At 39.9% G+C, this 57,671-nt stretch carries 51 protein-coding genes (2 of these 51 running past the window's edge); 25 read left to right on the top strand and 26 right to left on the bottom strand.

Going from position 1 to position 57,671, the window contains the following annotated elements:
• Together OC25_RS05270 and OC25_RS05265 are read right to left on the bottom strand one after the other, a co-directional pair.
• Positions 1-1,323, bottom strand: partial view of a GumC family protein gene (locus OC25_RS05270; protein WP_039472520.1) — the 5' portion only. It extends 969 nt beyond the left edge of the window; 1,323 of the gene's 2,292 nt are visible here — the first part of the coding sequence; its start codon is at positions 1,321-1,323; its stop codon lies beyond the left edge, outside the window.
• Positions 1,324-1,343: 20 nt separating this feature from the next.
• The gene (locus OC25_RS05265) at positions 1,344-2,102 is read right to left on the bottom strand and encodes a polysaccharide biosynthesis/export family protein (protein WP_039472518.1); all 759 of its coding nucleotides are present in this window, start codon (positions 2,100-2,102) and stop codon (positions 1,344-1,346) included.
• A gap of 722 nt (positions 2,103-2,824) precedes the next feature.
• Here OC25_RS05265 and OC25_RS05260 point away from each other — a divergent pair.
• On the top strand, positions 2,825-3,502 hold the full coding sequence (locus tag OC25_RS05260) for an acetyltransferase (protein WP_052265969.1): 678 nt from the start codon (positions 2,825-2,827) through the stop codon (positions 3,500-3,502).
• Between the two features lie 74 nt (positions 3,503-3,576).
• Here the strand turns inward: OC25_RS05260 and OC25_RS05255 are convergent, their stop codons facing one another.
• Both OC25_RS05255 and OC25_RS05250 read right to left on the bottom strand, forming a co-directional pair.
• Positions 3,577-3,966: a response regulator transcription factor gene (locus tag OC25_RS05255; protein ID WP_039472516.1), complete on the bottom strand. Its 390-nt coding sequence runs from the start codon at positions 3,964-3,966 to the stop codon at positions 3,577-3,579.
• A 38-nt stretch (positions 3,967-4,004) separates the two neighbouring features.
• Positions 4,005-4,769 carry a DeoR/GlpR family DNA-binding transcription regulator gene (locus OC25_RS05250; RefSeq protein ID WP_039472513.1) on the bottom strand — a complete coding sequence of 255 codons (765 nt, stop codon included), beginning with the start codon at positions 4,767-4,769 and terminating at the stop codon, positions 4,005-4,007.
• A gap of 287 nt (positions 4,770-5,056) precedes the next feature.
• On the opposite strand from OC25_RS05250, the gene OC25_RS05245 reads away from it, so the two are divergent.
• Genes OC25_RS05245 through OC25_RS05235 form a run of 3 tightly spaced genes read left to right on the top strand, consistent with a single transcriptional unit; the run spans position 5,057 to position 8,918 of the window.
• Positions 5,057-6,643, top strand: coding sequence for a glycerol-3-phosphate dehydrogenase/oxidase (locus OC25_RS05245; protein ID WP_209435567.1), 1,587 nt, complete (start codon positions 5,057-5,059; stop codon positions 6,641-6,643).
• Positions 6,644-6,665: 22 nt separating this feature from the next.
• Positions 6,666-8,156, top strand: coding sequence for a glycerol kinase GlpK (gene glpK, locus OC25_RS05240; RefSeq protein ID WP_039472510.1), 1,491 nt, complete (start codon positions 6,666-6,668; stop codon positions 8,154-8,156).
• Between the two features lie 24 nt (positions 8,157-8,180).
• Complete coding sequence (locus OC25_RS05235; RefSeq protein WP_039472508.1) at positions 8,181-8,918, top strand: MIP/aquaporin family protein; 738 nt, start codon at positions 8,181-8,183, stop codon at positions 8,916-8,918.
• Positions 8,919-9,050: 132 nt separating this feature from the next.
• On the opposite strand, the gene OC25_RS05230 is transcribed toward OC25_RS05235, so the two are convergent.
• Both OC25_RS05230 and OC25_RS05225 read right to left on the bottom strand, forming a co-directional pair.
• The gene (locus OC25_RS05230) at positions 9,051-10,334 is read right to left on the bottom strand and encodes a M16 family metallopeptidase (protein WP_039472506.1); all 1,284 of its coding nucleotides are present in this window, start codon (positions 10,332-10,334) and stop codon (positions 9,051-9,053) included.
• Between the two features lie 9 nt (positions 10,335-10,343).
• Entirely contained in the window at positions 10,344-11,633 is a 1,290-nt protein-coding gene (locus OC25_RS05225; protein WP_245221895.1) for a M16 family metallopeptidase, read from the bottom strand.
• Positions 11,634-11,893: 260 nt separating this feature from the next.
• On the opposite strand from OC25_RS05225, the gene OC25_RS05220 reads away from it, so the two are divergent.
• The 4 genes from OC25_RS05220 to OC25_RS05205 all read left to right on the top strand — a co-directional run bounded on the left by OC25_RS05220 (position 11,894) and on the right by OC25_RS05205 (position 16,807).
• Positions 11,894-12,571, top strand: coding sequence for a 3'-5' exonuclease (locus OC25_RS05220; protein WP_052265968.1), 678 nt, complete (start codon positions 11,894-11,896; stop codon positions 12,569-12,571).
• Positions 12,561-14,012 carry a DUF294 nucleotidyltransferase-like domain-containing protein gene (locus tag OC25_RS05215; protein ID WP_052265967.1) on the top strand — a complete coding sequence of 484 codons (1,452 nt, stop codon included), beginning with the start codon at positions 12,561-12,563 and terminating at the stop codon, positions 14,010-14,012. The genes OC25_RS05220 and OC25_RS05215 overlap by 11 nt, the downstream gene beginning before the upstream one ends.
• A 616-nt stretch (positions 14,013-14,628) precedes the next feature.
• Positions 14,629-16,242 (top strand): discoidin domain-containing protein, encoded by a 1,614-nt coding sequence (locus OC25_RS05210; RefSeq protein WP_039472503.1) that lies wholly within the window; start codon positions 14,629-14,631, stop codon positions 16,240-16,242.
• A gap of 235 nt (positions 16,243-16,477) precedes the next feature.
• A complete protein-coding gene (locus OC25_RS05205) occupies positions 16,478-16,807 on the top strand; it encodes a YegP family protein (protein ID WP_039472501.1) in 330 nt (109 codons plus the stop codon).
• Between the two features lie 67 nt (positions 16,808-16,874).
• Here OC25_RS05205 and rplT read toward each other — a convergent pair whose 3' ends face one another.
• The 10 genes from rplT to OC25_RS05155 form a co-directional block, all read right to left on the bottom strand.
• The gene (gene rplT, locus OC25_RS05200; RefSeq protein WP_025144714.1) at positions 16,875-17,219 is read right to left on the bottom strand and encodes a 50S ribosomal protein L20; all 345 of its coding nucleotides are present in this window, start codon (positions 17,217-17,219) and stop codon (positions 16,875-16,877) included.
• Between the two features lie 73 nt (positions 17,220-17,292).
• The gene (gene rpmI, locus OC25_RS05195) at positions 17,293-17,493 is read right to left on the bottom strand and encodes a 50S ribosomal protein L35 (protein ID WP_010600880.1); all 201 of its coding nucleotides are present in this window, start codon (positions 17,491-17,493) and stop codon (positions 17,293-17,295) included.
• A gap of 29 nt (positions 17,494-17,522) precedes the next feature.
• Positions 17,523-18,092, bottom strand: a complete 570-nt coding sequence (gene infC / locus OC25_RS05190) for a translation initiation factor IF-3 (protein ID WP_051691975.1) — start codon at positions 18,090-18,092, stop codon at positions 17,523-17,525.
• Between the two features lie 17 nt (positions 18,093-18,109).
• Positions 18,110-20,035: a threonine--tRNA ligase gene (thrS, locus tag OC25_RS05185; protein ID WP_039472496.1), complete on the bottom strand. Its 1,926-nt coding sequence runs from the start codon at positions 20,033-20,035 to the stop codon at positions 18,110-18,112.
• Positions 20,036-20,357: 322 nt separating this feature from the next.
• Positions 20,358-21,455 (bottom strand): acyltransferase family protein, encoded by a 1,098-nt coding sequence (locus OC25_RS05180; RefSeq protein WP_039472495.1) that lies wholly within the window; start codon positions 21,453-21,455, stop codon positions 20,358-20,360.
• Positions 21,456-21,586: 131 nt separating this feature from the next.
• Complete coding sequence (locus tag OC25_RS05175) at positions 21,587-22,495, bottom strand: hypothetical protein (RefSeq protein WP_039472494.1); 909 nt, start codon at positions 22,493-22,495, stop codon at positions 21,587-21,589.
• A gap of 250 nt (positions 22,496-22,745) precedes the next feature.
• A complete protein-coding gene (locus OC25_RS05170; protein WP_039472493.1) occupies positions 22,746-23,483 on the bottom strand; it encodes a (Fe-S)-binding protein in 738 nt (245 codons plus the stop codon).
• Between the two features lie 21 nt (positions 23,484-23,504).
• Positions 23,505-24,812 (bottom strand): MFS transporter, encoded by a 1,308-nt coding sequence (locus OC25_RS05165; RefSeq protein WP_039472491.1) that lies wholly within the window; start codon positions 24,810-24,812, stop codon positions 23,505-23,507.
• The gene (locus tag OC25_RS05160; protein WP_039472489.1) at positions 24,812-25,363 is read right to left on the bottom strand and encodes a hypothetical protein; all 552 of its coding nucleotides are present in this window, start codon (positions 25,361-25,363) and stop codon (positions 24,812-24,814) included. Before OC25_RS05160 ends, OC25_RS05165 begins: the two co-directional genes overlap by 1 nt.
• A 23-nt stretch (positions 25,364-25,386) precedes the next feature.
• Positions 25,387-27,279: a RecQ family ATP-dependent DNA helicase gene (locus OC25_RS05155; RefSeq protein WP_039472487.1), complete on the bottom strand. Its 1,893-nt coding sequence runs from the start codon at positions 27,277-27,279 to the stop codon at positions 25,387-25,389.
• Between the two features lie 114 nt (positions 27,280-27,393).
• Between OC25_RS05155 and OC25_RS05150 the strand changes: the two genes are divergently transcribed.
• From OC25_RS05150 to OC25_RS05125, 6 genes are read left to right on the top strand one after another with little or no spacing between them, the layout of a single operon-like run.
• Positions 27,394-28,362 carry a PDDEXK nuclease domain-containing protein gene (locus OC25_RS05150; protein ID WP_039472484.1) on the top strand — a complete coding sequence of 323 codons (969 nt, stop codon included), beginning with the start codon at positions 27,394-27,396 and terminating at the stop codon, positions 28,360-28,362.
• A 14-nt stretch (positions 28,363-28,376) separates the two neighbouring features.
• A complete protein-coding gene (locus OC25_RS05145; protein WP_039472482.1) occupies positions 28,377-31,604 on the top strand; it encodes an amidohydrolase family protein in 3,228 nt (1,075 codons plus the stop codon).
• Between the two features lie 43 nt (positions 31,605-31,647).
• Positions 31,648-31,869 (top strand): hypothetical protein, encoded by a 222-nt coding sequence (locus OC25_RS05140; RefSeq protein ID WP_039472480.1) that lies wholly within the window; start codon positions 31,648-31,650, stop codon positions 31,867-31,869.
• Positions 31,856-32,248 carry a type II toxin-antitoxin system VapC family toxin gene (locus OC25_RS05135; protein ID WP_039472478.1) on the top strand — a complete coding sequence of 131 codons (393 nt, stop codon included), beginning with the start codon at positions 31,856-31,858 and terminating at the stop codon, positions 32,246-32,248. The genes OC25_RS05140 and OC25_RS05135 overlap by 14 nt, the downstream gene beginning before the upstream one ends.
• A 56-nt stretch (positions 32,249-32,304) precedes the next feature.
• Positions 32,305-33,072: a cyclase family protein gene (locus tag OC25_RS05130; RefSeq protein WP_039472476.1), complete on the top strand. Its 768-nt coding sequence runs from the start codon at positions 32,305-32,307 to the stop codon at positions 33,070-33,072.
• Position 33,073: 1 nt separating this feature from the next.
• The gene (locus OC25_RS05125) at positions 33,074-33,337 is read left to right on the top strand and encodes a hypothetical protein (RefSeq protein ID WP_039472474.1); all 264 of its coding nucleotides are present in this window, start codon (positions 33,074-33,076) and stop codon (positions 33,335-33,337) included.
• Positions 33,338-33,396: 59 nt separating this feature from the next.
• Here OC25_RS05125 and OC25_RS05120 read toward each other — a convergent pair whose 3' ends face one another.
• A complete protein-coding gene (locus tag OC25_RS05120; RefSeq protein ID WP_039472471.1) occupies positions 33,397-35,598 on the bottom strand; it encodes a B12-binding domain-containing radical SAM protein in 2,202 nt (733 codons plus the stop codon).
• A 357-nt stretch (positions 35,599-35,955) separates the two neighbouring features.
• Here OC25_RS05120 and OC25_RS05115 point away from each other — a divergent pair, with 357 nt between their 5' ends.
• Entirely contained in the window at positions 35,956-36,672 is a 717-nt protein-coding gene (locus tag OC25_RS05115) for a hypothetical protein (protein WP_052265966.1), read from the top strand.
• 7 nt (positions 36,673-36,679) lie between these two features.
• Here the strand turns inward: OC25_RS05115 and OC25_RS05110 are convergent, their stop codons facing one another.
• Positions 36,680-36,922, bottom strand: a complete 243-nt coding sequence (locus tag OC25_RS05110) for a DUF433 domain-containing protein (protein ID WP_039472470.1) — start codon at positions 36,920-36,922, stop codon at positions 36,680-36,682.
• 25 nt (positions 36,923-36,947) lie between these two features.
• Positions 36,948-38,138, bottom strand: coding sequence for a BaiN/RdsA family NAD(P)/FAD-dependent oxidoreductase (locus OC25_RS05105; protein ID WP_039472467.1), 1,191 nt, complete (start codon positions 38,136-38,138; stop codon positions 36,948-36,950).
• A 56-nt stretch (positions 38,139-38,194) separates the two neighbouring features.
• Between OC25_RS05105 and OC25_RS05100 the strand changes: the two genes are divergently transcribed.
• Entirely contained in the window at positions 38,195-39,334 is a 1,140-nt protein-coding gene (locus OC25_RS05100; protein ID WP_039472466.1) for a 5-(carboxyamino)imidazole ribonucleotide synthase, read from the top strand.
• 29 nt (positions 39,335-39,363) lie between these two features.
• Positions 39,364-39,864: a 5-(carboxyamino)imidazole ribonucleotide mutase gene (purE, locus tag OC25_RS05095; protein ID WP_039472464.1), complete on the top strand. Its 501-nt coding sequence runs from the start codon at positions 39,364-39,366 to the stop codon at positions 39,862-39,864.
• A gap of 206 nt (positions 39,865-40,070) precedes the next feature.
• On the opposite strand, the gene OC25_RS05090 is transcribed toward purE, so the two are convergent.
• A complete protein-coding gene (locus tag OC25_RS05090; RefSeq protein WP_039472462.1) occupies positions 40,071-40,634 on the bottom strand; it encodes a YqgE/AlgH family protein in 564 nt (187 codons plus the stop codon).
• A 46-nt stretch (positions 40,635-40,680) separates the two neighbouring features.
• Between OC25_RS05090 and pdxH the strand changes: the two genes are divergently transcribed.
• Entirely contained in the window at positions 40,681-41,331 is a 651-nt protein-coding gene (pdxH, locus tag OC25_RS05085; protein ID WP_039472636.1) for a pyridoxamine 5'-phosphate oxidase, read from the top strand.
• A gap of 425 nt (positions 41,332-41,756) precedes the next feature.
• On the opposite strand, the gene OC25_RS05080 is transcribed toward pdxH, so the two are convergent.
• From OC25_RS05080 to OC25_RS05070, 3 genes are read right to left on the bottom strand one after another with little or no spacing between them, the layout of a single operon-like run.
• Entirely contained in the window at positions 41,757-42,698 is a 942-nt protein-coding gene (locus OC25_RS05080; protein WP_156131400.1) for a DUF1735 domain-containing protein, read from the bottom strand.
• A gap of 21 nt (positions 42,699-42,719) precedes the next feature.
• Positions 42,720-44,315, bottom strand: coding sequence for a SusD/RagB family nutrient-binding outer membrane lipoprotein (locus tag OC25_RS05075; protein WP_039472633.1), 1,596 nt, complete (start codon positions 44,313-44,315; stop codon positions 42,720-42,722).
• Between the two features lie 11 nt (positions 44,316-44,326).
• On the bottom strand, positions 44,327-47,437 hold the full coding sequence (locus tag OC25_RS05070) for a SusC/RagA family TonB-linked outer membrane protein (protein WP_052265964.1): 3,111 nt from the start codon (positions 47,435-47,437) through the stop codon (positions 44,327-44,329).
• Between the two features lie 559 nt (positions 47,438-47,996).
• On the opposite strand from OC25_RS05070, the gene OC25_RS05065 reads away from it, so the two are divergent.
• The 3 genes from OC25_RS05065 (at position 47,997) to OC25_RS05055 (ending at position 52,004) form a co-directional block, all read left to right on the top strand.
• Positions 47,997-48,890 (top strand): 3-hydroxyacyl-CoA dehydrogenase family protein, encoded by an 894-nt coding sequence (locus OC25_RS05065; protein ID WP_039472457.1) that lies wholly within the window; start codon positions 47,997-47,999, stop codon positions 48,888-48,890.
• A 31-nt stretch (positions 48,891-48,921) separates the two neighbouring features.
• Positions 48,922-49,944 carry a Holliday junction branch migration DNA helicase RuvB gene (ruvB, locus tag OC25_RS05060; protein ID WP_039472455.1) on the top strand — a complete coding sequence of 341 codons (1,023 nt, stop codon included), beginning with the start codon at positions 48,922-48,924 and terminating at the stop codon, positions 49,942-49,944.
• Between the two features lie 551 nt (positions 49,945-50,495).
• Positions 50,496-52,004, top strand: coding sequence for a bifunctional GNAT family N-acetyltransferase/carbon-nitrogen hydrolase family protein (locus OC25_RS05055; protein ID WP_039472452.1), 1,509 nt, complete (start codon positions 50,496-50,498; stop codon positions 52,002-52,004).
• Between the two features lie 56 nt (positions 52,005-52,060).
• Here OC25_RS05055 and OC25_RS05050 read toward each other — a convergent pair whose 3' ends face one another.
• On the bottom strand, positions 52,061-52,267 hold the full coding sequence (locus tag OC25_RS05050) for a hypothetical protein (protein WP_039472450.1): 207 nt from the start codon (positions 52,265-52,267) through the stop codon (positions 52,061-52,063).
• 114 nt (positions 52,268-52,381) lie between these two features.
• On the opposite strand from OC25_RS05050, the gene queG reads away from it, so the two are divergent.
• The 4 genes from queG to OC25_RS05030 are packed head-to-tail and all read left to right on the top strand — an operon-like array spanning position 52,382 to position 54,820.
• Positions 52,382-53,338, top strand: a complete 957-nt coding sequence (gene queG, locus OC25_RS05045) for a tRNA epoxyqueuosine(34) reductase QueG (protein WP_245221894.1) — start codon at positions 52,382-52,384, stop codon at positions 53,336-53,338.
• Positions 53,339-53,368: 30 nt separating this feature from the next.
• Positions 53,369-53,572 (top strand): type II toxin-antitoxin system VapB family antitoxin, encoded by a 204-nt coding sequence (gene vapB, locus OC25_RS05040; protein WP_039472447.1) that lies wholly within the window; start codon positions 53,369-53,371, stop codon positions 53,570-53,572.
• Entirely contained in the window at positions 53,572-53,958 is a 387-nt protein-coding gene (locus OC25_RS05035) for a type II toxin-antitoxin system VapC family toxin (RefSeq protein WP_039472444.1), read from the top strand. Before vapB ends, OC25_RS05035 begins: the two co-directional genes overlap by 1 nt.
• Positions 53,959-53,968: 10 nt before the next feature.
• Entirely contained in the window at positions 53,969-54,820 is an 852-nt protein-coding gene (locus OC25_RS05030; RefSeq protein WP_052265963.1) for a hypothetical protein, read from the top strand.
• On the opposite strand, the gene OC25_RS28100 is transcribed toward OC25_RS05030, so the two are convergent.
• Both OC25_RS28100 and OC25_RS05020 read right to left on the bottom strand, forming a co-directional pair.
• Positions 54,817-56,676 (bottom strand): M1 family metallopeptidase, encoded by a 1,860-nt coding sequence (locus OC25_RS28100; protein ID WP_039472442.1) that lies wholly within the window; start codon positions 56,674-56,676, stop codon positions 54,817-54,819. The two genes, OC25_RS05030 and OC25_RS28100, sit on opposite strands and share 4 nt — an antisense overlap.
• A gap of 117 nt (positions 56,677-56,793) precedes the next feature.
• Positions 56,794-57,671 carry the 3' portion of a 3'-5' exonuclease gene (locus OC25_RS05020; RefSeq protein WP_039472440.1) on the bottom strand. 76 nt of this gene lie beyond the right edge of the window, so the window shows 878 of its 954 coding nt (coding positions 77-954); the start codon falls outside the window, past its right edge — the gene reads right to left on this strand; the stop codon is at positions 56,794-56,796.

Raw genomic sequence — 57,671 nt, 5'->3', positions numbered from 1 at the left:
ACTTTGCTCGCGGCTTCTTTCCAGCAAACCACGCTCTATAGTAGGCACAGATTTGATTTTGTTATCATACTGTGAATAATTGGCCCTTAAGTTATTGCGTTCAATCACAAAACCTTGTTTAATGCTGCTCAGGTTTTCCAGTATATTGGTTTTTAGGCTGGCCAATTGCTCGTTAAGATTTAAAACCAACGGGTTTTCGGCATTTGCTGTGCGCAACATCCGGTTGCGTTCTAACTGTAAATCGTTAAATTTAGAAATGAGCGAGTTTAAAATCGGGTCTTTAAGGCCCATTGCACTTGGTGCCAAATCGTACTGGCTTTGTTTACCTTTAAAATAGCTTTCTATAGAAGATACGATCCGCAATTGTACTGATGAATTCTCCAGTAACTGGTTGTATTCGCTGGTACGGGTAGCATTCATCTGTGCATCCATATTGATATCGGTTACACGGTTCTGCTGTTTGTAATTTTCTACATCTTCTTCTGTTCCGGACAAATCGCTAACCAGGTACTTTAACCTGTTATCGATAAAGCGGATGGTATTGCGGGCAATGGTATTTTTATTGTTAACGTTATTGATGTTGTAAGTTTCGATCAGGTCGTTTAAAATATCAATCCCCCTTTGTGGCACAGCATCGTTTAAGCTAATGGTTATGGTATTTGCATCTTTAACTACAGGTACAATTTTTAACGAAACCAAACTATAGGCTTCTGTCATTTTGTACAGATTTTTAAACTGGATTTTAATTTTGCCGAATTCGCTTTTAAATGCTGGTCCTTTTTCTACCTTAACCACATAGTTTTTATTATGTAGCGTATCGCCATACTTTACAATATTGGTATTGAGGCTATCCTGGATGATGTAAGAAACATCGTCGAGATAAGAAATATTGATTTTGCGGGCGTAAGCACCATTTTTTAAGCTGATGGCGTTAACCACCAATGGTGATGTTTTGCCATAAAGTTCTTTCACCCTTAAACCTTCTTTTTTAAAGTACGCGGTTTCAAGATGGAGTTTTTTCAATACTTTAAAAATCAGGTCGCGCGATCTCAGGATCTCGATTTCGTTATCAACCGTTTTAACCGTTTGAAACATATTGAGATCGCTGAATGCGGTGCTGTTTGACATGGCTGCACCGTTTTTATCGTCAGAGATTAATAAAGTACTGCTTACTTTATATTTTGGTGGTGTGATGTATAAAAAGCCATATACTGCCCCCATACAAATGGCAATACTGAGTAAGAAATAAGGCCAGTTTCTGGCAAAACTTATAATAGTTTCTGCAAAATCTTTTGCGCCACCACTTACGATTTGTTTAGACATGTTCTTGTGTTTAAGAGACGTTATTGTTTTAATACAGCTGTTATTAATACTGCTACTGCAGATATCGAAGCAATTACGAGAGGCATTACCCTGGTATTGGTGCTATACTCGCTTGCTTTTGATTTATCGGGTTCTACATATACAATATCATTTTGTTTAAGGAAGAAGAAAGGCGAATTCATTACATCCTGGTTGTTCAGGTTTAATCTTTTCATTACGCGCTGTCCGTTTTGCTCCCTGATTACGAGCACATTATCACGTTTACCGTACACGGTCATATCGCCGGCCATACCTAAGGCCTGTAAAAGGTTAATATTATCTCCCTGAACAGTAAAATTTGATGGCCGGTTTACTTCGCCTATTACGGTTACCTTAAAGTTTACCAGCTGAACATCAACCACCGGTTTTTTAACATATTTATCAAGTTCTCTCGATATAGTGTTTTGGGCCTGCTCTATGGTTAATCCTTCTAACCTTACATTACCAACTACCGGCAGATTAATCATTCCGTCTTTATTTACCCGGTAACCTTCTACCTTATAGTTGTTTTCGGCGCTGGGTGCTTTGGTGTTTACGGCAAACAATACATTCGATTCCTGATTTAAGCTATTAATGCTTACACTTAACAGGTCGTTCTGCTGTATTTTTACCTCTTGCGATGGTAATTTCTCATCGCTGGTTTGTTTAGCCAGGTTACTAAAATATACTAAGTCTCTTCTTGGAGCGCAGCCTGTTGCAAGGCATGTATATATGGCGATAAATAATATTACTTTTTTCATAGCTTAAGTAATCGTTTGGTTTGTGATTCGATTTATTGAGAACTAAGCTATGCATTAAAGACCCAATGTTTTATAGGCTAAAGGGGGTTGTAATTAAATTGTATAATTAACAAACAGCATATACAATAATCCAGTAACTATACGCATTAATTATACAGGATTTGTGAATTTTCTGGCGCAGAAGATGTAAAAAAACAAGCGCGGTTTTTGACGAAAAATAACCCGATTAGCAGAAAAATTTAATCGCAAAAAACTAAAAAACGTCAGAAATTGATTTAACATTTAAAAAAGCTGTTTAATACTACAATAAACCCGATGATTTTTGGCCTTTTTTATTCCTCATTTTTAAAAACCGGTCAGTAAGGTTGTAATTTTTTAAAATCGAGTGAGGTTGAAGCTTCAATATGAGCCCCTGGTATTTTGGTTTAAGGCCATTTTCGCCTGGTTGTGCAACCACTTTTACAGGTGTATGACCTGGCTTTTAAATATTAATTTTTGGCATTGCATGCCGGTTAATTTCGATTTTAGCCTTTTGGCACTTGTAAAACGATTAACATTCTGGCCGTGGCCAAAATATAGCCTGGCAAATCATTACTAAAACAGCCCGGTTGTGCAAATGTGAAAACTGTAAACAGGGGTATGCAATAACTGTACAGTATGCATTTAAGCCCGTTAACAAGGCTATCTAATACCTAAATTAGTAATTCACCAAAAACTAAATTATGAACGTTATTATCTATGGAACAGGAAAAATGGCCGAATTTATTTGTTATTCATTTACGAAAGACAGCCCTTATAATGTAGTTGCCTTTTGTGTTGATGATGCCTATGTGCCACCCGCAGGAAGTACATTACAAAACCTACCTATTTTAAGCTTTGCGCAGGTAACCAAAGATTTCCCTCCCGATGCCCATAAAATGCATATTGCCATAGGTAGAAACAGTGCGCGTGAAAGTGTATATAATAAGGTAAGCGCAGCGGGATATGGCTTTGCCAGTTATGTTTCCTCAAAAGCCAATGTTTGGCCCGATTTAGTGATGGGACACAATACCTTTATTGATCAGTGCTGCGATATACAGCCTTTTGTAACTATCGGCAATAACTGTATGCTCATTGGAAGCAGGATTGGCCACCATTGCACGCTTGAAGATAATGTATTGCTTTCGGGCAATATCCTGGCTGGCAATGTAACTGTGGGTCAAAACTCCTTTTTAGGCATCAATTCTGCCGTAAAAGAAGATGTAATTATTGGCACACACAACATTATCGGAGCTGGGGTTTTCATCAATAAAAACACCGAAGACTACGCCATCATTACAAATGCTTCTGCACCACAGCGCATAGGCGATTCTAAACGATTTGTGATGTTTACCAAAGCGCAGGAAGCAAAACCGGCCTAAAACAAAAAAATAGTCAGGCTTAACTAACCTGACTATTTTTTTACGCTCTTTAAGTGGCTTTTGGCCAACTCCCGCTAAATTTTTATGCTTTTACTCGCGCTTTTTTGCAATTGTGCATTAATGCGTTTCAGCACATCATCAATATCAAAAGGTTTGCTGATATAATCATCTGCAAAGGCATCAATAGCTTTTTGCTCGCTATTATTTTGTGCCGACATTACAATAATCGGGATGTGTTTGGTAAAAATATCCGTTTTTAAATCTTCACAAATCTCTGCTCCGTTACCGTCAGGCAGCATCACATCCAGCAGGAAAAGATCAGGCATGGCATCCTGTATATTCTTTTTCAATTCTGCAAATGACGATGAAAGCTGCAATTCAAAGCCTTCATCACTTAACAGAATTTCAATCACGTTTCTGATTTCCTGATCATCCTCTAAAATGTGTATTCGTTTTTTTTCCATGTTCAAATTATAATTGTTTTGGTTTATCGTTTGGCTTGCTATACGATAGTAACTGTAACACCTAAACTCTCTAAATGTTTTACAATTTGTTCAGAAATTCCTTTATCAGTTATAATATGATCTATTTCTTCCAATCCGCATATCTTTCCAAAGCCTCTTTTGCCAAATTTAGTCGAATCGGCCAGTACAATTGTCCGTTGCGATGCCGCAATCATTTTCCGGTTTAAATGGGCCTCCATTGCGTTGGTGGTAGTTAAACCAAAATCGAGGTCTATGCCATCCACGCCTAAAAACAGCTTGTTAAAATAGAAATCCTGCAAAACCTGTTCGGCATAAGCACCCATTACCGACGACGAGCTTTTTCTCAGCAAGCCACCCAGCTGAATTACCTCTATACTCGGCTCGCGCATCAACTCAAGCGCTACATTTAAAGCCGAAGTAACCACTGTTAAATTAGCGGCCGGTGCAATATTTTTGGCGAAATAAAGTACTGTAGTGCCAGAGGCAATAACGATCGAATCGTTATCGTTTAGCATGCCGGCTGCAGCAATACCTATTTTATGCTTCTCGGTCGATTGTAGTTTTTCTTTTTCGTTAACCGGACGGTCAACAGTATATGGATTATTTACAGTTGCCCCGCCGTGTGTTCTGAAAAGCAGGCTCTTATCTTCCAACAGTTTTAAGTCCTTTCTTATTGTTACAGACGAGACTTTCAATTCCTTACACAAATCAACTACGTTGATGTATTGATCACGTTGTAGCCGACTTAAAATAAACTGATGTCTCTCAGCCAAATTCATCATAACATATCTAATTACGGTGCTGCAAAATAACAATAAAAACAGGCTTTAACCTATTTTATAAAAATAATTAATAAATTTTTAATCTGCTTATTATATTATTTCGATTGCGATTTGTTATAATTGCGTATTGTTTCGTTTTATAATATTAAGAAACATAACGAAACCTTATAGCCGACGCAAGTCGCGGTTAAGAATGCGGCGATTTATTGTTTTACGAACCTAACCATAGTTTTGGTAAGCCTTAAACACAGTCAGTAAGCAACATAATTGATTAACGAATGAGACCAATGAAGAGATTACACCAACATATACTTGCCGAAAACACGAATTGGGATCTGATTATTATTGGTGGAGGAGCTACCGGCCTGGGCACCGCTTTAGATGCCGCCAGCCGTGGCCTAAAAACCCTGCTGGTAGAACAGTCAGATTTTGCTAAAGGAACATCAAGCCGGAGTACGAAACTGGTACATGGTGGTGTACGTTATCTGGCCCAGGGAGACATTGCCCTGGTGCGACACGCTTTGAAAGAACGTGGGCTGCTCCAGCAAAATGCAAAACATTTGGTAAACAAAGAAGCATTCCTCATCCCCTGCTACAATTGGTTTTCTGTAATCAAATACCTTGCAGGTTTAACGCTGTACGATTGGCTTTCGGGCAAATACAGTTTCGGGAAATCGAAATATTTCAGCAAAACAGAAACGCTAAACATGATGCCGGGTATTAAGGAAAAGGGCTTAAAAGGAAGCATCAGGTATTATGATGGCAAATTCGATGATGCCCGCTTGGCCATCAACATTGCCCAAACAGCTATTGAAAACGGCGCCATTTTGTTAAATTACACCAAAGTAACTGCGCTGTTAAAAAGTGAAGGCGAAGTAGTTACCGGTATTGAAACAGAAGATGTGCTTACCGGACAAAAAGCAAAGCATTACGGTCAGGTAGTAATTAACGCTACTGGTGTTTTTGTTGATGATATTTTGCAGATGAACAACCCCAGTGCAAAAAAACTGGTACGTCCGAGCCAGGGCGTTCACATTGTGCTGGATAAAAGCTTTTTAAACAGTGAATCGGCGCTCATGATTCCTAAAACATCTGATGGAAGGGTATTATTTGCCGTGCCCTGGCATGAACATTTACTGGTTGGCACTACCGATACACCGTTAGATGAGCACAGCCTGGAGCCAAGGGCTTTAAAGCAGGAGGTTGATTTTATTATGAGTACAGCAACAAGTTACTTTAAGCGCAAACCATTAGAAAAAGATATTTTAAGCGTTTTTTCGGGCCTGAGACCACTTGCTGCACCTAGCAACAACAATGGCAACAGCACCAAAGAAATTAGCCGCGACCATAAATTAATGGTTTCTGCCAAAGGCTTAATTACCATTACAGGAGGCAAATGGACAACCTATCGCCGCATGGCCGAAGAAACGGTAAACCTGGCCATTTCGCATGCCGGGCTTGAAGCGAAAGCGTGCGTAACTGAAAATTTAAAAATTCATGGCAGCATCGAGGTTGCAGGAGACCATTACCTGAATATTTATGGTTCAGATCGTGGCAAAATTGAAGCATTAATGCAGCAAAACCCTGATCTGGCAGAAAAGCTGCATCCCGGTTTCCCTTACACCTGTGCCGAAGTAATATGGTCGGCAAGAAACGAAATGGCCGAAACAGTAGAAGATATTTTAAGCCGCAGGATGCGTATTCTTTTTATAGATGCACAGGCAGCTAAAGATATGGCACCCAAAGTGGCTGCTCTCCTTGCGCAAGAATTATCAGCAGATCAGGATTGGGAAACAAATCAGATTGAAACATTTAATACCTTAGCCAATGGCTATATTTATCATTCAACACAGATAAAAACCGAAACGGCTTAGCCCACTAACCAAATTCTTAATTATGAGCAAGTACATCCTGTCTCTCGATCAGGGAACCACAAGTTCGAGAGCAATTATTTTTGATCACAACGGCGATATTACCGCTATTGCGCAGCGCGAGTTCACACAAATTTATCCCCAGGCAGGCTGGGTTGAGCACGATCCGATGGAAATATGGTCAACACAACTGGGCGTTGTAACCGAAGTAATTGTTAAAGCCGGCCTAACCGTGAGTGATATCGATTCGATCGGCATTACTAACCAGCGCGAAACAACTGTAGTTTGGGATAAAGAAACCGGCATGCCCGTACACAATGCCATTGTTTGGCAAGACCGGCGCACTTCTGCTTATTGTGATGAAATTAAGGCTAAAGGCCTATCTGTTAAGATACAGGAAAAAACCGGACTGATTATAGATGCCTATTTCTCGGCTACTAAAATAAGGTGGATACTCGAAAATGTTGCCGGCGCCAGGGCAAAGGCCGAAGCGGGAAAACTGGCCTTCGGCACCATTGATAGCTGGCTGATCTGGAAATTAACTGCCGGAGAGAAACATGTTACCGATGTAACCAATGCCTCACGTACCATGATTTACAACATCCATACCTTAAGCTGGGATGATGAACTGCTTGATCTTTTTGGCATTCCGAAACAAATGCTACCGGAGGTAAAATCATCAAGCGAAGTATATGGCCAAACGGCTGGTAAGATTTTAGCAGCTAAAATTCCTATTGCAGGTATTGCCGGCGATCAGCAATCGGCTTTATTTGGCCAAATGTGTACCGAAGTGGGTATGGTAAAAAACACCTACGGTACTGGCTGTTTTATGCTGATGAATATCGGAACAACACCTAAAATTTCGGAAAACAATTTACTCACCACTATAGCCTGGCAGATTAACGGCGAAGTACAATACGCTTTAGAAGGCAGTATTTTTATTGGTGGCGCTGTTGTACAGTGGCTTCGCGATGAAATGGGCTTAATTTCCAAATCGGCCGATGTAGAAACTTTAGCTAAAAAAGTGAAAGATACCGATGGCGTGTACGTAGTACCTGCATTTGCGGGTTTAGGTGCCCCACATTGGGATCAGCACGCGCGTGGCACCATTACCGGCTTAACCCGGGGTACCAACAAATCGCATATTGCGCGTGCAGCGCTTGAAAGTATTGCCTACCAAACCATGGATGTTTTAAAAGCCATGGAGGCTGATGCCGGTGTAAACATTGCCGAACTTCGTGTTGATGGCGGTGCTACAGCCAATAACCTTTTAATGCAATTCCAGGCCGACTTGCTGAATTGTAAAGTAATCAGGCCAAAAGTAACGGAGGTTACCGCAATTGGCGCAGCTTACCTCGCTGGCTTAGCTACCGGTTTCTGGAAAGATATCGACCAGATCAGATCGCAATGGAAAATAGACAAAACTTTTGTTGCGGAAGCAGGCATAGACAATACAACCAGAATAAAAGGCTGGAACAGAGCCGTAAAAGCAGCGAGAGTAAACGCAGAAGATTAATTATATCCGCATAAGATTTAACGTATGAACATATATCTAGCAGAATTTATTGGCACCGCATTAATGATCCTTTTGGGTAACGGAGTGGTAGCCAATGTAGTACTTAAAGGTACAAAAGGAAATAATGGTGGCTGGATTTCTATTACCACCGCCTGGGCGCTTGCTGTATTTGTTGGTGTTGTGGTAGCCGGACCATATAGCGGTGCACACCTGAACCCCATTGTAACATTAGGTTTAGCCATTGGTAAAGGTTTTAACTGGGAATTAGTTCCTTTTTACATGCTGGCGCAGCTGGCCGGTGCCATGACGGGCTCCTTCCTGGTTTGGGTAATGTATAAAGATCATTTCGATGCAACCGAAGATCCGGGATTAAAAGCGGCTCCGTTTGCAACAGCTCCGGCCATCAGAAACAAGGCTTCTAATCTGGTTTCTGAAATTATAGGAACCTTTGTACTCATTTTTGTAATTTTCTATTTCACCGATGCCAGTATGGGCACAAAAGAAAATACTACACCCATTGGTTTAGGATCGCTGGGAGCTATACCTGTTGCATTTTTGGTTTGGGTAATCGGTTTGGCGCTGGGAGGCACAACTGGTTACGCCATTAACCCGGCAAGAGATTTGGGGCCGAGAATTATCCATGCCTTAATTCCGATGAAAGGTAAAGGTAGCAGCGACTGGGATTACGCCTGGATACCTATAATTGGTCCTATAGCTGGCGCTACTTTAGCTGCAGTAGCTTACTTGTTTATGCATAAATAGGCCTGATTTAAAAGGATCGTCATTCCCGCGAAAGCGGGAATCTTAAAGCTATGACTTTGTTATTGCCCATCCGACAGTAATCGGATCAAGTTGGGAATGACGACCACATTGTTAGCAACAAACTGCAAAAATCTACTGGAAAGCAGCCTTCCCTACCTGTTCATCACCCAGATAAACCCAGATTGCTCCTTTCAGGTATTTGGTAAAAGAATCTTTCATATCTGCCAGGGTTACTTTATTAAAATTAGGTACCATATCATCAACAAGGGTATAACTTCCCAGTACTTCTGCTTCGCCTAAATCTTCTACAATAGAGCTTGCACTCTCCTGGTGCCTGTAATAACCATCGCGGTGGTCTTTTTTTAAGGCATCGAGATACCGCTGACTGTATTTTCCTTCTTTAATGTTATTGTAAACCGTAACCATGGCCTGAAAAGCCTTTTTTGGTTGGGTTGTACTTACATACATAGAACTATATGGAATCTGCTGTACTTTAATGGTTGCTCCAGGCGCGTACGATAAACCTAAACGCGTTCTCAGCTCATAGTTCATACTGCCACTTAATGCATTAATAATTAAAACAAAAGCATGATAATCAGGACTATTCATGGTTGGCGCATTCATAATGCAACTCATATAATTTGTAGCAATATCTCTTCGCTCGACCACCAAACGCTCGCCAGTTAACATTTTACGGTCGTAAACAGGGGGAGTATAGGCTTTCGACTTAAGTTCTTTAAAAGAAGCTTGTATTTTTTGTTCAAGCGCCTCTTTGGTAATCTTGCCGGCCACCACCAGGAACATTTTATTTTTGTTTAGCAGCTCGTTATGATAATAATTGCTAACCATTTCGGCAGTAAATGCACCTACCGTTTTACTGTTACCTAAAGGGTTAATGCTGTAAGGCGAATCTTTAAACATACTTTCCATGCTCATTTGCTCAACCCTTGTTTCAGGATCAGACTGACTGTGGTAAATAGCCGATATCATGCGCTCTTTAGTGGTTTGGAATTCGTTTTTATCAAATGCCGGATTAACCACAGCATCAGAAAACAGTTTCCAGCCCTGATCCAGATATTTGGAAATGCAATTCATCGTGATGGTTCCATAATCAGTTGTAGAGGAACCTGAAATAGCGATTCCATATTCATCGGCAAGTTCCTGATAATCGACTACACTGTAATTTTTGGTGCCACAGGTAGCTGCAGCAGCAAGCGCCAGATTTTCTATACCTGCCTGTTCAGCAGTGTAGTTCATTACACCGCCCCGAAAAAACATACTAATGCTAACCGTTTCTTTTTCGGTAGGTTTTAAAATCACTTTTAAACCATTAACATCAAATGAAATGGCTTTTGTTTGCGCGTTGCTATATTGGTACAACAGTGCAAAAACAATAAAAAATATAATTCTTTTCATGAGATCGGGTTAATTAGTCGGTTTAAAAAATGTTTCAGGTTTTACTGTTTTCATACTCGCATTATCCATCATTAAACCTGCACAATAAGGTTTATCTTTAATGTATTTCTGTACATAATCCAATAAATCCTTTCTGGTAACTTTATTTACCTCTTCTTCATAATGGGTATAATAATCGATTGAAGCTGATGCCCACCAAAAAGAGAGTAAATGTGCGTAATCTGAGGTTACTTCTCTCCTTTCCACCTGTTCGATGGATAACAATCTTTTTGCGCGTTCTATCTGAAGGTCTGATAAATAATCTTCATTGGCCCAAAGCGAAATCTGCTTCAACACCTCATCATAACATTCTTTCACTTTTGCCGGATTGGGGCTAACCATTAAGCTTATCGGGCCAGTATATTTCTGTGTATAATAATTTACGTCAGCTTCCTGCGCCAATCCCGAATTAATCAAAGCCTGTTTCATTTTCGAACCGTTCTGATTAACAATAAATGAAAACACATCGGCTGCATAGGTTGCCGGAATATCGTTGCGTGTATCAGGGCCGTGCCAGCTAAACAACATATAAGGCACAGGGCTTTTATTCGATTCAACCAGATAATAATCGTTTTTAGTTAATGGCTTAAATTCAGGAATAGGCCATTTTACAAAAGGATCTACTTTTGATGGTTTCCAGCCGCTAAAAATATAATCTACATAACCAAAGGCATCATCAACCTTAACATCGCCGGCAATAACCAGCACCGAATTGTTTGGCCAGTAATATTTGTTTTTAATCGAATCCATTTTGGCTGGCGTAGCCGATAAAATTACCTCATGGCTGCCAATTACGTTTTTACGCGAATAATTAGAACCCCACATGTGGCGGGAGTTGGCTTCCATTAAAGCAAAGATCGGGCTCGACTCATGCCGCGTAAATTCAGCATTCACCACTTCATTTTCAAGCGCCATATCTTCTTTAATAAACTTCGGATAGCGGATTGAAGAATTCATCAGGCTTAAGCCAGCTTTTAAATTAGCAGCCGGAAGGGTAAAAAAATAATTAACCACCTCTTCTCTTGTAGTGGCGTTTGAGTTGATATCCAGATCATTCATTCTGCCGTTAAGGCTTTCAAAATCAGGATAATCTTTATTCGCCTTAAAGAAAAGGTGTTCGTATAGGTGGCTAAGACCGTTAAACTCATCGGTTTCGGTAAAAGAACCATTCCTGCAGGCCATTTCGATAGTAACCAAAGGTACCGTACGGTCTACAACAATCAATACTTCGAGGCCATTGGCCAGCTTTTTGAAGTGCATATTTTCAGCAAGCTTCTTTTGGGCAAAAGCAGAACCCAAACACATAATACATGCGAAAACGCAAAATAATCGTGAGAGCATAATTTCAATTCATTTTTTGCGGCAAATAAGTGCAAATCTTTTACTTTATCAAATAATATATTCACAATTTGAAAATAATTTTCTGTGCAGCGCTTTGACTGAATTATTATCGTTTATCGCCCTTATTAATTACCTTTGATCAAACATCAGCCTTTAACTGTAAAAACTAACCAAGCAATTTGTCAGCATATTTCCTCATAGTTGATACTGAAACATCGGGTCTGCCCAAAAATTGGTCGGCACCTTATGCTAAAGAAAACAACTGGCCGCATATTGTTCAAATTGCCTGGATAATTTATGATGCCAATTACCAGGAAGTGAAACGCGAAAACCATTACCTGAGCAATACGGGTTTTGATATTGATAAAGCAGCGCAAAAAATCCACAACATTAGTGCAGAATATTTGCGCTTGCATGGTGAAAATAAAGAAGAAATTATGCTCAGGTTTTACGAAGATATTAAGCAGTATAAGCCTTTGGTTGTAGGACATTTTATTGAACTCGATTATCACATGGTGAACGTAGAATTATTTAGGATGGGTAAGGAAAATGTTTTTAAAGACCTGCAGTTTTTCTGCACCATGAAAGCAAGTGCCTTATACATTACCGATGCTGTAATCAATCACCTCAAACTTGATAAATTTTATGCCATATTATTTAACGAGGTGCCGGAGAATATGCATAACGCTCTTGCTGATGCATTAAGTGCAGCCAAAATTTTCTTTCACCTGATAGAAAGCAAAAAAATCAGTTTATCATCAGTGTATAGCCAGCAACACAACTTTAACCGCGAAAAGAAGAAAGCAGAAGCATTTTCATTCAAAAAAATTTTAAAAAGTATTTTTAATGGAAGATAAACTAGCCGACCGCATTTATACAGCCCGTATCGGCGATATCACCTTAAAAAAAATAGTGAGTTGCGGCCCTGCTACACCAATTTTTGAAGCCGCGATTAAAATGGCCGAGCAAAAGACCAGCTGTCTTTTTATAAAAGATGAATCGCAGGCTTATCTTGGTTTCGTAACAGATATTACGTTAAGGGATGAAGTGATTGCCAAACAATTAAATACCAGTCTGGCTATTGAAACTGTTATGGACCGCAATATTGTAACCATAACACCCGATGCTTACGTTTACGAGGCTATTTTGATGATGTTCAGCAAAAAATCGCGCTATTTGCTGGTTAACGATAATGGCAATTACGTTGGTTTTTTAAGCCGCAATAGACTGTTAAGCGAGCAGGCGGAATCTCCCCTGGTTTTTATTCAGTCGGTAAAATCGGCTGTTAACACCAGCGATCTGAAACTGAAATGGCAAAAAGTACCGCATATTGTTGCACAACTCTTAAACAGAGGCGTGCATGCCAAAATTGTTAACGAAGTTATTACCACCATTGCAGATACCATTTCATTCAAAATTATTGAAGAGGTAATTACCAAACTTGGTCCACCACCTGCAAAATTTGTGTTTATGGTTTTGGGTAGCGAGGGACGTAAAGAAGTAAGCCTTAAAACCGATCAGGATAACGCCATTATTTACGAAGATACCCCGGAAGATAAAAGAGCTGCTGTACGCACCTATTTCCTTGACCTGGCTACACAGGTTTCAGATAAATTAAACTATGTTGGCTTTGTATATTGCGATGGTGATTACATGGCGACCAACCCCAACTGGACCCACTCTTTATCGCACTGGAAATACAATTACAAAAACTGGATCGAAGAAGCTTTGCCTGAAGCAGCTGTAAAATTTGCAGCTTTTTTTGATTGCCGGGCTATTTATGGCGATTTAAGCATCATGGAAAGTTTGAGGTCTTTCGTAGATGAAGAACTGCAGAAGCCCATTGAAAAATTTTATGTGTACCTGGCCAAAAATGCCCTGTTGTACGAACCTCCGCTTACCTATTTCAGAAACATCAGAACGCAAAAAATACATAAGAAAGAGGTTTTCGATATTAAAACAGCCATGACGCCCATTGTTGATCTGGCGCGGGTTTATGCATTACAAAACAGGATATTTCAGAAAGAAAACACAGGCGAACGTTTAAAAACCCTAAAAGAATTGGGTGTTTTTACTGAAGGGCAGTTTAACGAACTTTCGCAATCTTATTATTACCTGATGGCTTTAAGATTAAAACACCAGGCCAATTTAATTATTAACCATCAGGCAGCACCCAATAACTTTATTGAAATCGATACACTCACTAAAATCGAAAAAGTAACACTGGTCGAAATCTTTAAAATTATCCTTTCCTTTCAAAGTGGAATCAGAATGAAATTCACCAATACATTAGGCTAAAAGATTACAGCTATTTTCTAATTATTTTTGATTACTGAAGCACAAATTAACACCTGTGATCTGGCTTCTGGTCGCTCTCCTATCTCAAAATTTAATTTGCTGGCTTTCCATTTTTTGATTTAAAAAAACACTGTTGTTTCCATTTAGCTGCTTCAGCCGCAAAAACAAAGCTAACAAGTCTCACAAATACTACATCTCAAAAATTACGGCAATAACATAAGATCAACAAGTCTGCTTTAACCAGACAATCAAACGTTTGCGTGTTATAATCAACACATTTTTTTGGCTTATGGAAAAAAGCGCTGAAAATATACAGCATATGTTTTTCAGGTATTATTATTAAATGTATTTCAGACAATTATAACACAAACGTTTGCGCTGATTTATTTTAACGAAGTACAATTCCTGTATGTAACTTAAGGACTACAAAACAAGCAGAAACTAACTTATTACGCATCATTTTTAATCAAAAAGTTGAGAGATAGCGGCCAGGTTTGGCAAATATTGATGATGTGATCTTAAAAAAAGATCAGGACATGTGGCTGAGATCAGCACGTTAAACAAGGCATTATTAACCAAATTGCATATTATCAATTCCTAACCTAAAAATTATCTGATGAAAAAAAACAGTCTACTTTTTGCAGGCCTTGTCTCCGCCTGTCTGTTTGCCCTATCTTGTAAAAAGGCCGAAACCTTACAACCAGAAGAAAAAACGCCAACCATTAGTCACAAAATGGCAACGGCAAACATTGTTACACAAACGCGCAATGTAAATGTTGTGTATTTTGTGCCAAATGATCTGGATACCCTAGCAGGTTACAGAAAAAGATTAAGCGACCTTTTACTGTGGACCCAGGACTGGTACAAACAGGAAATGAACAGGAATGGCTATGGTAACAAAACTTTTGGCCTGGCCGATGATGGCTCTGGAGGCGTAAAAATTCTAACTATCAGAGGAAGTTTGCCCAAAAGCAGTTATCCTTACTCAGGTGGTTCTGGTGCAGTTGCAAGCGAAGTTAATGCTTATTTTGCAGCCCACCCTGCCGATAAAACCAGCGACCATACTTTAATTATCATACCTAGATACTCCATCGGCTCGAATGGCACGCCAAGCGGTGGTCCGTTTTATGGTACCGGCCGTTGGTGTTACGCCCTTGATTATGAAGAAATGGATATTGCCAACCTTGGCTTAAACACAACGGTAGGTAATCGCTTCAGCGTTTGGTTTGGTGGTATGGTGCACGAACTGGGCCATGGCTTAAATTTACCACACAACAGACAAAAAGTTTCTGAAAACTCAACACTGGGCATGGCATTAATGTGGGCCGGTAACGGAACCTTGGGTAAAAGCCCGACCTTTTTAACTGCCGCCGATGCTGCCATTTTAAATGCCAACCAGGTTTTTAACAACAACTCCAATACCTATTATGGCTCAGTTACTACCAATATCCCTAAAATTTATGCCAGTTACGATAGCGGCCTGGCATCAATCGTAGTATCCGGAAAATTCACCTCAACGGGTAACGTAACCAGTATCTTGTATTACAACGATCCCAATGTAAATAACGAAGGTACCGGCGTTAACAAAGATTATAATGCCATCACCTGGGAATCGAAAAAAATTGGCACAGATAGCTTCAGGGTTGTCATGCCTATTGCCGATTTGCAGGAAAAAGCTGATGGTATTCCTTACGAACTGAAAGTGAAACTGGTACATGATAATGGCACAGTAACCGAACAGATTTATGCTTATACCTTTTCGGGTGGCTTACCTGTGTTGGGATTCTCAACTAAAAACGAGTTAAGTAAAACCGGCTGGAGCATTGCTTCATTTAGTTCAGAAGAAACCAGCGGCGAAGGTGCAACAAACGGCAGGGCCATCAGGTTAATTGATGGAAACGCAAGTACTTACTGGCACTCTCGCTGGTCAACCTCCGCAACTACCTACCCGCATAATGTGGTAATTAATTTAGGTTCTTCGAAAACCGCTACAGGTTTAAGTTTAACGCAAAGAAGTGGTTTAAGCAGGGCCATTAAAAACTTCGAACTGTTAACCAGCACAGATGGCGTTAACTTTACTTCGGTAAATAATTATGTTGCGCAAAACGTTAACGGTGCACAGTACTTTGATTTTGGAAGCGCCAAAACCTTCCAGTACTTTAAAATTATTGCTAATTCGGCGCAAGATGGCCTTCAGTTTGCCAGCTTAGCAGAACTGGGATTGTATTAAAAAATTCGTCATTGCGAGAAGGAACGACGAAGCAATCTTAAAGCGTATGCTGGTAGCGACCGTTGTAAGATTGCTTCGTCGGCTGAAAAGCCTTCTCGCAATGACGATCCCTTTTTTATCGCTATAACATTCCGCGTTAAGTTTTCTTTAATTCTCATACCCATATTGATTTTGCTTACAAACTTTTATAACTTAAGTATAAGGCATTTTAAACCGGATAATTAAAATCAGTATTATGGGAAAATTTGTAATTACTAAAAGGTCTAACGGCGAATATCAGTTTAATCTGAAAGCCGGTAATGGTCAGGTTATTTTAGCCAGCGAAGGTTACGCAGCAAAATCAAGCTGTGAAAACGGCATCGAGTCTGTTAAAAAGAACGCACAAGACGATTCTAAATTCGAAAAGAAAACCTCGAGCAATGGTAAGTACTATTTTAGCCTAAAAGCTACCAACGGACAAATTATTGGCTCGAGCGAAATGTATGAAAGTACAGCTGCAAGAGATAATGGTATTGAATCTGTTCAAAAGAATGCACCAGATGCAGACACAGATGATCAAAGTTAGATGCACAAAAAAAAGGGAACCAGTCTGGTTCCCTTTTTTAAATATGATTATCGTCGAAACGAAAATTCTATTTTACTGCATCAATTACAGCTTTGAAAGCTTCTGGGTGATTCATTGCTAAATCAGCCAATACTTTACGGTTTAAACCGATTTCTTTAGAAGCTAGTTTACCGATTAATTGAGAGTAAGAAATACCGTGCTGACGTGCACCAGCGTTGATACGTTGGATCCACAATCCGCGGAATTCTCTTTTCTTAACTTTACGGTCACGGTATGCATATTGCAAACCTTTTTCTACTGTGTTTTTAGCAACAGTATAAACCTTACTTCTTGCTCCCCAATAACCTTTGGCTAAATTAAGGATCTTTTTTCTTCTTCTTCTCGAAGCTACTGCGTTTACCGAACGTGGCATGTTGTTGTTGTTTTTTGGTAAGCGGCGTCCAACTAAGGAACTTTAATGCCTGATACCTGGTGAAATTAATGAATTACTTTCCGATGCAAAGCATACGTTTTACGTTACCTGAATCTGCATCTGTTACAATTCCTGCATTTCCAAGCGCACGTTTACGTTTAGTACTCATCTTGGTTAAGATGTGACTTTTGTATGCTTTGTTTCTTTTGATTTTACCTGTTCCAGTAAGCGAAAAACGCTTTTTGGCACTGGAATTGGTTTTCATTTTTGGCATAACCTGTTATTTAATTTATAAAATTGTTTTTATTTTTTTGCTACTTTAGGCGCAACAGTAAGGAACATACGTTTACCTTCTAACTTCGGTAATAACTCTACTTTTCCTACATCTTCCAAAGCCTGGGCAAATTTCAATAATAAAATTTCTCCCTGCTCTTTGTACACAATTGCTCTACCTTTAAAATGCACATAAGCCCTAACTTTCTCGCCGTTCTCTAAAAAGCTTACCGCATGTTTCAATTTAAACTGGAAATCGTGATCGTTGGTGTTAGGACCAAAACGGATCTCCTTAATTACAGTTTGTTTAGCATTAGCTTTAATTTCCTTTTGCTTTTTCTTTTGCTCGTAAACAAATTTACTGTAATCAATAATCCTACAAACCGGTGGTACGGCATTTGGAGAAATCTCTACCAAATCCAATTCCAGTTCATCAGCAAGCGCCAAAGCTTTCGCCAAAGGATAAATCCCCGGTTCAACATTATCGCCAGCTAAACGCACTTCTGGCGATTTTATATACTGATTAATGTTATGCTCTGCTTCTTTTTTCTTAAAAGGTGGACGTGGCCCCCTGTTAAATCCTGGTCTTCCTAATGCCAAATTTGTATTATTTTAATTTAAACTGTTATTTCTTTTCTTAATAAATTGTTGAACTCTTCCAACGTCATTTCGCCTAAATCTCCCTCACCATGTTTACGTACAGAAACTTTACCTTCTGCCATCTCTTTATCGCCGATAATGAGCATGTATGGGATCTTTTTAACCTCCGCGTCGCGTATTTTACGACCGATTTTCTCATCGCGAAAGTCAATCAGCCCGCGAATATCGGAATTATTTAGTTCATCTAAAACTTTTTTTGCATAATCTTCATATTTTTCTGAAATAGGAAGAATGATAAACTGCTCCGGACTTAACCATAACGGGAAGTTTCCGGCACAATGTTCAATCAATACGGCAATAAATCTTTCTAACGAACCAAACGGCGCACGGTGAATCATTACCGGTCTGTGTTTCTGGTTATCGCTGCCGGTGTACTCCAGTTCGAAACGCTCAGGCAGGTTATAATCTACCTGAATAGTGCCCAGTTGCCATTTTCTGCCTAAGGCATCTTTAACCATAAAATCGAGCTTAGGACCATAAAATGCCGCTTCTCCGTATTCTACAACGGTGTTCAAGCCTTTTTCTGCTGCTGCTTCGATAATTGCAGTTTCCGACAGTTTCCAATTTTCATCAGAACCAATGTACTTTGCTTTATTTTCAGGATCTCTTAAAGAAACCTGTGCAGTATAGTTTTCGAAACCTAAAGATTTGAATACATAAAGCACCAGGTCGATCACTTTTTTAAACTCGTCTTTAACCTGTTCAGGCATACAGAACAAGTGTGCATCATCCTGAGTAAAGCCACGTACACGGGTTAAACCATGTAACTCGCCACTTTGTTCGTAACGGTATACCGTACCGAACTCAGCAAAACGCACCGGAAGATCTTTGTAAGAACGTGGTTTAGTTTTATAAATCTCGCAGTGGTGCGGGCAGTTCATCGGTTTTAAGAAGAACTCCTCTCCTTCCTGCGGGGTTTTAATTGGCTGAAACGAATCTTTACCATATTTTTCCCAGTGACCGGAAGTTACATACAGGTTTTTATGACCGATATGTGGTGTAACCACTTGCTCGTAACCAGCTTTAGCCTGTGCTTTAGTTAAGAAATTAACCAAACGCTCGCGCAAAGCAGTTCCTTTTGGCAACCACAATGGCAAACCCATACCCACTTTTTCTGAGAAAGCAAACAATTCGAGTTCTTTACCCAATTTACGGTGATCGCGTTTTTTAGCTTCCTCAATCATAGCCAGATATTCGGTAAGCTCGCTTGCCTTAGGGAAAGTTACGCCATATATACGGGTTAACTGTTTTTTAGTTTCATCGCCACGCCAGTAAGCACCAGCCACATTCATCAGTTTTACAGCTTTTACAAAACCAGTATTCGGAATGTGTGGACCACGGCATAAATCGGTAAATTGACCCTGAGTATAGAAAGTAATTTTCCCATCCTCTAAACCATCAATTAAATCGAGTTTGTACTCATCGCCTTTCTCGGTAAAATATTTGACAGCATCAGCTTTGCTTACACTTTCGCGCACAAAAGTTTCCTTTTGCTTAGCCAACTCAATCATTTTGGTTTCGATGGCTTTGAAATCGTCTGATGAGAATTCTTTATCTCCGAAATCTACATCATAGTAAAAACCGGTTTCAATTGCCGGACCAATACCAAATTTAGTTCCCGGATAAAGGGCTTCTAAGGCTTCGGCCATTAAGTGGGCTGATGAATGCCAAAAAGTTGATTTACCAGCTGCATCGTTCCAGGTTAACAATTTAACAGATGAGTCAGACTCAATTGGTCTTGTTGAATCCCAAACTTCGCCATTAACCTCAGCGGCTAATACGTTACGGGCTAAACCTTCAGAAATTGATAATGCAATTTGATGGGCAGAAGTGCCCTTTTCATACTGACGAACAGAGCCGTCAGGTAAAGTAATGTTAATCATCTACAACTATGATTTAAAATTTAAATAAAATGGTTTTAAAGATCACTTACAATGTGATTTTATTTTGTGCAAAGGTATGGATTTATTGATCAAAAAGCAAGATTTACTTTATATCACATCGCCACGGAGGCACGGATTAGCAGGGATTTTCTATAAAATCTCCGACGTTATACACTAAACGAAGTAGAAGCGCAATAAAAGGCTTCATATCCGTTCCAAACGCAATAAAATGCCCGAGATACACAGATTAGTACCTGGTTTCCCGGTTATGGCTGTTCACACGAGCATTTTATCTTGTTGATATGATTTGTATGGCTAAACCTTAAGCCTTACTTAAAAATTTATCCTTCAAATATTTACGTAAAGGGATATCGATAAACCGCATAATGAGGTAAGCCAAAATAATAAGTAGTATGACTGAAACCGGAATAACGCCAAAAAGCATCATGCCTTTTGGCTTCACTACAGCTACATAAGTAAGGTAAATCCATAAAAACGGATAATGCGTCATATAAAGTGGATAAGATATCTCGCCTGACAGCCTGCAGGTATTTTTTAAAGCCGGACTTAATGTGGCACCCGCACCTAACGCTACCAATAAAGGGAAATAAAGCAATACAATGATAGGCTCAGTAACCCAATTGTAATCATCATTATAAGGAAATAAAAAAGCTAATAGTAACAGTGCTGTAACACCTAAAAAGCCCAGTTTATTTTTAATAATCAGATTAAAGCGATAAACCAGCATACCGGCAGTGAAAGAATAGAGCACTCTTGCTCCGCCATCCCAAAAGTTTTGTCCGCCCCAGCCACCGCCGAGATTTTTTGCGCTAGAATAAACTGCGACATAACAAAGTACAGCTGCGCTTACTAAAACCAGGCTTATTAAGGCTTTCTTATTGATTTTATAGAGTAAAAGGATGTAAAAAATATTGGCTACATACTCCCAGAATAATGACCAGGCCGGCGCATTTAAACAAAATAAATTGGTATAACGCTCAGGCATAATCGGATATGGAATCAGGAATGCCGTTGTTAAAAACAATAATGCGGTTTTGCCAAAGCCGTAAACGGGATAGAAATCACTGAAGGGATCGAAGAGGAAAGTAAGCAAACCTAAAACCGCTCCTATTACAACCAATGGATGTAAGCGGATAAGTCTTAACTTGAAAAACTGCGTAATACCAATATGTGGAGCCCTGGTATCGTAAGCATAGGCAATTACAAAGCCTGATAAACAGAAAAAGAAATCGACAGCCAGGTAACCATGTCCGACAAAATTCTTGCTGTAATCGGTTATTGCAATCTCCATAAAATGGAAAATTACCACTACAATCGCGGCTACTCCCCTTAACCCGTCTAAAATTTCAAAATGTTGTTTGGTACTGAGTAAATTCGTTTTGTTTTCTGCTGTAATCACCTTGGTTAGTTTATATCTGACTCCAATAATAGGAAAAATGTCAGAATTACAATTAATGACTTCAAAAATGATACAAAAAAAGCCTGCTCCATGAATGGAACAGGCTGCTATGTTTTGTTGCTTGTATGCTTTTAGTTGCCGCCACCGCCAAATACTCTTACCTGGCCAGCACCACCGCCTGGTCTGTTTTGTCTAAAACGTTTCATCATGTTCTCCATTTTAGTTTTATACTCTTCTGCGGTAATCAGTTTTGCTTTTTTAGGAGCGGTTACATCTTTTGCACTTACATTTCTGTACTCAATGCTTTTGGCAATTGAACTGTTCCCTCTGCCTTCAATAGCTAAAACCGCACCTTCGGTCCACATGTTTGGATTAGGAGAAAAATCGAAGCCTAAATCGTTGGTATACCAGATTTTAGTTTCTTCTACTACATTTTTATCCATATCTAAAATTTTAATGGCCCTGGTCGATCTCACAATCGCCTGGTGACAGGTAAAGCCTAAAATCTGTTTGGTCGAATCGGTTTTAACCACTTCAATTTTTGGAGCCGGAGCAGGTTTTGCCGTAGTGGTATCATTACGGTTACCACCGCCCATTCTGAACGAAGAAACTGGTCCTGAAGTAGAAAGAGTTAGTTTACTCGGCATGTAATACGTGGTATCGTTCAGATCGAACACTTCCGTTAAGCCTTTATCAGCAAAAGTATAGTAGTATTCGCGGTTACCGCCGCCACCACCAAAACGCATCATCATCCGGCCCATTCCGCCACCACCGCCACCTGCGCCGTTGCTATCTTCGGTTTCTTCAACCGGCATATAACTGGCATTGGTTGCTGTAAACAATAGCTCAAAATTGGTTTTGCTCGATGAAGGTATTCTGGCTTTCATCTGATCGGTTAACTGAATGCCATTGGCTGATGCCATAGCTGCAGGATCGATCGTGTTTTCGAATTGTATAGCCCCTGAAGTTTTTTTCTTTTGTGCGTTTGCAACCGACACTATCGATAAAACACCAAATAAAGCGATGAATATTTTTTTCATTTTGTTTTGAATTTGCTAGTTAGAGTTTAATGCCTTGAAAAGGTTTAACAAAGGTATTTTAGATTTAACGTAAAGCTTGTTAAAAAGTGTTAATTTAAACAGTAAGATTAACTAAATGAGTGCTTTATAGGCAACAAACGGTTCTTGTAATTTATTTTTTACATAGGTTTTATGAATTGGCTGGAGCCGATCAGCCATAGATAAGAATATTAAACCTCGCAGGTTTTTAAAACCTGCGAGGTTTAATAATTTAATATTCTGTGCTTTCCAGCCAGCCATTACACAGCACATCGGCAATGTGCATGGTTTTTACCGGAAGGTTGTTTTTATCGATATACCCCTGAAGGTGCAACAAGCAAGATAAATCTGTAGAAATGATATAATCAGCACCCTGAGCTAATGCATGGTTTACCTTTTGCTCGGCCATTGCCGAAGAAATGGCATCGAATTTAACGGCAAAGGTACCGCCAAAGCCACAGCACATGTCGGTATCTTCCATTTCTATCATTTCCAAACCATGTACTTTTGAAAGTAAATGACGGGGTTCGTCTTTAATTTTACACTCGCGCAAAGCGCTACACGAATCATGATAAACGGCTTTCCCTTCCAGCTCTGCTCCGAAATAATCTTTTTTGGCCACTTTAACCAGGAAATCTGAAAGCTCCCAGATGTTGGATTGTAAGCTCCGGCATTTATTGTGAACAATGGTATTGGTAAACAGATCGTTAAAACCACCCTTTACCATCCCTACACACGATGCTGACGGTGCAACAACGTAGGTATTTTCAGAAAAATCGTTTAAGAATTTAGTACCTACCTGTTTGGCTTCATCCCAATAACCCGCATTGTAGGCGGGCTGACCGCAACAGGTTTGTTTGGAATTATAGCTGACCTCGCAACCCGATTTCTCTAACAATTTAAGGGTATTAAAAGCAGTTTCGGGATAAAGCTGATCTACAAAACAGGGCACAAATAATTCTACTTTCATCATAATCTTTAGCCTACAAACTTACAATTTTGGTGCTTCTTTGCGTTCGATTTTTTTCAAAACAAACAAAAGGATTAAACCAATAATGAAAAATGATGCCAGGGCAATAATAGAATAACGGATATTGCCGGTAATTTCTTCTATGTAAGCAAAACTAAATAAGCCGATTACAATGGCCAGTTTTTCGGTAACATCGTAAAAACTAAAAAAAGAGGTGGTATCCTGTGTATCAACTGGCAAATATTTAGAATAGGTAGAACGCGATAAAGACTGAATACCACCCATGATTAAGCCGACAATTGCAGCAAGCGAATAAAACTGGTATTCGTTGGTAATATAATAACCGTACACACAGCAGCCAATCCAAACCAGCACCACCATAATCAGCACGTTTACATTGCCGATTTTTTTAGCCAGATAAGACATCAACATGGCACCCGGAATAGCCACCAGCTGAATAATGAGAATAACTGCAATGAGTTTAGCTGTACCCAGTTTCAGTGTTTTTTCTGCAAAACCTGCCGCTGCCAGCATAATGGTTTGCACGCCCATTGAGTAGAAGAAGAAAGAAACCAAAAATCCTTTCAGTTTTTTGATCTGCTTTAACTGTTTCCAAACTTTGCTTAGCTCACTGAAACCATCTTTAATGATATTGGTTTTAACTTTGCCCGCTTGCGGTGTTCCGTTCGGAAGCACTGAAAAAGGAATCTGCGAAAAGGCAATCCACCATACACCAACCAACAGAAACGACAAACGTGGCGGGAAGGAAGCATCGGTAATACCGAACCACTCAGGTTTCAATACAAATAAGAAACAAATAAGCTGCAACAATACCGAACCAATGTAGCCATAAGAAAATCCTTGTGCGCTTACGCGGTCCTGATGCTCTTCGGTAGCGATTTCGGGCAGGTAAGAATTGCTGAATAAAACCCCTCCAATGTAGCCCATTGCTGCTAAAGCAAACAAGATGATACTCATTTCGAGCGTATCGAGTTTAAAGAAATATAAACCCACACAGGCCAGTCCGCCCATATAGGTGAAGAATTTCATAAACGATTTCTTATTTCCTCTTCTATCGGCAATTGACGATAAAATGGGTAAAGCCAGCGCCATGATCAGGTAAGCGAAAGACAACGCATAGTTAGAAAGCGAAGTATTAACATAAGTGCGGCCAAAAAAGGTTACTTTATCACCATGCTCTTTAGTGGTGGTAATAATGGTATAATAAGCCGGGAAAATAGTTGAGGTAATAACCAGGTTATAGGCAGAGTTTGCCCAGTCGAAGAAAGCCCATGAGCGGATGGTTTTCTTATTGTTTTTTTCTATCATTAACTAGTACTTAAGTTATGGTGGTGTATCTGTCTTTTATGTGGATTATAATTTCGATCGTAAAAATAGAAATAGCTGCGAAAAGTTTTATTATAAAGTCTATGATTTAAAATATCAAATTCAAATGGAGAAGAGGTCATTAGTTCCCTGTAAATCTTTAAAAGTTTTTGATTTATTATCGGTTCATCTTTTTTAAGGCATCTTAAACCGAAAAAAAACATATCATTCTGATCAGTTTCTTCTTTCTCCAAATCAAAAAATGCAAACACCTGCTCATCGAAATTTGAATGAAATACTTCTACATCGTTATTAGTCCGATCGTTATATCTTTTGATCAAAAAATCTCTATCTATCTCTATTTTCAATGTTGTTAAGATTTCAAAAATCTCATTTCCATTAAAATTTGTATCCCAATATGAATTCTCTATATTCAAAAGTTCATAAAAGCATGCATAAAATGAGAATTCAACATAATTCTTGTTTTCAGAAAAATCATGTCTACCGCAATGTAAATCTATCTTTTCTATTAACTCTTTTTCATGATTAATCATAAATACATTTTTGATTATACCCGCTAAAGATAATACTTCTTCCCGTCAGTTTTAATCTTCCCGGCATCCAGTAAATCACGGATAATTTCGATGCGTTCATTTTCAGCGCCATTTTTGATATTCATCACCAGATCATCAAGTACCTGCGCTTCTTGTTGCAGCAGTGAAATAATTTCAAATTCTATTTCTTCACTGAGTTGGCTTTGATTCTCTGTCCTTTTTTCGGCCAGACAAACATCGCATACGCCACACTTTGAAGCATTTTGCTCATCAAAATATTCGAGCAGCTGAATGCTCCGGCAGATATGAGATGAAGCGTATTTAACTACAGCATTAATTTGCTTATGGAGGATTTCTTTCCTTAAACCCAAATATTTAACATCTAAATCGAAATGATCCATATCCACTCTCGATCGGATATATTGCAGCTGTGGCTGGTCGGTTTGAGGAATATAGGTAAGCAATTCTATGGACTGCAGTTTATTCAATAAGGCAACCACATCCCGATAAGCCAAGCCTGTTCGTTTAGCCAGATCAGATTCGTTTATTTTTACAAAGCCATCAAAAGCCCCACCATGCGAACGCAATATTGTTTTTATGATCCCATCGTAAGCTTTATTTTCGATTTGAAACCGGTAAATATCTTCGTGACTGGCAATAAACATCATACGCGAAGGCAAAAACACACTTTCAGAAAGCGTAAGGTAGCCATCGTGCTCAAGAAATTTCAATCCTGAAATAGTTTTTAAAACACTAATATTAAAACGCTTGCAAAAGTCAGCTAAATCAAAAGAAAAGGTCAGCCCCTCGCCTGCTCCAAAAGCCAGCTGAAAGTAATTGCCCAGGTAATGGTATATTTTTCTGATTTCATCGGGTGAAGGAAAACTATCCAGGTGCCTCGACTCGAGCCCCATAATGTCTGACTGATTCGCGAGTAAAACCGCATAGCTCCGTTTTTCATCGCGCCCCGCTCGACCAGCTTCCTGGTAATAAGCTTCTAAGCTTTCAGGTAAATCTAAATGCACCACAGTACGTACATCGGCTTTATCTATACCCATGCCAAATGCATTGGTAGCTACCATGATTCTGGTTTTATTTTGCTTCCAGTCTTCCTGTTTTTGAAAACGAATGTCTCTTTCCAGTCCGGCGTGATAATAATCGGCCCTAATCTGGTTGCGGTTTAGAAAATTAGCTACTTCGGCAGTTTCTCTACGGTTCCGCACATAAACGAGTCCTGTACCCTTAACATTGCGGCAAATATCAATTAGTTTTTTATACTTGTCTTCGTTGCCGAAAACCACATAGCTCAAATTATCTCGGGCAAAGCTTTTAATAAAAACCTGTGGATCTTTCATCTCCAGTTTAGCTACAATATCTTCGCGTACAAATGCAGTGGCTGTAGCGGTGAGTGCAAGTACCGGCACCTGAGGATGAATTTCGCGGAGTTTAGCCAGTTGCTGATATGGTGGCCTGAAATCATAGCCCCACTGCGAAATACAATGGGCCTCGTCAACCGCAATCAGGTTCACATTCATGTAAGAAATTCTAACGCGAACCAGTTCAGACAGCAGTCTTTCGGGCGATAAATACAGAAATTTAACCTTGCCGTAAATACAATTATCCAGCAAAATATCAATTTCGCGCTTACCCATTCCGGCATAAATGGCAATGGCTTCAATGCCTTTTGCTTTCAGGTTTTCTACCTGATCTTTCATCAGCGCAATTAAAGGCGAAACCACAATACAAATGCCTTCCTTTACCATTGCGGGTACCTGAAAGCAAATCGATTTGCCTCCACCAGTGGGTAAAAGTGCTAAGCTATCTTTTCCCTCTAAAACCGAAGCAATAATGTCTTCCTGCAGCGGCCTGAAAGCCTGGTATCCCCAATATTTTTGTAAAATCTCTATTGCTGTCATAAATCGGCGATCTCAAAACTATACATTTAATCCAAAATTGACACTTATTATTGTTTGAAATTGAAAAAATCATCTTTAGAAAAGATTATTACCTTTGCTAAATAAGACAAATACATGTTAGAAACGCAGTTTGCAGATATCATTAGCTTAATTAAAAACGCCAGAACGGCCGCTTTAAAATCTGTAAACTCTGAGTTAATTAATCTTTATTGGAATATTGGAGAATATATCCACTTTAAGGTGAAAAATGCGGAATGGGGACAATCTGTCGTGAAGCAACTAGCAGAATTTTTATCTAAGAATGAACCTGATTTAAAAGGTTTTTCTGATAAAAATCTTTGGCGGATGAAACAGTTTTATGAAAGTTATAAGGATTATCCAAAACTCTCATCGCTTTTGAGGGAAATAAATTGGACTAATAACTTAATTATTTTATCAAGGACTAAGTCTATTGAAGAGCAAGAGTTTTATATAAAACTTTGTTTAAAAGAAAAATATAGTTCAAGAGAGCTAGAAAGGCAGATAAACAGTAGCTTTTTTGAACGCTCTATTTCAGATAATGTAAAACTCTCAGCAGTGCTGAGAGTTCTACAAAATGATGTAGAAAATAGTTTTAAAGATACTTATGTATTCGAATTCCTAAACCTAACAGAGCCTCATAACGAAAGTGATTTACAAAAAAAATTGGTTCAGGAAATGCGAAATTTCATCCTTGAATTAGGTAAAGACTTTCTGTTTATCAGTGAGGAATACAAAATACAGGTTGGCAATAGCGATTTCTATATTGATCTGCTTTTCTACCACCGTGGCTTACAATGTTTAGTTGCATTTGAATTAAAGGTAGATAAGTTTAAACCAGAGCATTTGGGGCAATTGAACTTTTATTTAGAAGCATTGGATAGGGACGTAAAAAAATCTAATGAAAATCCAAGCATCGGGATTTTACTCTGTAAGGATAAAGACAATGAAGTAGTTGAATATGCGCTAAGTCGAAGCCTCTCTCCGACTCTGGTTGCAGAATACAAAACACAACTGCCTGATAAAAAATTACTTCAAAGAAAAATACACGAATTATTCAAATAAATCCTCCCATTATAATGAAGCACCTTTATTTTCTCTCAGCCCTTACGTTATTGTTTTTAAGTTCGAATGCCCAGGAAAAAAAATGGGACATAGAAAAATATCAGGGTACTACGAAAAATTTCACTTTAAATACTGATGAAGGCACCTGGATGAATCTGGACGTGAGTGCCGACGGACAGGAAATTGTGTTCGATTTATTGGGCGACATTTACGTAATGCCAATAACAGGCGGTGTAGCAAAGCTGATTAGTGGCGGCATTGCCTGGGATGTTCAACCCCGTTTTAGCCCGAATGGCAAATATATTTCGTACACCAGCGATAAAAGCGGTGGCGATAACATCTGGATCATGAACCGTGATGGTTCAGGTAAAAAACAGATTACGAAAGAAAGCTTCAGGTTATTAAATAATGCAACCTGGACGCCTAACAGCGAATATATTGTGGCCCGTAAACACTTTACAGCCAGTCGTTCATTAGGCGCTGGCGAAATGTGGATGTATAGCATTAACGGCGGAGACGGTGTACAGTTAACCAAACGCAAAAACGACCAGCAGGATGCTGGCGAACCTAATGTTTCGCCTGATGGCCGCTATGTTTATTTTAGCGAAGATGTGAGTCCTGGCCCAAATTTCGAATATAGCAAAGACCCTAACGGAACCATTTATGCCATCCGTCAGCTGGATTTAATCACTGGAAAATTAAACACCTTAATTAACGAACAAGGTGGTGCCTGCCGTCCGCAAGCTTCTCCAGATGGCAATTTGATTGCATTTGTAAAACGTGTAAGATTAAAATCTACTTTATACGTACAAAACCTCAAAACTGGCGAAGAATGGCCGGTAAGCGAAGAATTATCACACGATCAGCAGGAAACCTGGGCCATTTTTGGCGTTTACCCTAACTTTGCCTGGACACCAGACAGCAAAAGCCTGATTTATTACGCCAAAGGTAAAATCAGGAAAACTGAAATCGGTACTTTAATTAATAGCACCATTCCTTTTCAGGCCAATACTATCCAAACCGTACAACAGGCTTTGCATTTCGAGCAACAGGTTTTCAGTAATGAATTTTCGGCCAAAATGCTAAGACAGCTAATCACATCACCTGATGGAAAAACCATTGTTTTCAATGCAGCAGGTTATCTTTACAAACAGGAATTGCCTGCAGGAACACCTGAGCGTTTAACCAATGGTTTAGATTTCGAGTTCGAACCAGCATTTAGTCCAGATGGTAAATATGTAGTTTACACCACCTGGAGTGATGAACTGAGGGGAGCTATTAAAAGAACAGACTATAAATCTGGCAAAACTATTACGTTGAGTGATGAAAAAGGTTTTTATTATTCTCCACAATATTCAACCAAAGGCGATAAAATTGTTTTCAGAAAAGGTAGCGGTAACGATGTTTTAGGCTATAATTACGGTCGTGGAACAGGTATTTTTATGATGGCTGCCAATGGTGGCGCCAAAACTTTGATCTCAGAAAATGGCATTCGTCCGCAGTTTAACAATACCGATACACGCATTTATTTCCAGAGCTATGCCGATGGCAAAAAAGCATTAAAAAGTATCGATTTAAATGGTGCTAATGAGCGTACGCACTTTACTTCGCAATATGCCAACCAGTTCGTGATTAGTCCAGATAATAAATGGGTTGCTTTTAACGAGTTGTTTAACGTGTACATCACACCTATGATTAACGTGGGTACCGCTCAGGATGCCTCAGCAGGAAATAAAGCCATTCCGGTAACCAAAGTTACTACCGATGGTGGTACCTATATCCAATGGAGTGCCGATAGCAAAACCCTGCACTGGACTTTAGGCCCTAAATATTACAGCATTGATGTAAACAGCGCTTTCAACTTTGATGGCACTACACCTAAAACACAAGCTACTTCAATTGATATTAACCTGGTGCTTAAATCGGATTTACCTACCGGAATTGTGGCCTTAAAAGGTGCCCGAATTATTTCGATGAAAGGTGAAGAAGTAATTGAAAACGGTACGGTTTTAACCGATGGCAACAAAATAACCGCTATTGGTAAAGTAGATGCTGTAATCATTCCGTCAAACGCTAAAGTAATTGATGTAAGCGGCAAAACGATTATGCCTGGTATTATAGATGTGCATGCGCATTTGCGCACTAGTCCGGACGGCATTACGCCACAAAACGACTGGAGCTACATGGCTAACCTGGCATTTGGTGTTACCACTTCACACGATCCATCGAGTAATACTGAAATGGTTTTCAGCCAGAGCGAAATGCTAAAAGCAGGCCGTATGATTGGCCCGCGTGTGTACTCAACCGGTTCGATTTTATATGGTGCCGATGGTGATTTTAAAGTGGTGATTAACAGCCTGGATGATGCTTTGGCTAATTTACGCAGGTTAAAAGCTGTAGGCGCTTTCTCGGTAAAATCTTACAATCAACCTCGTCGTGAGCAACGTCAGCAGATTTTAGAAGCAGCACGTCAGCTTAAAATGGAGGTTGTACCCGAAGGTGGTTCTACTTTTTTCACCAATATGAATATGGTTGCCGACGGACATACCGGAATTGAGCACAGTATCCCGGTTTTACCGGTTTACAAAGATGTAACTACCCTTTGGAACAATACGGAAGTAGGCTATACCCCTACTTTAATTGTAGCTTATGGCGGCCAATGGGGAGAAAATTACTGGTACGACAGAACCAATGTTTGGGAAAACGAGAAGCTGATGACCTATACACCACGTTCGATTATTGATGCAAGAGCCCGCCGCCGTACCACATCAGAATATAGCGATTACAACCATATCGATATTGCCAAAGCAACCAAACAAATTGCCGATGGCGGTACGAAAGTTAATTTGGGTGCCCATGGCCAGATTCAGGGATTAGGCGCACATTGGGAACTGTGGATGCTGGTTCAAGGTGGGTTTTCACCTTTACAGGCCATTAAAGCTGCTACTCTAAATGGTGCGCATTATCTGGGCATGGATAAAGAAATTGGCTCGCTTGAAGTAGGTAAGCTTGCTGACATGGTGATCATGGATGCCAATCCGCTTGATGACATCCGCAATTCGGAGAAAATTAAGTATGTGATGATTAATGGTCGTCTTTACGATAGTGCAACCATGAACGAAGTAGGTACCAGGGAGAAGTTAAGAGGCAAATTGTGGTTCGAAAATACCAGAGGAAATGGTTTCATTATTCCAACAGGCGAATCGGAAACCTGGACTTTCACCGTGCCACATTGTGATTAATTTACATGTTGCTCAACAAATTAATATTAAGTAAATTTGAATTATGGAAACAGTATTGCTTCAAATCAACAACAATAAGGCATACAAATTACTTAAAGATTTGGAAGACCTGAATATTGTGAAGGTTTTAAAAAAATCAGTATCAACAGAAAAAAAAAGATCGGCACATGATTTTCTGGGATTAATCTCAAAAGCGGATATGGCCATAATAGATAAAGCCATTGAACAAGATTGTGAAAATATAGATCTTGATGGCTGGAAATAAAGTTTTATTAGATACTAACATTATTTCTGCCCTGCTAAAAGGCGAGGTTTCGGTTGCCAATCACATTGATAATGCTGCTGAAGTATATTTATCATCAATTGTTATCGGAGAACTATTTTATGGCGCTGCATATTCTGTCAAAGTTGAACAAAACATGGCGAATATTAAACAGTTATTAACGGCTTATAAAGTTTTGAATATTGATCATGAAACTTCCCTGGTTTATGGAAAAATCAAAGCTGAACTGAGAAAAAAGGGTGCCCCCATTCCTGAAAATGATATTTGGATTGCTTCATCCGCCATACAACACAAACTTAAGCTAAGCACACTAGACAAACATTTTCTTCAAATAAGTGATTTAAAAATATTGGGCTGGTAATATTCAAATTTTTACCTCCCAAATCTTGATTTATCTATTCAAGACTACAAAAATACATGCCAACTATTATCGATTTATCTAAGCCCATCCGTTACAACGCTTCCGACCCCTGGTTTATGAAGGTAAAAATCAAACATAAACCACATAGTAAGGCCAAATGGCTGATCCGTTTACTGGGTTTGCCATTTAAATTGTTCCCTGCAGGTTTTGTGGGCTGGGCAGATGATACGATACAAAAAATGGGCGTACATTCAACTACACACGTAGATGCACCCTGGCATTATTCTCCAACGGTAAACGGCCAAAAAGCCAAAACCATTGATGAAATACCGCTCGATTGGTGCTATGGAAATGGAGTGGTAATAGATATGAGCCATAAAGCTGATTTTGATCCGATCACTGTTACAGATTTAACTGCAGCACTGAAAGCAACCAATACCCCGCTCCAATCAGGAATCATTGTGCTGATTAAAACCGGAAGGGATAAATATAACGGTACTAAAGATTTCCATGAAAAAGGAACGGGAATGAGCCCCGAAGCTACCACCTGGTTAATTGAGCAAGGCATTAAAATGATGGGGATAGACCAATGGGGCTGGGATTTGCCCCTGCCATACATGATTAAAGAAGCTAAAAGAACGAATAATGCTGACTATTTTTGGTCAGCGCATTTGGTGGGTCAAAATGCCGAATATTGCCATATGGAACAACTGGTTAACCTCGATGCTTTACCGCCTTCGGGCTTTAAAGTTTGTGTATTCCCATTAAAGATTGAGGGTGCTTCTGCGGCTCCTGCACGTGTAGTCGCAATATTAAACGATTAAGATGAAACCGAATAAAGTTTACAATATTGCCTCGACCATTTTCCTGATTTTAGGCTGTCTGGTATTTAGTTACGACGGTTACAGTTTATTGGGAATTTCGACAGTAAACCTGTTTCTGGCCTTAATGATTATGGCTTATGCCTGTTCGTTTATCGCATTAATGAAAGACCGTAAATCGGTTATTTCGTGGTTGTTGGTGATTTTAAACTCCATCATCGTTATCTGCATCATTTATTTCTTAACGCATTTTAAATTGAAGATGTAGTAATGTCAGCTAAAGATCCTAAACCCCTTCATTGCAGTTGCTCTTAAGCAACTGCAATCTTATAGAACCAGCAAACCGTAGGTTCTTAAAGTATTAATGGGTTTCGAGTACCAAAAAAGCTCGAAATTATCCATCTCACGCTCAAAATCAGCTTTAACCTCCTGAAAAGTGTAAACCCGCTCATTTGCAATCGCCAATTGTGCTAAGATATTCGTCAGCCACTCGCCTTCTGCTTTATTGGTTTGTATCGTAAAGGTTTCTTTTTTATCGTGAAAAGTTAGCGAGGCCATTTCCCATGTATTTCCCTTTTTCGATTTGATAAAATAATCTAGTTCCGGCTTTCCCCCTATCCAAACCACTTTGGCTGTAGATTTGGTATTAAAATGCTGATCATCGTTTAAGGCAGTTTCAATAAAATCAGCCTGGATTTTAGTTCTGGGAATTTTAAAATCGAACCAATCCTGCAGCTCGTAATCAAAACAGATGCCATGCATAAAATTGAATAACGATTTCTTTAAGCCAAAACTGAATTTGTTATGATCAATACCCGTTTTATCGATGTAATTAATATCGTTATTGGCAAAAGTTCCAATAGCTTCGGTTTCTTTTACCACGCCGAACTTCTCCGGGTACATGCCAACCGGGCTATGTGCCGTCATGGCAAACTGGTGCCAAAACCCCGATTGCAATACGCCTGCCTCAAAGAGCTGGCGAACCATCTCCAAACTATCAACCGTTTCCTGCACGGTTTGTGTTGGATATCCGTACATTAAATATGCATGTACCATAATGCCAGCTTCAGTAAAATTGCGGGTTACCCGCGCCACCTGCTCTACGGTTACCCCTTTATCAATGAGTTTTAACAAACGATCTGAGGCTACCTCTAACCCACCTGAAACAGCAATACAACCAGAAGCCTTTAAAAGCAGGCATAAATCGCGGGTAAAGCTCTTTTCGAAACGAATATTCGTCCACCAGGTTACGGCTAGTTTTCTCCTGATAATTTCGAGGGCAACCTCGCGCATTAAAGCAGGTGGAGCAGCCTCATCTACAAAATGAAAACCATTCTGACCAGTTTTCTGATAAAGATCTTCTATCCTATCCACAATCAGTTTTGCAGCTACAGGTTCGTAAACTTTAATATAATCTAAAGAAATATCGCAAAAAGTACATTTGCCCCAATAGCAGCCATGCGCCATGGTTAGCTTGTTCCAGCGGCCATCGCTCCACATGCGGTGCATGGGGTTTACAATCTCAATTACCGAAATGTACTGATCGAGCAACAAGTCGCTGTAATCAGGGGTACCCACATCAGCCTGCTTGTAATCGTTTCTGAAAGCATCGTTTCGGTAAACCACTTTACTATCCTCCAACAGGAAGGTTCTTTTATAAAAATGTGCCTCGGCTGGTACGGGATGTGTGATATTGTGGTAAAGCAGTTCGATAGGCAGCTCGCCATCATCTAAGGTAATATAATCGAAAAACTCAAACACACGTGCATCTGATAAAGATCTGAGCTCGGTATTGGGAAAACCTCCCCCCATAGAAATTTTAATTTCCGGATGATTGGCCTTAACCCATTGCGCACAGCGGAAAGCACTGTATAAATTACCCGGAAAAGGAACCGAAACGAGGAATAATTTAGGCTCAATAACTTCAATCTTCTCTTTTAGCACCGAAATCAGCAATTCGTCAATATAGGTAGGTACCTCGGCTAAAGCGGCATATAACTCATCGAAAGAATTGGCACTTCTGCCCAAACGCTCCGCATAGCGGCTAAAGCCAAAATTTTCGTCAACACATTCTACAATATAATCGGATATATCTTCGAGATATAAGGTAGCCAGGTGCTTGGCCTTATCTTGCGTACCCATGGCACCAAAAGCCCAGTCGAGCTCTTCCAGTTGAGAAAAACGCGAGGCTTGAGGCAAAAAATCATCACCACAAATTTGAAGTGCCAGCGTTGGGTTTTTACCCTGCAAAAAAGAGATTACCGCATCAATTGTTTTTAAGTATTCGTCTTGCAAAGCAGAAATGCGTTTGGCATTGTCGCTTTTAACATTTTTAGATTCATCAGCATAGCTGAATAAATCTTGTAATCCCTTTTTTGAGAACAGTTTCAAAATCACTTCGATACCTAAATCGGCCTGTGTTGAAGTAATATTTTTGGTATTCAAAAACCCTTTAATATACGCTGTAGCTGGATAAGGAGTATTCAGTTGGGTAAAAGGCGGCGTAACAACAAAAAGTTCTGTTTTCAAAAGAGAAAAAATTAAAATGCAAAAGTAAGGGATTTTTAGCAGTTTAATTATCCTTATTCCTACAATCGTTATCCCTGGTTTAATTGAAGATGAATTTTCTTAATCATCTCCCGCAGATTTAAATGATAAAGGCAGATTAAATGGACATTTTTCATCAACCATGGCATTTATCATGCTCTTAAAATCTGTTGTATCTGCGTTTATTTTCTGTGGAATCAGCGGGAAATGTATAGTTAATTTATACCAAACCATATCTCCTTCAAACCATTGCAATAAAACCTGAGAGACCTATAATTAAAATATAAACTAAAACTGCTATTCAGGCGTTTTATAACTAACAACAACGCCTTTTGCTACATGAGATTTTTGCCCTTGCTTTTGATACTGCTCTTTGTTCAAACCACATTTGCTCAAAAAACTTTCCTTTTTCCAAAAGTTAAGGCACAGGGAGCTTCTGTAGCTGCTCTTACTCCCCAAAACTGGACGCTCATTGAAAGTGCAACTGGCGATTTAAACAATGATGCTACAGATGATCTTGCACTGGTTTTCGAATCCAATCAGGTAACAGACGAGACCAGAACTTATGGCGATAATCATTCAGATATTATTAAGGAAACGCAGAAACCCCGCATCTTAGCTATTTATTTCAAAGATAAAGCTAACGGCGTTTTTAACCTTTCGGCACAAAACAACGACTTCATATTACGATCGGAAGAAGGCGGTAAAGTTGGCGATCCTTTACAGCAAATGGCCATTAAAGACCAGCAGCTGTTTTTACGGTTTAAGGGTGGCAGCGAATGGCGCTGGGAACTGGGTTATACTTTTAAGTTTCAAAACAAAGACTGGTTTCTGACCAGTGCCATTAACCTTTATTTTAACCAGAATACGGGCGATATGACTGAAAGGATTTACGATTTCAGTAGCAGGCAATTATTTACCACTGTTGGCAATTTGCACCGACGCGATATTGCCAACAGGAAAACCAGCGAAGTTTTATACTTCAGCCAATTAAGAACCTTTAGAACTTTTAAAAAACCCTGGGCATGGGAGATTATGCCGAATGTTTATTTGTAGGTTTTCATCAAGAAGCAATTTCATATATTTTATCTATATGATCGGAAGTAAACAGCTTATTGGCTACTTCCAATATATCAACAACCTGTTTTTTTGATACACTAGGAAAATCTTCCAAAAACTCATCTACTGTTATGCCTTTTTCAATATGAACAAATAATGTTTCTACAAGCACACGTGTACCTGCGAAAACAGGTTGTCCACCTAAAACGTCTGCATTTGTCGATACAATATCTTTTAATGAATCCATAGTACTCAAATTTACTAAATTATATCTACAAATTCTGCGCTATCACAAAACCACTGGCCCATGCCCATTGAAAATTGTAACCGCCTAACCAGCCGGTAACATCCATACATTCCCCACCGAAAAAAAGGTTGGGTATCTTTTTACATTGGAGGGTTTTAGAAGAGATTTCGCTGGTATCAATCCCGCCGCGCATAACCTCGGCTTTGTCATAACCTTTATCGCCTGCTGGCTTAACTTTAAAATGGTGGATAGTTGTTGTAATTAAATCGATTTCGGCCTTGGTTAAAGCAGCTACAGGTTTAGTTAAAGGCAAAAATTTACCTAAGGCATCCGTAAACTTTCTGGTATAAAAACGGTGTAGTAAGGTAGATAACAAAGTTTTTCCATTGGTTTTGCGTTCATCTTCCAGTAGCGAGAGTACATCATGGTTGGGCAATAAATTGATGTTAATCGTTTCACCTCGCCTCCAGAAAGATGAAATTTGCAAAATGGCAGGTCCACTTAAACCCCAGTGTGTAAACAGAATATTTTCTTCGAAAGCGATTTCATCATTGCTCACTTCGCAGAAAACTGAATTGCCAGAAAGTTGCGCAAACCATTCTTTGTCTTTACCGGTAATGGTTAAAGGCACCAAAGCTGGCGCGGTTTCAATAATGTTGAGCGCGTTTTTTCGGGCAAAACGTAAGGCAAAATCAGTGGCACCCATTTTTGGTATAGGTAGTCCGCCGCTGGCAATTACCAGTTTTTCTGTCGTTAATACCACCGTTTTACCATTCTTTTCGTAGCTCACCTTAAAGTAATCGTCAAAGATTTCAATGTTGTTAACCGCAGCATTACACCTGATTTCCTGACCAAAGTCTTCGCAAATTGAGGTAAAAACCGCAACCACATCCTTGGCATTTTTATCATCGGGAAATAGCTGGCCTAAAGTTTTTTCCTTTCCTGTTATGCCGTAAGTTTCAAAGAAACTGATGGTATCTTCTACCGTCCACTGGGTGAATGCTGACTTTACAAAATGCGGATTGGCTGAGATAAACTGCTCAGCTGATGCGAATTGGTTGGTGTAATTGCAACGGCCACCACCCGAAATTAAGATTTTGGCCCCTGGTTTATCATTTTTTTCGAGTACAATTACCCGCTTGCCCAAATAGCCCGCTTGTACGGCACACATCAATCCGCAGGCACCCGCGCCAATAATTATCGCATCTGCATCCATCAATAAATCTAAATATTGTTACTTTTGTGCAAAATTAGCATAATTTTCAACCCCTCATGGCAAAACAGATAAGCGAATTAAAATTAGGTATTTTAGGTGGTGGACAATTGGGCAGGATGCTCATCCAGCAAGCCATCAATTACAATGTTACTTCATTGGTTTTAGATCCTGATCCAGATGCGCCCTGTAAACACATTGCAAATTACTTCGAAAACGGTTCAATCACCGATTTTGATACCGTTTATAACTTCGGTAAAAAAGCAGATATCATTACCATCGAAATTGAAAAAGTAAATATCGATGCATTGGAGCAACTGGAAAAAGAAGGTAAAAAAGTATTTCCACAATCGCGGGTAATCCGCTTAATACAGGACAAAGGCGTGCAAAAACAGTTTTTTAAAGAAAACGATATTCCTACTTCGCCCTTTCAGATTGTAAATACGAAAGAAGATATGGAGAACAGCCAGTTCCAGTTCCCATATATCTTAAAACTGAGAAAAGATGGTTACGACGGAAAAGGCGTAATGAAAATAAACAGTGTGGCTGATTTAGATAAAGCTTTTGATGCGCCTTGTATTATCGAAAAACTGGTTGATTTTGAAAAAGAAGTAGCTGTAATTGTGGCCCGCAATGCCAACGGTGATATGAAAACTTTTCCGATGGTGGAAATGGAGTTTAACCCGGAAGCCAATCTTGTTGAGTTCTTGATTTCTCCTTCAACTTTTGCCGAAAGTTTGCAACAAAAAGCCGAAAACATTGCCAAAAATGTAGCTTCGGCTATGAACATTACCGGTATTTTAGCGGTAGAAATGTTTGTGTGTAAGGATGGTGAATTATTGGTAAACGAAGTAGCTCCGCGCCCACACAACAGCGGTCACCAAACCATTGAAGGCAATTACGTTTCGCAGTTTGAGCAACATTTACGCTCTATTTATAACCTGCCATTAGGCGATACCAGCAGCATAACCAATGCAATTATGATTAACCTTTTGGGCGAAAAAGGTTATGAAGGCGTAGCGAAATACGAAAATTTAGAAAAAATATTAGCCATTGATGGTGTTTATGTACACTTATATGGCAAGAAATACACCAAACCTTTCCGTAAAATGGGCCACGCTACCATTGTCGATATCGACAGAGACAAAGCAATAGAAAAAGCCCGTTTTGTACAAAAAACATTACGTGTAATTGCATAACCCTTACCATAAAATTTAAAAAATATATCATGAGCAATACAAATTCATCAAACTTCAGTGTAGGCATAATAATGGGTAGCAAATCGGATTTACCGGTTATGCAAGATGCTGCAGATGTACTTAAAGAATTTGGAATCAGTTACGAAATTACGGTTGTTTCGGCTCACAGAACGCCTGAACGCATGTTTAACTATGCCAAAGAAGCACAAGGCAGAGGCTTAAAGGTAATTATTGCTGGTGCAGGCGGTGCTGCACACTTACCTGGTATGGTGGCTTCAATCACTACGCTTCCTGTTATTGGTGTACCGGTTAAATCATCGAACTCTATTGATGGTTGGGACAGTATTTTATCGATCCTGCAAATGCCAAACGGTATTCCGGTAGCTACAGTTGCTTTAAATGCAGCTAAAAATGCTGGTTTACTTGCCGCTCAGATTCTGGCAACAGCCGATGAATCTTTAACGGTTAAAATGCAGGCTTACAAAGATGATTTAAGGAAAAAGGTTGAGGAGAGTGCTGCTTCTATGTAGTCTTTAGTCCTGAGTAGGAAAGCCATTTATGAGAAAATATAACGCGCTGAATCCTAAATAAAGATTGTCATCCTGAGCTTGTCGAAGGACCTACTTAAATACAAGGTGAGGCGTTTCGACAGGCTCAACGTGACAAGCTTAAAAAGAAACTAAAATTAATACTTCAGTCCTGTTTTAAGTTTACACACTTTCAAACTGGTAACTGATTAATTCAAATTCGGATCAATCGGAAAATTGCTTACATGGGCAAATTTTGGTCCTAAATGCACAATCACATCGCGCCAGAGTTTTTCATCGTCATTACCAAAAATCAGATCTACATTCGGGATATCGCTTACCATCCAGGCGTTTTCTTCAATTTCCCGGTCTAACTGCCCTACGCCCCAGCCCGAGTAGCCCATAAAAAACTTAATCTCAGTTGCATCTATCGCATTAGAATTCATCAGGATTTTAAGTGTTTCGAAGTTACCACCCCAATACAAGCCATCGCCAATGGGTTCGCCACTTTGCAGCTTATCGTAACAACGGTGTATAAAATGCAAGGTATCGGCGGCTACCGGTCCGCCGAAATAAATGTGGTTATCGGCCTGCCATAAATCCTGGATTACATCATTTAGAATTAAGTTTCCTACCTGATTGAGGATATAGCCCACCGTTCCCTCTTCGCCATGCTCGGTTAACAGCACAACTGATCTTTTAAAATTAGGATCTGACATAAAAGGTTCTGAGATCAGGAGTCGGCCGGTTTTCGGTTTTATATTGTTAAGCATGACGATAATCATTTGTAGCACCGTAAAAGATGCCTATTTTTGTTTTATGCAAGTTACAAATGAATTTCTACAAAACCTGCGCCAAGATTACAAAAGCGCTTCATTAGACGAATCGGACGTAGACAACGACCCGATTGTACAGTTTAAAAAATGGTTTGAACACGCTGTTGAAGCTAAAATATATGAGCCTAACGTAATGACGCTGGCCACTGCCGATAAATCAGGTCGGCCTGATGCCCGTATCGTGCTTTTAAAAGGTGCTGACGAGCAGGGTTTCAGGTTTTACACCAATTACCTGAGTGCCAAAGGAAAAGAACTGAAGAAAAATCCTTATGCCTGCCTCGTGTTTCACTGGCCTGAACTGGAAAGACAGGTTAGAATTGAAGGTACGGTTGAGAAACTCGATAAAGAAACTTCAGAGGCTTATTTTAATACACGCCCTGAAGAAAGCCAGATTGGTGCTATTGCTTCGCCGCAAAGTCAGGTTATCCCCGACAGGGCTTTTTTAGAACAAAAAGTCGCCGATTTTAAAGCCAAAAACCAGGATAAAGCTATTGTTAAGCCAGCCCACTGGGGTGGTTATGTGGTTAAACCTACACGCATTGAGTTTTGGCAAGGCCGTAGCAGCAGATTGCACGACCGCATTAATTTTGAAAAGCTTAAGGGTAGCTGGGTGAAAAGCAGATTAGCTCCTTAAGCAGAAGGCTAAAAGACTGAAGCTAATTACCGTAAACAAATAGAGATCGGCTATCCAGCACGATCTCTATTTTAACTAATCATTAACTAACCTAAATTTACTAGGAAGTACCTTTATTAAAACGCCTTTACTTTTTAAGATCAGGCGATAATTTTCTTTCTATAAGCAATTAAAAATGCTTTTTGTTTTTTCTGATGATTCAAATGTCCTTAAAATGACTGTAATCTAAAAGCTTGTACCGATGAGTAATTGCTTTGTATCGACTAAAAAACAGGATCGAAAATTTAACATTTCATTTAACATTTTTTAACTATATATTTTTGTTAATCAACATATTAAACAATAATAAATAGATTAAAATTTGAGATAAAAAAAATGGAGGTTTCTCGCCGAAACCTCCATTTTAAGAATGACAATAACAGCTGTTATCGAGCTTTAGTATAAGTCCACTTTTCGTAAAAGAATGTCCTGTCGGCACCAGACTGTGTCATGATGTAACTCACCTCTAAAACTTTGGTATTGCCCGAAACGGTAAACTTATTTACCCCTGCCGGATTTAACCTTGCTGCCCGAACAGATGAGTTAGTTCCCTGCCCGTAATAGTTGGTTACTGAAGTTACATTTCCATCGGCATCCATGGTAAATATTGGCGCGAAGTTTCCATAAGCAGAAGTCGATGTACCACTTTTAATCGGGTGATAATAATTGTTGGCATACAGATAACCATCATATTCAACTACCGAAGTGGCGCCGGTTGTTCTCAATTCCTGCGTCATCGGGTAATAACCGGTTAAAGTACTTGAGGTATTATCAACCATGGCACTCGAAGACGTTACGGTATATACGCCATCGTACTTGTTTTTGGCAACAATTAAAAAAACACCAGTTCCGTAATTACTGCTAATGGTTCCGGATGAAGCAGATTTGATTTTAATGCCCAGTGCGTAGGTTTTGGTAAAATCGAAAGCTGCTGTATTTAGCGTAAGGTGAAAAGTTGCTGTTTTTGATCCTTTTGGGATTGTTACATTATAGCTGGGTACAGTGTACAATGTAGTTGGTAATACCGTGTAACTACTGCTCATGGCAGCAACTGCCGTATCATCAAAACCTAAAACAAGGTTTACATCTTCAGCTGCGCCATCTACACCAGTATAATTTATCGTTACCGGAAAATCAATCGAAGCTGCTGCATCAAAAGATTTAGTGGCTACAGCGTAAGCCGTAGAGCTGGTTCTCGAAGGCAAATCGGCCAATTCAATAATCCCGCTCGAGCCGTTTTCGGTATAAATCCCATCTTGCTTGGTACAAGCGGTAAAACCCGCAGTGAATACCAGCAATGCAAGGCTAATTTTTTTATAATTTTTCATTTCTTTCTGTTTAAAAATCAATTAGTTAACATCCCAAAAAATCTTCGAAGTATAGGCACTTAAACCCGTTGGTACGTTTGGATTAAGATTATATTCGGTAGTTGGGTACAGGTTTCTAACCGGAAGTTTATCGGCCGAAGTTGCAGAAGACTGCAGCGAAACAAAAGTGGTGGTAGCTCCCGTACCAGAAATGGCTGGATAACCGGTTCTTTTGTACTCCTGCCAGGCCTCGTAGCCATTAACAAAGTTCAGCGCAATATATTTTTGGGTAATAATGGCTTCTAAACGTTGTGCAGCAGTAGTTGCAGCGCTATAATTCACCAGATAATTACCTGCATTTGCTGTTTTATAGGCAGTTAGGTAAGCATCTAAAACAGCCGTACTAGCAGAAGTGGTACTGGCACCCGTTTTTTGGAGATAATTGTAAGATGCCTTAATCCCATTATCGAAATTCGTAGCGGCATCACCAGATAAGGTATGACCATTTAAGGCCGCTTCAGCCAGCAGGAAATAAGTTTCTGCCGCTGGCATAATTAATTGTCCCATTACCCTGCTTTTAATAATGCCCTGCGTTTCTGGTGCATTCAGCGCTGTACCTACTCCAATGTACCAGGCCGGATATCCCGAAATCCATGAACTTACATTCGTTTCATTACCCAGTTGGTTAATCGGTGTGGTACCGGCTGCATAATTCTTATAAATTAAAGCGCCACGCGTTGCATCCGACAATTTGGTGCCGTTGTAGAACGAAAAAATCCAGCGGGTAGGAATTTGTTGTGCTGCATAAGCGCCGTTACTACCGGTATAAGAAGAGTGATAGGTATTCCACAAAGGATTTTGACGGGCACTTGTACTTACATAGCCCGGATTAATGGTTACATCATCGGTTAAAAAACCTTCGGCAGAGAAAGTACCAAATGCACTTGATGCATAAGCAGCCAACGTTCCGGCTTGCGCACGTGTTAAAATGCGCAGTTTAATGTTGTTGGCAAATTTAATCCATTTGGTTGCATCACCTTTAAATACAATATCGGCACTGCCCAATGCACTTACCACCGAGCTCGAACCATAAGTTTGCAGGTCTTTAATGGCGGCATCAATTTCGGTAACCAGCGATTTATAAACCGTAGCGGCATCATCGTAATGTGGTGTCAGGTTATCTACACCAGCAAGCCCTTCCGTATAAGGAACATTACCATACTCATCAACCAGAATCTGGTAATAATATGATTTCATAATCCGGGCTACAGCATTGTACAATACATATTTGTTTACCCCAGTGGTAGAAGTAATGATGTATTGATAACTCCGCAAATCGGTAAAAGCCGAATTAAACAAGCCGTTATTGGTACCCGAATTCCAGTTATAGGTAAAAAAGGTCGATCCGGTAAATGAGTAACCACCTGCATTAGCTTGATAACCAGCCATCCAGGCACCATAATTAAAATAGGTAATAAAATTTGAAGCTGTGTTATTCAGTACCGCAGGTAAAACCAGGTTTGGTGAAGATGAAGTAGCTGAGTTGGTATTTTCGTTGATATCCAGATAACTCTTTTTACAGCTTTGCACCGTAAAAGCAGTAATCAGTATGATCGATAATTTTAAAAGTCTTTTCATAATTCTTGTCATTAGAAAGTTAATGATATAGTTCCGCCGTAATAACGGGTTGGAGGCGTTTGCGAAAGTGAGGTAATCCCCACGGCGTTACTGTCTGCCCCGTTATTGCTGTAATCCGGATCGGCATATTCGTTCGATTTCGGCATCCAGATAAATAAGTTTCTGCCTTGTGCACTGATGGTAGCCGATTTGATAAATTTTACATTGCGCAATACCGACGATGGCAGTTTATAAGATAGCGCCAGTTCGCGCAGTTTCCAATAATTACCCGAATACACATAGTTACTGGTTACACTCGAATACAAACTGCTGCTGGTCCAGAAACCTGCTCCACCATCAGAAACCGTAATGCTATTGTTGGCCACATAGGTGCCTGTGGTACTATCGTAGTACGAAGAATTAGGAAATACAAATTTTTCCCTGTTGTAGTAGGCACTACGGGCCGATGAACCCGAGAAATCGTAAGTTGAACCCGCTGTACTGTATTGAACATAGTTGGAGCGGTATTCGAACAAGCCCGAAAAAGTTAAGCCTTTATAACTCAGCTGAAAATCAAGTCCGAGTCTGTTCTTTGGAATGGTGTTTCCCAAAATATTACCTTCAGTTTTTCCAACCGGGTAGCCAGTGTTCTGATCAACCACTACCCTGCCTTCCGGATCGCGGATATAGTCGGAACCGATAATTACCGGGTAAACCTGACCTACCTGACCAAAAATAGTCGAGCTGTTGCTTACGCCAATCCGGGTTAAATCGTTAGATAAAGACACGAGTTTATTGTTGTTGTAGGTATAGTTACCACCCAGGGTTAATTTCCAGTCACCTTTTCTGATTGGTGTAAAATGGAGGGCGGTTTCCAAACCTTCGTTGGTTAATTCGCCGGTGTTGAGCAAATAATAGCTATAGCCGGTCGTAATTGGCACGCCGGCCACAATGGCTTGACCGGTAGAGCTGGTATTGTAATAGGTTACCGTACCATCAACCAGGCCTTTAAATAACCTGAAATCGATACCACCTTCATAGCCTGTTGTTATTTCGGGTTTCAGGTTGTTCGAAACCAGTGTATTGTTAGGGGTGTATCCTGTACCATAGCCATAACCGGTTTGTGAATCGAAAGTAGATTCGAGCGAATAAGCACCGCCATTGGTACTGTTACCCACGTTAACGTTACCTACTTTAGAAATACCTGCCCTGATTTTCATGTAATCGATTACCTTGCTGTTTTTCAGGAAAGCAAAAGCATCTGTTGGGATGAACGAAACATCAGCAGCAGGATAAAAGAACGATCTGTTTGCAGGTGCCAATACCGAAACCCAGTCATTTCTTCCTGTTAAATGCAGGAAAAGGTATTTTTTGTAACCAATGGTGGCATCGGCCCACACGCCATACTGACGGGTATTGTAATTTGATTCATCAGCCGAAGGCGTTCCGGTGATGTTGCCCAGGTTATACAAATCGGTAACTTGTAGACCACTACCAGAAGCATTGAGGTATTTATAGTTATAGCTTTTTAAAGAAGTACCCACCAATGCGTTGATCGAAAAATCTTTGATATCTTTTTTGATATTGGCAAAAAAGTCGGTGCTAAAGTTACTGGTACTCAACATCTGATCTGACACGCCGCTGCTTTCGTTGGTTTTAGCCGAATGATCGAGTGTGTACTGGGTATAAGTATAACCCGCAGTACTGTTTTTGTTTTTGTAATAGCGGTTACTAATGGCTGCCCGATAGGTAAAATCTAACCAGTCAGTTGCTTTATATTTCAACTCTAACAAGCCGGTTAAATATTCATTCTGTGTTTTTTGCCTGTAATTATCGATAGCCCAATATGGGTTTTCGTAATAATCGTTGTAATAATTATCCGGATTACCCCAACCACCGGTATTTTGCCAGTCTTTATAACTCAACAAAGGAATTTGTGCGGGTGTATTTAGTAAATTGTTATAAATGGTAGAAGTTGCACTGGTAATATCATATTTATTCTGTGTGTAACTGGCATTGTAATTGGCTGTAAAATTCTTGGTGAAATTCCGTGATCCGTTGTATCTCAAAGCAATACGGGTATATTCATCTTTCGGCGTAGTGCCTGTTCCGTTAAGATATTGTGCCGATAAATAGCTCGATGATTTTTCGTCAGCTGCAGAAATAGAGAAATCGGTCTGGTTAGAGACGCCGGTATCCCAAAAATCATACTTATCGTTGGTAGCTGAATAGGCAGCATATTGTTGGGTACCGTTTTCGAGCACGCGGCCAATTGGTCTTAATGTGCCATCGAAAGCTGGTCCATATTGCTGGTTTTCAATCGGATCATACACCTGCGCACCTGATGTAGACCCCGAACCAAAACTATTTTGCAAGAGCGGGTAAAAACTAACCTGCTCCAGTACCGTAGTGTTGGATAGTTTAATTACAGGTGTACCCTGCTTGCCTTTTTTGGTGGTAATAATCAGTGCGCCGTTAGAAGCATCTGAACCATACAGTGCAGCACCACTCGCACCATTCAAAACCGTAATATCGTCTACATCATCCGGATTCAGGTTGCCCAGTAAAGCATTAGGTACTACAGCACCATCCAGTACAATCAGGGCCTGGTTATTGCCCGTGATAGAACGGTTTCCACGTAATACCAAACGATAGCTCGGATTAACCCCGCTACCCACAGCATTAATTTGTAATCCGGCTACTTTACCGGCCAAACCGCCGGCAATGGTAGGTGATTTACCTGCAGTAAGCGATTCGCCATCTACTCGGGTAGAAGCATAACCTTGCTCACGCGCGGCACGTTTAATCCCTCCGGCAGCTACTACTACTTCATCGAGACTGTTTACATCCGATTCGAGTACGATGTCGATATTTCTGGCATTTACATTTTGTTCTCTGGTTTTGAAGCCGATGAAAGTGAACACCAGACTATGTACTCCCGATGGTACTTTGATCGAATAAGCACCGTTGGCTCCGGTAGTTACCCCGTTGTTGGTTCCTTTAACTTTAACACTTACCCCCGGCAGTGGCAGTCCGTCTTCTTTGGCTGAGACCACTCCTGTTACTGTCCTTTCCTGAGCTGAGGCCTTCACCCCCAGCAAAACAATAAAGAACAACAAAAACTTTAGTAGTTTTCTTTTCATTTACATTTTAGTTTAATAAGTTAATAATGTGTTTTGAAGAATTAACCACAACAAGTACCGCAACAGAACCGCATGCCCTGTATCAATTGAAACCTGTTAAATGATTAGTTTAATTTTTCATTGTTACCGGAAATTGAAGGGAGATCCGGTCCATCACGAATAATTGTAGCGAATAATAATTCAGCCACTAATAAAGAAATTTGCGAGTAACTAAAATTTTAAGAAACGATAAATTAAGTTTATGTATCGATAAATCGTTTTAACATTGTTAAATGACATTTTTTGACAGAAATTTTCGATTATTTTATTAAGAACACTAAAATCCAGAAGAAAATCACTGTAATTTCTGTCGAATTAATGAAATTCCAAACAATTACACCACCAATCCAGCAATATCACAACCCACTAATAAAAAACCACTAAAGTATACATCATTAGTACGCAACCAATCGCCAAAACACTTATATTCCTACATCAATCCGCTGATCTGAATATATCTCTAAGGTATGATAGAAGTCAGATACAAATAAGTAAATTCGTCCATTAATCTATTTAAATGATGAAACAAATCGCAGTTATAGGATCGGGTACAATGGGAAATGGCATTGCCCATACCTTTGCACAATTCGGGTACCTGGTAAACCTGATCGACATTAACGAAACGGCTTTAGCTAAAGCGTTGGATACCATTGGCAAAAACCTCGACAGGCAAGTGAGCAAAGGAACGCTAACTGCCGAACAAAAAGCCTCGACCCTTCAAAACATACAAACTTTTACCAGTTTAAAAGATGGTGTTGCGCATGCTGATTTAGTGGTAGAAGCCGCTACTGAAAATGTTGAACTGAAATTAAATATTTTCAAAGAACTGGATCAATATGCGCCTGCAAAGGCTATACTCGCTTCCAACACCTCTTCTATTTCGATTACCCAAATTGCAGCAGTAACTAAGCGGGGCGACAAGGTAATCGGCATGCATTTTATGAACCCTGTTCCCGTAATGAAACTGGTTGAGGTGATACGCGGTTACGCCACCAGCGATGAAACGACCAAAACCATTATGGCGCTATCTGAAAATTTAGCCAAAGTTCCGGTGGAGGTAAACGATTACCCTGGCTTTGTAGCCAACCGCATTTTAATGCCCATGATTAATGAAGCCATTTATACCCTTTACGAAGGTGTAGCCGGGGTTTATGAAATAGATACGGTAATGAAACTGGGTATGGCGCACCCGATGGGTCCATTACAACTGGCAGATTTTATTGGTTTAGATGTTTGTCTGGCTATTTTAAAAGTATTACATGATGGCTTTGGTAATCCTAAATATGCACCATGCCCTTTACTGGTAAATATGGTAGCAGCGGGTAAAAAAGGTGTTAAAACCGGAGAAGGCTTTTATACTTATACGGCAGGTTCGAAAGACCTTGTTGTTTCGGCAAAATTTAAAAAATCCTAATTTTTTTAGCATTTAATATTATATTTGCGGTATGAATGAGCATCTAGATCCAAATGCAAGCCACTTAACCCCTACCGATCGGGATATTGAGCGGGTGTTGAGGCCGCAGGCATTCGAAGATTTTACCGGGCAGGAAAAAGTGATGGAAAACCTGAAAATTTTCGTTCAGGCGGCCAAACTTCGTGGTGAAGCCTTGGATCATGTGCTGCTACATGGTCCTCCGGGATTGGGAAAAACTACCTTGTCTCACATTATTGCCAACGAAATGGCAACCGGAATTAAAGTAACCTCTGGTCCGGTTTTAGATAAACCTGGTGATCTTGCAGGTCTCTTAACGGGTTTAGATGAAGGCGACATCTTGTTTATCGACGAGATTCACCGTTTATCACCCTTGGTGGAGGAGTATCTTTATTCGGCCATGGAGGATTTTAAGATAGATATCATGCTCGAAACAGGCCCCAATGCCCGTTCGGTGCAAATTTCGCTTAATCCATTCACCCTTGTGGGGGCTACTACCCGCTCGGGTTTGCTAACAGCACCTTTACGTGCCCGTTTTGGCATCAATGCGCGACTAGCCTATTACGATGCTAAATTGTTAACTACCATTGTACTCCGTTCGTCTGAAATTCTGAAAACACCCATAAGCGATGAAGGTGCTTACGAAATTGCCCGCAGAAGCCGCGGTACACCCCGTATTGCCAATGCGCTATTGCGTAGAACCCGCGATTTTGCCCAGATTAAAGGAAATGGTACTATCGATCCGGAAATTGCGCGCTATGCTTTAGATGCCTTAAATGTAGATGAACATGGCCTGGATGAGATGGATAACCGCATCCTGACAACCATTATCGACAAGTTTAAAGGTGGGCCGGTGGGTTTAAAAACCATTGCTACCGCTGTGGGTGAAGATGAAGGTACAATTGAAGAGGTTTATGAACCCTTTTTAATACAGGAAGGTTATATTATGCGTACTTCGCGCGGCCGTGAAGCTACTGAAGCTGCTTATAAGCATTTGAAAAAGAATTATCCGGGGCAAAGCGGAAGATTGTTTTAATACAGACCTAACATAATCGTCATTTCGACTGAAACGCAGTGGAACGCAGAAATCTATTCTAGTTGCAAAGCTATTTTGGAGAGTCTACTAAAAAGATTGCTTCGCTCCTGCACACAACCCATTCCTCAGCTCGCAATGACGAAAAACTAAATTGTTCTACTCTTCTAAAAGAAAAGAGAAACTATAAATGTAATCGTCATTTCGACTGAAACGCAGTGGAACGGAGAAATCTATTCTTGCAGCAAAACTCATTTAATACACTTGCTAAATAGATTTATTTCTTCGCTCCTGCAAACAACCATCCTTCAGCTCGCAATGACGAAAACATTTTAACGATCCACATAGATCAACGTCATTCCCGTGCAAACGGGAATCTCAATGCGAATAAAATTAGATCTATGCTATCCATCCTTTTAAAGCATTACGATTCCCAATCAAGTTGGGAATGACGATCCCTAACGATATTCCAATTACTTTTCATGAAGCCTGATTAGAAAAATCAGAACATTTATAGCCTTTAGGTGTTCATTACATACAAAATCAAGCAAATCATGAACATCGAAATACGTAAACTAACGCTCGAGGATTACGCAGACCTTAAAGAATCTATGCTTCAGGCCTACGATAGCATGGGTGGCTCCATCTGGCCTAAATCGAGCATTGCCAAACTTTTAAACCTTTTTCCCGAAGGGCAGCTTTGTATCGCCGTTGATGAAAAAGTAGTAGCCTGCTCACTTTCCATTATTGTAGATTATGACGAATATGGCGACCGGCACACTTATAAGCTAATTACCGGCGATTATTCTTTCTCCACACATAATCCTAATGGAGACACTTTGTATGGCATCGAAATTTTTGTGCATCCCGAATACCGGGGGCTGAGACTTGGCCGAAGGCTTTATGAAGCCCGTAAAGAGCTTTGCGAAAGCTTAAACTTAAAGAGTATCATTGCCGGTGGCCGTATCCCGGGCTACCACGCTTATGCAGAAACTTTAACGCCACGGCAATATATTGATAAGGTGAAGGCTAAAGAGATTTATGATCCTACGCTTACCTTTCAGATTTCGAACGATTTTCACGTTCGGAAAGTTTTAAAGAATTACCTTCCGGGTGATAAGGAATCGAAAGAATATGCAACCCTCATTGAATGGAACAACATTTATTATCAGGGAGTTGATGCTTCGGCCCGCTCGGCCATGACCATTCGCCTCGGGCTGGTGCAGTGGCAGATGCGCCTTTTCCCTGATATGGAATCATTTTATGAGCAGGTAGAGTTTTTTGTGGATGCCGTAAGCGGGTACAAATCAGATTTCATCATGTTTCCGGAGTTGTTCAATACCCCTTTGCTGCAACCCTATAACCACTTACCTGAAATTGAAGCCATGCGTAAACTGGCTGAAAAAACGGAAGAAATTGTACAGAAAATGCATGAATATGCGCTGAGCTATAATGTAAATATCATAACCGGTAGTATGCCTTTGCTGGATAACGGCAAACTTTATAACGCTACCTACCTCTGCCACCGCACCGGAAAAATTGATGAATACCGCAAAATTCATATTACACCGAACGAACAGAAATACTACGGGATGATTGGTGGCGATAAAGTACAGGTTTTTGATACCGATTGTGGTAAAGTGGGCATCCTGATCTGCTACGATGTAGAGTTTCCTGAGTTAAGCAGGATTTATGCCGATCAAGGTATGCAGATCTTGTTTGTACCTTTTTTAACCGATACCCAAAACGGTTATACCCGTGTAAGGCACTGCGCACAGGCCCGCGCTATAGAAAACGAATGTTATGTAGCCATTGCAGGTTGTGTGGGTAACTTGCCCAAAGTAAACAATATGGATATTCAATTTGCACAATCGGCGGTTTTTACGCCTTCTGATTTTGCCTTTCCTACCAATGCCATTAAGGCCGAAGCAACGCCCAATACAGAAATGGTTCTGGTAGTTGATGTAGACCTGCACCTGCTGGATGAATTGCACCATTATGGTACCGTAAAGATCTTAAAAGACAGAAGAAATGATCTTTATCAGGTGAAACTCTTAAAATAGCATAAAAAATGCCGGTTGCTGTGGGCTAACCGGCATTTAATCTAACCATAAAGTCCTTATTTACGCATGGCGAACCATACAATTAAGGCAATAATAATCAATATAGGCAAAACCCATTTTAAGGCTTGTCCTGCGCCATTTACATCTTTCTCGGTAATCGCTGGCTTGGCAGGTCCAGGATTATCTTTATGGCCTTCGTAATCTTTTTCTATAGGTCTGTGAGCTCCTCCAGTTTCCGTATGTTTTGGATCTATATTTTCCATAATATTAAGATTAAATTGTTAGTCTAGCTGGTCAAATTCCGGTTCTTGAAAAACTACAAGCTATTTTTAGTTTCTGTATTTAGAACAAGCGATTAGTAAAAATGTTTTAATCCTATGCCTTATCTTTGCAGGCTGGTGTACAACAATTCTGCAAAATATAGCCAACTGATAAAAGACGAGGCACTGCGTCTGGGCTTTCTGGCCTGCGGTATTGCCAAGGCAGAATTTCTGGAAGAAGAAGCACCCCGCCTGGAAAAATGGCTGAGCCAAAACCACCATGGCGAAATGAAGTATATGGAAAATTACTTCGATAAACGCCTCGATCCGAGATTGTTGGTAGAGGGTGCAAAATCAGTAATCTCCCTTTCGTTAAACTACTATACCGACGAAACACAAAGTGATCCTGATGCGCCAAAAATCTCTAAATATGCCTACGGTCAGGATTACCACACTGTAATAAAAGACAAGTTAAAAGAGCTTACCCATTTTATAGAAACCAACATTGGTGAAGTTTCGGGCAGGGCTTTTGTTGACTCGGCACCGGTTTTAGATCGCGCATGGGCGAAAAAATCGGGCATTGGCTGGATTGGTAAAAATTCTAACCTGATCAGTAAAAGCAGTGGTTCATTTTTCTTTCTGGCCGAGTTGATCATTGATCTGGAGCTGGATTACGATCATCCTTACCAGGCCGATTACTGCGGTAGCTGTACGCGCTGTTTAGATGCCTGCCCTACCGACGCGATTATTGCTCCGCAGGTAGTTGATGGCAGTAAATGTATTTCTTATTTAACCATAGAGCTTAAAAACGAAATCCCGGCAGAGTTTAAAGATAAAATGAGCAACTGGATGTTTGGCTGCGACATTTGCCAGGATGTTTGCCCCTGGAACCGCTTCTCCAAAGCACACAACGAAGCAGCCTTTAAGCCTGAGAGCGGCTTACTGGATTTGAGCGCTAAGGATCTCACAGAAATTACTGATGAAGTTTTTAAAAAGGTTTTTAAAGGGTCAGCAGTTAAACGCACCAAATTTGCCGGGCTAAAAAGGAATATTGATTTTTTAAAGCCTGAATAGTTTTAAAATCTTTTTCATAAATTTGATATCATGACTGATATTCAACTCTATACGAAACTAGCAGATTTGCCTATTGAACTGAAGAAGCGGGTATCAGATTATATAGATTCCTTAATGGCAAAGCAACAGCAGAAAAGCGATAAGCAAAAGCGAACTGCTGGTCTGGCAAAAGGATTAGTCAGCGTGAAAGATAACTTTAATGATCCTATCGATGGTTTTGAAGATTATCTTTAATGAATATCCTAATTGATACACATATTGTAATTTGGTTCATTACAAATGATGCCAAACTCCCTAAGAGATTAAAGCGTATCATAGAAGATTCCAACAATAAATGTTTTGTTAGTATTGCAACTTATTGGGAGCTATCAATTAAATACTCACTTGGTAGGCTGATTCTGAATTCAAGTATTGAAGAATTTTTTAATATTACCGAGGCTAGTGGGTTTGATATATTACCTATTACACTAAATCATATTTTGCAGCTTACAACTTTAGAACACCATCATAACGATCCATTTGACAGATTAATTATCGCACAATCAATTAGCGAGAACCTTAGCGTTGCAAGTGTAGATAATTATTTTACAGCATACAAAAGACAAATGGTTCAATATTAGGAATATACTAATGAAGCGGTATCTCACCATTCTATTTTTGGCCATATCCATCTCCTTTGTAAACGCACAAGAGCTTAAACTCAGTAAAAGAAAACCCGAAGCTTTAACCGGCAGTGCATTTGCAGAGCGCATCAGCGACAGCAGCCTGAGCCTGGTAAATCGCGAAAAAATTATTTTCAGGCAAATTAAAGATGGGAATGTTCCTGATTTTTTAAGAAAACTGGTACCCGTCGATTTACACTGGACTGAACAGGAAAGTAATAAAACTTATCAGATTCGCTATTATGTGCTACCTGATTATTTTGCAATAGGTAGTAACGAAGACTACTTCTATGTGCCCATGACGCCTATTTTAGCCCAAAAAGTGGCCAGACTTGCTAAATGCATACTTCCAACTAAAGCCATTGTTGATCACATCTATGATCAGGCTACTATAAAGCTGAGGCCACAACCGATACCGCCAACCAAAGCCATGACTACCCTACCGGTTTTTATAGCGCATACCGATTCAATACAACAGCAAATTAAAAATTTCCTGCCAAGCCATCAGGCTGGAAGTTTAACTGCCGGAAATAAAAAAGATATAATCATTTCGAATAAAATCTACGGAGAAGCTACCCCTCGGGTAGTTATCTATGGCTGGCATAAACCCGATGGCAAAGCCATACAGCCCGTGTATAACAAACACACTAATACCTGGGCTGATTACAGCCATGGAGTGCGTTTAATCCAAAACAAAATTTTCATCAACAATAAAAAAACCTCTCTTAAAAAAGCTTTAAGAGAGGCTGAACTTTGTAAGGCTTTTAGTGATGAAGGCCCAATTAACAAGCCTTACTACCCACTATTTAAATCTTATTAGTTTACCGAGAAACTATTATCACTTTTTACTTTATCGGGTACATGGGCACTACCCATTACTACCTTATTTAGTTTTTTTGTTGTTTTTATTTCAACTTTAACCTGCTTGTTACCATTTTCCCAAACGCCTATGGTACTGTGGTGCTTTTCTGTGCTACCATCAGCATAGGTTAAAGTTAAATCAATAGGCAAAGGCTTAACACTTTTATTCTCAACAGTAATCGAGTAGCCATCGGCGGTTTTATCTACAGCCTTTATGGCCATATCGGTTACGCCATCTTCAAAAAACCAGGCTTTCCAAAACCAGTTCAGGTTTTTGCCGCTACCTTCGTTTATGCTGTTAAAGAAATCGTATGGCATAGGATGTTTGCCATTCCAGTTTCTGATATAAGTATGTAAAGCTTTAATAAACAGCTCATCACCCAGATAATCTTTAACAAAAAGATAAGCTAAGCCTGGTTTTGGGTACGAATTGGTAAAAGTACCCGATCCTTTTAAATCAGGCGTTAAGGTCATAATCGGTGTATCATCTTTGCCGCCAGAGGTAGATGCCGTTGGTTGTACACCATACTCATCCACAATAGTTGGATCGATCATTGGCGAAATTAACCACTCACCTATGGTTGCCCAACCTTCGTCCATCCAGCCATACTTGGTTTCGTTAATACCCATGTAAAAAGGAAACATGGTATGAAAAATTTCGTGGTCGGTTAGCGTAATGGCATCTGTGCGGTTATCTACCGGATTATCATTCACCATCATGGGATATTCCATCTGGTCTAAACCATCAAAAATTGTTTCGTGGTTATACGGAAAAGGCCATTTCGGAAAAGTGTAACTCATCGATTCGACCGTTTTACGGGCAAAATCAATCACTTCATAATAATCTTTATGCTTTGGATTAAAAACGGCATCAACACGTGTACGTCGCTTTGTTTTAGGGTCTACCACTAAACTACTCGATTTCCAGAGGTAATGGTCGCTCAAGGCAAACACAAAATCGGTTACATTTTTTGCTTCAAACTTAAAAGTATTAAATGCATTGGGTTGAGTTACTTTCTTATCAGCCAGATCCTTATCCGTAATCACATCAATTACCGCATCATTTTTCTCTGCCGATAACATTCTGCTCACCACATCCTTTTGGAAAACCTCATTCGGATTTTTCAAATCGCCGGTTGCCCAAACGCCGTAACCACCCGGCACGGTAATGGCTGCATTAAACTGATCAAAATCATTGTAAAACTCTTCAGCACCCGTATAAGGGAATTTGTTCCAACCATCTACATCGTCGTAAACAGCAATGCGCGGAAAGAAATAAGCCACAAAATGCGAACCTTCATCTACCTGACCTGTACGCATGTGCGACCCCTTATTTAAAGTATAGTTGTACTCAATAGCGAAACTGATGGTTTTCCCAGGCAATACTGCCGGAACATCTACAGTCATATTCGTGCCGTCGATTTTAAAGCCGGTAATGGTTTTGCCGTTAGCAGCCATTTTTTCGATGGCTACACCTTCACCCAAATCAGATTCTGAGAATTTAGCTTTCCTTGGTGTACCTTTTTTGTAGAGGTTTGGGTAAAGCTTAAACCAGATTTCCTTTAAGGTATCTGGACTATTGTTGGTATACACTACCTGCACCTTACCTTTAAGCAAACGGCTAACGGGGTTAAAATTTACCTGAATATCGTACTTTGACGAATTTTGCCAGTAATTTTTTCCGGGCTTACCACTGGTGCTTCTGGTTTCCTTTTGGTAGGTCTGCTGAAATACCGGTTCAATAGGTAGTTGCGTTTGCGCGCTCGTGTATATCGCCGAGCAAAGTAAAAGGCCTAATAATTTTATACGTTTCATTTTTTGGCTTGGAGCATGGCGCCTGGCGTTTAGCGTTCGACTTAATCTAATTGTAATCAATTAATCAAGCAATACAACAATTAACCAGTTAACCGATTAAACAATTAACCAAAGTCTCTATTTCCCAAACTTCATTTTCAGCTGCTCCAACATATCGTTGTTAATGGGTTGAGCAGGTTTTTCTGGTTTTGGCTGTGGCTTTTTTTGAAAATAGGGTTTATTGGCTGGCGCAGTGTTTTGCGGTCTTGGGGCTTTATTTTCGTTTTTCTTCGCGTTAAATTTAGCCCATTCCTCATCCAGTTTCTTTTTGGTATATAAAGGAAAATCGCCTTGTTTCATCCAGGCATAGTAGCTGGGTTCAACAGCAAACACCTGTGCGGTAGTTTTACCTTTGTGTTTACCGAAATTAAAGCATACCTCATCGTTTTCGTTGTATACCATACGACCGGCAAAGTCAACAGGTTTATTGATGTTTGTAAAAACATGTAACGCTTCTACATCATTTACCACCGGAATACTTTTCACGCCTTGTTTGTTTTCAAACTCGGTTTCTTTATACATCTCTAACTGCCCGAGCAACACTTTATAAGTGGCAATTACATCTGCTTCGGCCGCGTGGGCATTAACCAAATCTTCCTGACAGTAAAATTTATAGGCCGCCTTTAAGGTGCGTTGCTCCATCTGGTGGAATATATTTTGTACATCCACAAATTTGCGGTCGTTCATATCGAAGTCAATCTCAGCCCTTAAAAATTCTTCTAAAAGCATGGGGATATCAAATTTATTGGAGTTATACCCAGCCAGATCGCTATCGCCAATAAATCCGGCAATTTCTGCCGCGAGGGCTTTAAAAGTAGGCTCATTAGCAACGTCCTCATCGTAAATCCCATGAATTAAGGAAGTTTGCAACGGAATAGGCATTTCTGGATTCACACGCCAGGTTTTAACAGTTTCAGTTCCATCTGGCATGGCCTTTAAAATTGCAATTTCTACAA

Source organism: Pedobacter kyungheensis (assembly GCF_000812965.1).
GTDB lineage: Bacteria > Bacteroidota > Bacteroidia > Sphingobacteriales > Sphingobacteriaceae > Pedobacter > Pedobacter kyungheensis.
Note: the sequence above shows the minus strand (reverse complement) of the source record. Positions and strands in the feature narration are given on the sequence as shown.

Excerpts from the sequence above, each read along its gene's own strand:
- OC25_RS05265 (WP_039472518.1), bottom strand. The coding sequence starts at position 2,102 with ATGAAAAAAGTAATATTATTTATCGCCATATATACATGCCTTGCAACA.
- OC25_RS05260 (WP_052265969.1), top strand. The coding sequence starts at position 2,825 with ATGAACGTTATTATCTATGGAACAGGAAAAATGGCCGAATTTATTTGT.
- OC25_RS05255 (WP_039472516.1), bottom strand. The coding sequence starts at position 3,966 with ATGGAAAAAAAACGAATACACATTTTAGAGGATGATCAGGAAATCAGA.
- OC25_RS05250 (WP_039472513.1), bottom strand. The coding sequence starts at position 4,769 with ATGATGAATTTGGCTGAGAGACATCAGTTTATTTTAAGTCGGCTACAA.
- OC25_RS05245 (WP_209435567.1), top strand. The coding sequence starts at position 5,057 with ATGAAGAGATTACACCAACATATACTTGCCGAAAACACGAATTGGGAT.
- glpK (WP_039472510.1), top strand. The coding sequence starts at position 6,666 with ATGAGCAAGTACATCCTGTCTCTCGATCAGGGAACCACAAGTTCGAGA.
- OC25_RS05235 (WP_039472508.1), top strand. The coding sequence starts at position 8,181 with ATGAACATATATCTAGCAGAATTTATTGGCACCGCATTAATGATCCTT.
- OC25_RS05230 (WP_039472506.1), bottom strand. The coding sequence starts at position 10,334 with ATGAAAAGAATTATATTTTTTATTGTTTTTGCACTGTTGTACCAATAT.
- OC25_RS05225 (WP_245221895.1), bottom strand. The coding sequence starts at position 11,633 with ATGCACTTCAAAAAGCTGGCCAATGGCCTCGAAGTATTGATTGTTGTA.
- OC25_RS05215 (WP_052265967.1), top strand. The coding sequence starts at position 12,561 with ATGGAAGATAAACTAGCCGACCGCATTTATACAGCCCGTATCGGCGAT.
- OC25_RS05210 (WP_039472503.1), top strand. The coding sequence starts at position 14,629 with ATGAAAAAAAACAGTCTACTTTTTGCAGGCCTTGTCTCCGCCTGTCTG.
- OC25_RS05205 (WP_039472501.1), top strand. The coding sequence starts at position 16,478 with ATGGGAAAATTTGTAATTACTAAAAGGTCTAACGGCGAATATCAGTTT.
- rplT (WP_025144714.1), bottom strand. The coding sequence starts at position 17,219 with ATGCCACGTTCGGTAAACGCAGTAGCTTCGAGAAGAAGAAGAAAAAAG.
- rpmI (WP_010600880.1), bottom strand. The coding sequence starts at position 17,493 with ATGCCAAAAATGAAAACCAATTCCAGTGCCAAAAAGCGTTTTTCGCTT.
- thrS (WP_039472496.1), bottom strand. The coding sequence starts at position 20,035 with ATGATTAACATTACTTTACCTGACGGCTCTGTTCGTCAGTATGAAAAG.
- OC25_RS05175 (WP_039472494.1), bottom strand. The coding sequence starts at position 22,495 with ATGAAAAAAATATTCATCGCTTTATTTGGTGTTTTATCGATAGTGTCG.
- OC25_RS05170 (WP_039472493.1), bottom strand. The coding sequence starts at position 23,483 with ATGAAAGTAGAATTATTTGTGCCCTGTTTTGTAGATCAGCTTTATCCC.
- OC25_RS05165 (WP_039472491.1), bottom strand. The coding sequence starts at position 24,812 with ATGATAGAAAAAAACAATAAGAAAACCATCCGCTCATGGGCTTTCTTC.
- OC25_RS05160 (WP_039472489.1), bottom strand. The coding sequence starts at position 25,363 with ATGATTAATCATGAAAAAGAGTTAATAGAAAAGATAGATTTACATTGC.
- OC25_RS05155 (WP_039472487.1), bottom strand. The coding sequence starts at position 27,279 with ATGACAGCAATAGAGATTTTACAAAAATATTGGGGATACCAGGCTTTC.
- OC25_RS05150 (WP_039472484.1), top strand. The coding sequence starts at position 27,394 with ATGTTAGAAACGCAGTTTGCAGATATCATTAGCTTAATTAAAAACGCC.
- OC25_RS05145 (WP_039472482.1), top strand. The coding sequence starts at position 28,377 with ATGAAGCACCTTTATTTTCTCTCAGCCCTTACGTTATTGTTTTTAAGT.
- OC25_RS05140 (WP_039472480.1), top strand. The coding sequence starts at position 31,648 with ATGGAAACAGTATTGCTTCAAATCAACAACAATAAGGCATACAAATTA.
- OC25_RS05135 (WP_039472478.1), top strand. The coding sequence starts at position 31,856 with ATGGCTGGAAATAAAGTTTTATTAGATACTAACATTATTTCTGCCCTG.
- OC25_RS05130 (WP_039472476.1), top strand. The coding sequence starts at position 32,305 with ATGCCAACTATTATCGATTTATCTAAGCCCATCCGTTACAACGCTTCC.
- OC25_RS05125 (WP_039472474.1), top strand. The coding sequence starts at position 33,074 with ATGAAACCGAATAAAGTTTACAATATTGCCTCGACCATTTTCCTGATT.
- OC25_RS05115 (WP_052265966.1), top strand. The coding sequence starts at position 35,956 with ATGAGATTTTTGCCCTTGCTTTTGATACTGCTCTTTGTTCAAACCACA.
- OC25_RS05110 (WP_039472470.1), bottom strand. The coding sequence starts at position 36,922 with ATGGATTCATTAAAAGATATTGTATCGACAAATGCAGACGTTTTAGGT.
- OC25_RS05105 (WP_039472467.1), bottom strand. The coding sequence starts at position 38,138 with ATGGATGCAGATGCGATAATTATTGGCGCGGGTGCCTGCGGATTGATG.
- OC25_RS05100 (WP_039472466.1), top strand. The coding sequence starts at position 38,195 with ATGGCAAAACAGATAAGCGAATTAAAATTAGGTATTTTAGGTGGTGGA.
- purE (WP_039472464.1), top strand. The coding sequence starts at position 39,364 with ATGAGCAATACAAATTCATCAAACTTCAGTGTAGGCATAATAATGGGT.
- OC25_RS05090 (WP_039472462.1), bottom strand. The coding sequence starts at position 40,634 with ATGCTTAACAATATAAAACCGAAAACCGGCCGACTCCTGATCTCAGAA.
- pdxH (WP_039472636.1), top strand. The coding sequence starts at position 40,681 with ATGCAAGTTACAAATGAATTTCTACAAAACCTGCGCCAAGATTACAAA.
- OC25_RS05080 (WP_156131400.1), bottom strand. The coding sequence starts at position 42,698 with ATGAAAAATTATAAAAAAATTAGCCTTGCATTGCTGGTATTCACTGCG.
- OC25_RS05075 (WP_039472633.1), bottom strand. The coding sequence starts at position 44,315 with ATGAAAAGACTTTTAAAATTATCGATCATACTGATTACTGCTTTTACG.
- OC25_RS05070 (WP_052265964.1), bottom strand. The coding sequence starts at position 47,437 with ATGAAAAGAAAACTACTAAAGTTTTTGTTGTTCTTTATTGTTTTGCTG.
- OC25_RS05065 (WP_039472457.1), top strand. The coding sequence starts at position 47,997 with ATGAAACAAATCGCAGTTATAGGATCGGGTACAATGGGAAATGGCATT.
- ruvB (WP_039472455.1), top strand. The coding sequence starts at position 48,922 with ATGAATGAGCATCTAGATCCAAATGCAAGCCACTTAACCCCTACCGAT.
- OC25_RS05055 (WP_039472452.1), top strand. The coding sequence starts at position 50,496 with ATGAACATCGAAATACGTAAACTAACGCTCGAGGATTACGCAGACCTT.
- OC25_RS05050 (WP_039472450.1), bottom strand. The coding sequence starts at position 52,267 with ATGGAAAATATAGATCCAAAACATACGGAAACTGGAGGAGCTCACAGA.
- queG (WP_245221894.1), top strand. The coding sequence starts at position 52,382 with ATGCCTTATCTTTGCAGGCTGGTGTACAACAATTCTGCAAAATATAGC.
- vapB (WP_039472447.1), top strand. The coding sequence starts at position 53,369 with ATGACTGATATTCAACTCTATACGAAACTAGCAGATTTGCCTATTGAA.
- OC25_RS05035 (WP_039472444.1), top strand. The coding sequence starts at position 53,572 with ATGAATATCCTAATTGATACACATATTGTAATTTGGTTCATTACAAAT.
- OC25_RS05030 (WP_052265963.1), top strand. The coding sequence starts at position 53,969 with ATGAAGCGGTATCTCACCATTCTATTTTTGGCCATATCCATCTCCTTT.
- OC25_RS28100 (WP_039472442.1), bottom strand. The coding sequence starts at position 56,676 with ATGAAACGTATAAAATTATTAGGCCTTTTACTTTGCTCGGCGATATAC.